Source organism: Streptomyces sp. NPDC086766 (genome assembly GCF_044746005.1).
In the GTDB taxonomy this organism is placed as follows: Bacteria; Actinomycetota; Actinomycetes; order Streptomycetales; family Streptomycetaceae; genus Streptomyces.
Genome location: NZ_JBIVBI010000004.1, coordinates 400114 through 457784, shown reverse-complemented (window position 1 = coordinate 457784; position 57671 = coordinate 400114). Strand labels below are relative to the sequence as shown.

Annotated in this window: 40 protein-coding genes (1 of these 40 running past the window's edge); 16 read left to right on the top strand and 24 right to left on the bottom strand. The window is 73.8% G+C overall.

The annotated features are described in order from the left end of the window. Window positions 1-1924, bottom strand: partial view of a CHAT domain-containing protein gene (locus ACIPM1_RS10350; RefSeq protein WP_402431888.1) — the 5' portion only. 641 nt of this gene lie to the left of the window's left edge; the window shows 1924 of its 2565 coding nt (coding positions 1-1924); the start codon lies at window positions 1922-1924; its stop codon lies off the left edge, out of view. A 149-nt stretch (window positions 1925-2073) separates the two neighbouring features. Here ACIPM1_RS10350 and ACIPM1_RS10345 point away from each other — a divergent pair, with 149 nt between their 5' ends. From ACIPM1_RS10345 to ACIPM1_RS10335, 3 genes are read left to right on the top strand one after another with little or no spacing between them, the layout of a single operon-like run. Further along, complete coding sequence (locus tag ACIPM1_RS10345; RefSeq protein ID WP_402431650.1) at window positions 2074-3510, top strand: S8/S53 family peptidase; 1437 nt, start codon at window positions 2074-2076, stop codon at window positions 3508-3510. Between the two features lie 59 nt (window positions 3511-3569). Further along, on the top strand, window positions 3570-4145 hold the full coding sequence (locus ACIPM1_RS10340) for an RNA polymerase sigma factor (protein WP_402431647.1): 576 nt from the start codon (window positions 3570-3572) through the stop codon (window positions 4143-4145). Next, window positions 4142-4624 (top strand): hypothetical protein, encoded by a 483-nt coding sequence (locus ACIPM1_RS10335; protein WP_402431644.1) that lies wholly within the window; start codon window positions 4142-4144, stop codon window positions 4622-4624. Before ACIPM1_RS10340 ends, ACIPM1_RS10335 begins: the two co-directional genes overlap by 4 nt. Before the next feature lie 54 nt (window positions 4625-4678). On the opposite strand, the gene ACIPM1_RS10330 is transcribed toward ACIPM1_RS10335, so the two are convergent. The 3 genes from ACIPM1_RS10330 to ACIPM1_RS10320 all read right to left on the bottom strand — a co-directional run bounded on the left by ACIPM1_RS10330 (window position 4679) and on the right by ACIPM1_RS10320 (window position 10656). Beyond that, window positions 4679-8521 (bottom strand): amino acid adenylation domain-containing protein, encoded by a 3843-nt coding sequence (locus ACIPM1_RS10330; protein WP_402431641.1) that lies wholly within the window; start codon window positions 8519-8521, stop codon window positions 4679-4681. Then, complete coding sequence (locus ACIPM1_RS10325) at window positions 8518-9486, bottom strand: EamA family transporter (RefSeq protein ID WP_402431638.1); 969 nt, start codon at window positions 9484-9486, stop codon at window positions 8518-8520. The genes ACIPM1_RS10330 and ACIPM1_RS10325 overlap by 4 nt, the downstream gene beginning before the upstream one ends. A 108-nt stretch (window positions 9487-9594) precedes the next feature. Continuing rightward, window positions 9595-10656, bottom strand: coding sequence for a hypothetical protein (locus ACIPM1_RS10320; protein WP_402431635.1), 1062 nt, complete (start codon window positions 10654-10656; stop codon window positions 9595-9597). Between the two features lie 461 nt (window positions 10657-11117). On the opposite strand from ACIPM1_RS10320, the gene ACIPM1_RS10315 reads away from it, so the two are divergent. Next, window positions 11118-11588, top strand: coding sequence for a DoxX family protein (locus tag ACIPM1_RS10315; protein WP_402431632.1), 471 nt, complete (start codon window positions 11118-11120; stop codon window positions 11586-11588). 30 nt (window positions 11589-11618) lie between these two features. Here ACIPM1_RS10315 and ACIPM1_RS10310 read toward each other — a convergent pair whose 3' ends face one another. The 6 genes from ACIPM1_RS10310 to ACIPM1_RS10285 all read right to left on the bottom strand — a co-directional run bounded on the left by ACIPM1_RS10310 (window position 11619) and on the right by ACIPM1_RS10285 (window position 20063). After that, entirely contained in the window at window positions 11619-12845 is a 1227-nt protein-coding gene (locus tag ACIPM1_RS10310; protein ID WP_402431629.1) for a cytochrome P450, read from the bottom strand. Window positions 12846-12908: 63 nt separating this feature from the next. Then, window positions 12909-13700, bottom strand: a complete 792-nt coding sequence (locus ACIPM1_RS10305; protein ID WP_402431627.1) for an N-formylglutamate amidohydrolase — start codon at window positions 13698-13700, stop codon at window positions 12909-12911. A 250-nt stretch (window positions 13701-13950) separates the two neighbouring features. Beyond that, the gene (locus tag ACIPM1_RS10300; protein WP_402431624.1) at window positions 13951-16170 is read right to left on the bottom strand and encodes an NADP-dependent isocitrate dehydrogenase; all 2220 of its coding nucleotides are present in this window, start codon (window positions 16168-16170) and stop codon (window positions 13951-13953) included. Window positions 16171-16557: 387 nt separating this feature from the next. Next, window positions 16558-17655 (bottom strand): mechanosensitive ion channel family protein, encoded by a 1098-nt coding sequence (locus ACIPM1_RS10295; RefSeq protein WP_402431622.1) that lies wholly within the window; start codon window positions 17653-17655, stop codon window positions 16558-16560. A gap of 364 nt (window positions 17656-18019) precedes the next feature. Continuing rightward, window positions 18020-18784, bottom strand: coding sequence for a crotonase/enoyl-CoA hydratase family protein (locus ACIPM1_RS10290; protein WP_402431619.1), 765 nt, complete (start codon window positions 18782-18784; stop codon window positions 18020-18022). Between the two features lie 211 nt (window positions 18785-18995). Next, complete coding sequence (locus ACIPM1_RS10285; protein WP_402431616.1) at window positions 18996-20063, bottom strand: YbhN family protein; 1068 nt, start codon at window positions 20061-20063, stop codon at window positions 18996-18998. A 69-nt stretch (window positions 20064-20132) separates the two neighbouring features. Between ACIPM1_RS10285 and ACIPM1_RS10280 the strand changes: the two genes are divergently transcribed. Continuing rightward, window positions 20133-22064 (top strand): ABC transporter ATP-binding protein, encoded by a 1932-nt coding sequence (locus ACIPM1_RS10280; protein WP_402431885.1) that lies wholly within the window; start codon window positions 20133-20135, stop codon window positions 22062-22064. Between the two features lie 31 nt (window positions 22065-22095). Here ACIPM1_RS10280 and ACIPM1_RS10275 read toward each other — a convergent pair whose 3' ends face one another. The 6 genes from ACIPM1_RS10275 to ACIPM1_RS10250 all read right to left on the bottom strand — a co-directional run bounded on the left by ACIPM1_RS10275 (window position 22096) and on the right by ACIPM1_RS10250 (window position 30031). Further along, window positions 22096-22464 carry a cupin domain-containing protein gene (locus ACIPM1_RS10275; protein WP_402431613.1) on the bottom strand — a complete coding sequence of 123 codons (369 nt, stop codon included), beginning with the start codon at window positions 22462-22464 and terminating at the stop codon, window positions 22096-22098. Between the two features lie 96 nt (window positions 22465-22560). Beyond that, complete coding sequence (locus ACIPM1_RS10270) at window positions 22561-23199, bottom strand: vitamin K epoxide reductase family protein (protein ID WP_402431611.1); 639 nt, start codon at window positions 23197-23199, stop codon at window positions 22561-22563. Continuing rightward, window positions 23196-23978, bottom strand: a complete 783-nt coding sequence (narI, locus tag ACIPM1_RS10265) for a respiratory nitrate reductase subunit gamma (protein WP_402431608.1) — start codon at window positions 23976-23978, stop codon at window positions 23196-23198. The genes ACIPM1_RS10270 and narI (ACIPM1_RS10265) overlap by 4 nt, the downstream gene beginning before the upstream one ends. Continuing rightward, window positions 23975-24769: a nitrate reductase molybdenum cofactor assembly chaperone gene (gene narJ, locus ACIPM1_RS10260; RefSeq protein ID WP_402431882.1), complete on the bottom strand. Its 795-nt coding sequence runs from the start codon at window positions 24767-24769 to the stop codon at window positions 23975-23977. The genes narI (ACIPM1_RS10265) and narJ (ACIPM1_RS10260) overlap by 4 nt, the downstream gene beginning before the upstream one ends. 5 nt (window positions 24770-24774) lie before the next feature. Next, complete coding sequence (narH, locus tag ACIPM1_RS10255) at window positions 24775-26334, bottom strand: nitrate reductase subunit beta (protein ID WP_356183055.1); 1560 nt, start codon at window positions 26332-26334, stop codon at window positions 24775-24777. A 1-nt stretch (window position 26335) separates the two neighbouring features. After that, window positions 26336-30031, bottom strand: coding sequence for a nitrate reductase subunit alpha (locus ACIPM1_RS10250; protein WP_402431605.1), 3696 nt, complete (start codon window positions 30029-30031; stop codon window positions 26336-26338). A 432-nt stretch (window positions 30032-30463) separates the two neighbouring features. Between ACIPM1_RS10250 and ACIPM1_RS10245 the strand changes: the two genes are divergently transcribed. The 11 genes from ACIPM1_RS10245 to narI (ACIPM1_RS10195) all read left to right on the top strand — a co-directional run bounded on the left by ACIPM1_RS10245 (window position 30464) and on the right by narI (ACIPM1_RS10195) (window position 45069). Then, on the top strand, window positions 30464-31312 hold the full coding sequence (locus ACIPM1_RS10245) for a DUF2249 domain-containing protein (protein WP_402431602.1): 849 nt from the start codon (window positions 30464-30466) through the stop codon (window positions 31310-31312). Window positions 31313-31363: 51 nt separating this feature from the next. Then, window positions 31364-31564, top strand: coding sequence for a hypothetical protein (locus ACIPM1_RS10240; protein WP_402431599.1), 201 nt, complete (start codon window positions 31364-31366; stop codon window positions 31562-31564). Further along, a complete protein-coding gene (locus ACIPM1_RS10235) occupies window positions 31564-32790 on the top strand; it encodes a TIGR04053 family radical SAM/SPASM domain-containing protein (protein WP_402431596.1) in 1227 nt (408 codons plus the stop codon). Before ACIPM1_RS10240 ends, ACIPM1_RS10235 begins: the two co-directional genes overlap by 1 nt. A 41-nt stretch (window positions 32791-32831) precedes the next feature. Continuing rightward, complete coding sequence (locus ACIPM1_RS10230; RefSeq protein WP_402431593.1) at window positions 32832-35480, top strand: multicopper oxidase domain-containing protein; 2649 nt, start codon at window positions 32832-32834, stop codon at window positions 35478-35480. Beyond that, window positions 35480-35926: a hypothetical protein gene (locus tag ACIPM1_RS10225; protein ID WP_356183041.1), complete on the top strand. Its 447-nt coding sequence runs from the start codon at window positions 35480-35482 to the stop codon at window positions 35924-35926. Before ACIPM1_RS10230 ends, ACIPM1_RS10225 begins: the two co-directional genes overlap by 1 nt. 290 nt (window positions 35927-36216) lie before the next feature. Beyond that, window positions 36217-37455: a nitrate/nitrite transporter gene (locus ACIPM1_RS10220; protein WP_402431590.1), complete on the top strand. Its 1239-nt coding sequence runs from the start codon at window positions 36217-36219 to the stop codon at window positions 37453-37455. 19 nt (window positions 37456-37474) lie between these two features. Next, window positions 37475-37951 (top strand): hemerythrin domain-containing protein, encoded by a 477-nt coding sequence (locus ACIPM1_RS10215; protein ID WP_402431587.1) that lies wholly within the window; start codon window positions 37475-37477, stop codon window positions 37949-37951. A 215-nt stretch (window positions 37952-38166) separates the two neighbouring features. Next, window positions 38167-41985, top strand: a complete 3819-nt coding sequence (locus ACIPM1_RS10210) for a nitrate reductase subunit alpha (RefSeq protein WP_402431584.1) — start codon at window positions 38167-38169, stop codon at window positions 41983-41985. 2 nt (window positions 41986-41987) lie between these two features. Continuing rightward, entirely contained in the window at window positions 41988-43661 is a 1674-nt protein-coding gene (gene narH / locus ACIPM1_RS10205) for a nitrate reductase subunit beta (RefSeq protein WP_402431581.1), read from the top strand. Continuing rightward, window positions 43658-44302, top strand: coding sequence for a nitrate reductase molybdenum cofactor assembly chaperone (narJ, locus tag ACIPM1_RS10200; RefSeq protein ID WP_402431578.1), 645 nt, complete (start codon window positions 43658-43660; stop codon window positions 44300-44302). Before narH (ACIPM1_RS10205) ends, narJ (ACIPM1_RS10200) begins: the two co-directional genes overlap by 4 nt. Continuing rightward, entirely contained in the window at window positions 44299-45069 is a 771-nt protein-coding gene (gene narI, locus ACIPM1_RS10195) for a respiratory nitrate reductase subunit gamma (RefSeq protein WP_402431575.1), read from the top strand. Before narJ (ACIPM1_RS10200) ends, narI (ACIPM1_RS10195) begins: the two co-directional genes overlap by 4 nt. 85 nt (window positions 45070-45154) lie before the next feature. Here narI (ACIPM1_RS10195) and ACIPM1_RS10190 read toward each other — a convergent pair whose 3' ends face one another. The 8 genes from ACIPM1_RS10190 to ACIPM1_RS10155 all read right to left on the bottom strand — a co-directional run bounded on the left by ACIPM1_RS10190 (window position 45155) and on the right by ACIPM1_RS10155 (window position 57519). Next, window positions 45155-47680, bottom strand: a complete 2526-nt coding sequence (locus ACIPM1_RS10190) for a SpoIIE family protein phosphatase (protein ID WP_402431572.1) — start codon at window positions 47678-47680, stop codon at window positions 45155-45157. Window positions 47681-47704: 24 nt separating this feature from the next. Then, on the bottom strand, window positions 47705-48751 hold the full coding sequence (locus ACIPM1_RS10185) for a histidinol-phosphate transaminase (RefSeq protein ID WP_402431569.1): 1047 nt from the start codon (window positions 48749-48751) through the stop codon (window positions 47705-47707). 3 nt (window positions 48752-48754) lie between these two features. After that, entirely contained in the window at window positions 48755-49774 is a 1020-nt protein-coding gene (locus ACIPM1_RS10180) for a 3-oxoacyl-ACP synthase III family protein (protein ID WP_402431566.1), read from the bottom strand. Then, the gene (locus tag ACIPM1_RS10175) at window positions 49771-50430 is read right to left on the bottom strand and encodes an SRPBCC family protein (protein WP_402431563.1); all 660 of its coding nucleotides are present in this window, start codon (window positions 50428-50430) and stop codon (window positions 49771-49773) included. The genes ACIPM1_RS10180 and ACIPM1_RS10175 overlap by 4 nt, the downstream gene beginning before the upstream one ends. Beyond that, window positions 50396-52153, bottom strand: coding sequence for a thiamine pyrophosphate-binding protein (locus tag ACIPM1_RS10170; protein WP_402431560.1), 1758 nt, complete (start codon window positions 52151-52153; stop codon window positions 50396-50398). The genes ACIPM1_RS10175 and ACIPM1_RS10170 overlap by 35 nt, the downstream gene beginning before the upstream one ends. Further along, a complete protein-coding gene (locus ACIPM1_RS10165; protein ID WP_402431557.1) occupies window positions 52150-53166 on the bottom strand; it encodes a GlxA family transcriptional regulator in 1017 nt (338 codons plus the stop codon). The genes ACIPM1_RS10170 and ACIPM1_RS10165 overlap by 4 nt, the downstream gene beginning before the upstream one ends. A gap of 254 nt (window positions 53167-53420) precedes the next feature. Continuing rightward, complete coding sequence (locus ACIPM1_RS10160) at window positions 53421-54560, bottom strand: ABC transporter substrate-binding protein (RefSeq protein WP_402431554.1); 1140 nt, start codon at window positions 54558-54560, stop codon at window positions 53421-53423. A 235-nt stretch (window positions 54561-54795) separates the two neighbouring features. Then, window positions 54796-57519, bottom strand: a complete 2724-nt coding sequence (locus tag ACIPM1_RS10155) for a SpoIIE family protein phosphatase (RefSeq protein ID WP_402431879.1) — start codon at window positions 57517-57519, stop codon at window positions 54796-54798. Window positions 57520-57671 lie beyond the last annotated feature (152 nt).

The window sequence follows — 57671 nt, the reverse complement described above, 5'->3', positions numbered from 1 at the left end:
GTGCCCACGGCACCCGGTGCAGCGACCCCGGCGGCACGACCACCACCGGGCCGCAGCCCAGGTGCCGGGCGGCCGGGCCCAGCAGCAGCTCCTCGAGGCGGCGGCCCGCCGCCTCGACCAGCGGCAGCCGGGCCGCGCCCCCGGGATGGGCCAGGCGCCGCAGCCCGGCCTGCACGTGCTCGGCCTCCGTCACCGCGTCCGCGAGCCGCCCGGCCTCGAACCGCCGCACCCGGCCCTCGCCGCACAGCAGCACGTGCATTCGCCCGTCCAGCACGGCGAGTTCGACCAGCCGCCCGTCGCCGAGCCGCTCCAGCAGCGCGCCGGGGTCCAGGCGGTCGCAGCCGCCGGGCGCCCCGCCGCGCAGGCGCAGTGTCCGCGACCGGATCTCCCGCTCCAGCCGCCGCCGTTCCCGCTCCAGGGCCGGGACCGGATGCCCGTCGCGGCGGGCCGCGTCCGCTCGGGCGGCGATCTCCCGGAACGCGGTCAGAGCGCTGACCAGCGCCGGATCGGCGGGCGGCCGGGTCGGCGGCGCGGACAGCACGGTCGCCCGCCAGCGCTCGCTCCACACCAGCAGCCGCCGCGGCTCGCCGGAGGCCAGGCTGGCCTGCTGGGCCAGCGCGGCCAGTTCGGCGCCCTGGGCGGTGGCCCGGGCCCGCAACTCCGAGGCGCCCAGGGTCATCCGGTGGTCGTCGAGCACGTCGAGCCCGCGCCGGCAGGCCTCCAGCACACCCCGGCCGGAGCCGGCCGCCCGGGCCCGCAGCGCCTGCGCCGCCCAGCCCGTCATCCGCGCCAGCGGCGGGCCGCCGTGGCGGCTGCGCGCGGCGGACGCCAGATGCCGCTCGGCGTCCGCCGTCCAGTCCAGCGCCAGCGCGATCCGGCCCGCCAGCAGCGACGCCTCGGCGGCCGCCGGGGAGCCGAAGGACGCCAGCCGCCCGGCCACCGCGGCCGCGTCCGCGACCAGCCGGCCCGAGCGCCGCCCGATGGCGACCCGCGCCTCGATCAGCACCAGCCGGGCGTGCGTCTCCCACCAGGCGCGCCGCTGCCCCGCGAACAGCCGCACGGCCACCGCCGCGCGGGCGATCGCCGTGTGCGGGTCGTCGGCCAGACGGGCCGCGCGGGCGGCGGCCAGCAGCAGCTCCGCCTTGCGGGTGGACTGCCCCCCGATCCGGTCCAGGGCCGCGATCGCGGTGTCCGCCTCGGTCAGCGCCTCCGGGGCGAGCCCGGCGGCCATCAGCACCTCGCAGCGCCGGATGCTGAGCATGAAGGTCGGCGTGCCGAGCTCGGCGTACCGCTCCTCGGCCTCGTCCAGCAGCCGCAGCGCCGCCGGGATGTCGCCGCGGCGGAAGGCCGCGAGGCCGCGGCTCTCCACGGCGTCCGCCTTGTCGTGCTCCTGGCCGGTGGTGTCCCACAGCGCCTCGGCCGCCGCGAAGTCCGCGTCGGCCCGTTCCACCGCCCCGAGCGCCAGGTGCACGGTGGCCCGCAGGGTGAGCGCCCGGGCCGTCCAGATCACGTCGTCCGCCTGCCGCAGCACGGGAATCGCCCGGCGCACGTCGTCCAGCGCCTCCCGGTGGCGGCCCAGCACCCACCAGACGTACGCCCGCCGGTACAGCACCCGGGCCCGGGTGTGGCCCGTCCCGCGCGCGACCCCGCGCTCGAACGCCGCCAGGCCGTGCCGGGTGCGCCCCGCGTGCACCAACGCGACCCCGAGGGTGGCCAGCACATCGGCCTCACGGTCGGCCGACTCCGCGCGGGCCGCCAGGTCCCGGGCCCGCCGCAGATGGCGCAGCGCCAGGCGCAGATCGCCGAAGTCCCGCTGCCAGATGCCGATCACCTGGTGCGCCACCGAGGCGTGCAACGGCGGCGGACCGCCGCCGAGCACCTCCTGAGCGCGCGCCAGCGCCTCGCCCGGGGCGGCGAACACCATCGGCAGCAGTTCGAGAACCGAGTCGTTTCCCGCTCTCACCCCACGGATGGTAGTGGCCCGTGGAACCGGCTCCCACGGGTTGCGCTCTGTATCAGGTACGGGCGGGGCGGATCACACTGACGACCGCGGCCACAACGGGAGGACACGCCATGGCACCACAGCGATTCCACGAACAGTTCGACCAGATCCAGCGCTCCATGCCCGACGTCCCGCTGGCGATGGGACCGGACGACTCGGCGGAGTTCTTCTACGAGAAGGGGGTCGTCCTCGCCCGCGACGGCGAGGAGGCGCGGCTGGTCGAGGACACCGTGCGGACGCACTTCACCGAGGCCACCGGTCTGACCGCCGACCACGTGCGCCGGGCGAGCCCGGAGACCAACCGCACCGGCGTCACCCGGATCCAGGTCGGCGACCCCGGCCACGGCGACCGCGGCGGCGACCGGGCCGTCGCGCACGCGCTGCGGGCGCTGCGGACCCACGAAGGGCGCGCCGGACGGCGGCTGGTGAGCCGCAACCACGTGGTGTCCGTCGCGGTCAACGCCTGCCCCGGCGACGAGCCCGTGCCCGCCGCCCTCACCCAGGGCACCAACCCGGCGCCCGCAGGGACCCCCTACGACCCGGACGGCGCCGTCGGCGTGCTCGTCATCGACACCGGCCTCATGCACGACTACCGGTCGCTGCCGCTGCTCGCCCACGTCCGGGGCGACCACCAGGTGCGGGAGTGCGACGACCAGGGGATCCTCCAGCAGTACGTCGGACACGGCACGTTCATCGCCGGGCTGGTCGCCGCCGTGGCCCCGAGCACGGACATCACGGTGCGCGGCACCCTCAACGACGCCGGCGCCGTCCTGGAGTCCGACTTCGGGCACAAGCTCTTCGAGGCCGTCGACGAGCACGGCTGGCCCGACCTCATCAGCCTGTCCGCCGGCACCTCCAACGGCCGCACCGACGGCCTGCTCGGCGTGCAGAGCTTCATGGAGGAACTGCGCGACCGGGGCACCCTGCTCGTGGCGGCGGCCGGCAACAACGCCAGCGCCACCCCCTTCTGGCCCGCCGCCTACGCCGACCTGCCCGACTTCGCCGACTCCGTGCTCTCCGTGGGCGCGCTGCGCGGCGACGGCGAGCACGGCGCCTGCTTCAGCAACCACGGGGCCTGGGTCAAGGTCTACGCCCCCGGTGAGCGGCTCACCAGCGCCCTCACCGGCTTCCGGAAGCCCGTGCCGTACGTCTACCAGCACTCCACCTACGACGCCTGCCGGTTCGGCTTCACCTACGCCTGCACCTGCCAGTACCCGCGCCACACCGGTGTGTTGAGCGAGGGACGCGAGGCCGGCTCCGGCAAGGCGGACCAGGTGATGTTCGAGGGGTTCGCGCACTGGAGCGGGACCTCCTTCGCCACGCCCGTCGCCGCCGGCATGGTCGCGGCGCACATGACGGCGCACAAGGAGCGCGACCCGCGCGCGGCACGGCGCCGACTGCTGGAGGCGAACACCGAGTACGCGGAGGTGCGCGGGGCGCACGTACCGGCGCTGCGCCCGCCCACGTGGCGCCCGGTCCCCGTCGTGCGGCTCGCTCCGCCGGCATGAGGACCGAAGCCGTCCCCACCACGGCGTACGATGTCTTGCCGTACACGAGGGGTGGGGCCGTGGACCGTGCAGATGTCGGCGCGCTCGTCCAGTCCGCCGTCGTCGGTGACGCGGCGGCCTGGAAAGCGCTGGTGGAAGGGCTGAGCCCGCTGGTGTGGTCGGTCGTGCGCGCGCACCGGCTCTCCGACGCGGACGGGCACGAGGTGTACCAGACCGTCTGGTTCCGCTTCGCCCAGCACCTCGGGCGGATCCGGGAGCCGCACAAGGCGGGCTCCTGGCTCGCGAGCACCGCGCGGCACGAGTGCCTGAAGACCATCCGCGGCCTGAGCCGGCTGACGGTGACGGACGACCCGCAACTGCTCGACCGGGTCAGCGAGGACCGTACGCCGGAGCAGTCGCTGCTCGACTCCGAGGAGGCCGCCGCGCAGAGCGAGCGGGTCCGCCGGCTGTGGCAGGAGTTCGAGGCGCTCGGCGAGCGCTGCAGGCAGTTGCTGCGCGTGCTGATGGCCTCGCCGCCGCCCAGTTACCAGGAGGTGTCCGCGGCGCTGGGCATCGCCGTGGGCAGCATCGGACCCCTGCGCCAGCGCTGCCTGCGGCGTCTGCGCGCACGACTCGACGCACGGGGGGCACTGTGAGCGACGACGACGGCGTCCGCGACGGGAACGCCCCGGACGAGGAGGAGTTCGACGTCGGACTCCTGGAGGAGGAACTGCGGGCGGCCACCGCCATCCTGGACCCGGTGCCGAGCGCGCTGCGCCAACTGGCCTTCGAGGCCTACGCGTTGCACGACCTCGACACCCGGATCGCCGAGCTGACCTTCGACTCGCTGGTCGACGCCCTCCCGGTCAGGGGTGCCACGGACGTGCCGCGGATGCTGACCTTCCGCGCCGGTGAGCTGACCGTCGACGTCGAGGTCACCGAGGACGGGCTGCTCGGGCAGCTGATGCCGCCCCGGCCGGCCCGCATCGAGGTGCTGAGCGGCCCCCATGCCGGTGTCCCGCTCACGGCCGACGACCTGGGCCGCTTCGCGGGTGACGCCCCGCCCGCCGGCCCGTTCGCGCTGCGGCTGCGGACCGGCGGGGACGTGGTGGTCACGGAGTGGCTGCGGGCCTGACGGGCCGGGGGACGCCGCCGATCACCGTCGGCGGCGTCCCCGCGCCGGACTCCCTCACCCGCGGCCGCCCGGCCGGCCGTGGATCGCGGCGGCGAGTTCCGCGATGCCGTGTCGCCGCAGCACGCCGTAGTGGTCGCCCGTCAGCTGCACGACGGCCGGCGGGGTGGCGGACCAGCCGGAGTGCGCCTCGATGAACGAGTAGTCGTCACCGGTGGCCTTGAAGACGGTCACCGGTGCGTCCAGGCGCCGTTCGGTGAGTTCGCGGAAGGTGTACTCGAACTCGTAGGTCTCCGCGACGACGCGCATGATGCGGCGGATCAACTGCTCGTCGAGTCCGGGCACCCGCTCCTGGACGAAGCCGACGAAGCCGGCCTCGTCCCGCGCGGCCGCGACACAGGCGTCCACGTCCGGGCCGCTGACGGTGCCGGTGAACACCGAGTACAGGATCGCCACGTACACCGGGTTGCGGTAGGACGCCTCGCGGCCGGAGGGGGCGCCGTCCGCCGTCCCGACCTCGGGGTTGCCGGGGCAGATCAGCAGCACGTCGTCCACCCGGCGTCCGGACTGCTCGAGCTGCCAGGCGGCCTCGAAGGCGACGCGGGCGCCGAAGGAGTAGCCCCACAGGGTGTAGGGGCCCTCGGGCTGGACGCGCAGGATCTCCGCCACGTCCGCGGCGGCCATCTCGCGGATGGTCGGGTACGGCGTCTCACCGCTGTTGACGCCGTGCGCCTGGACGCCGAGGAACGGGCGGCCCGCGCCCGCCTCACGGGCCAGCAGACGCAGGTTCATCGGGTAGCCGCCGAGCCCCGGCCAGCAGACCACCGGGCGGCCGGTGCCCTCGGCGTGCAGCGGGACCAGCCGCGAGGAGGGCGCGGCGCCGTCGTCCTCGATGCGGGCGGCGAGATCGGCGAGCCGCGGGCACTCGAAGACGACCTGGAGCGGCAGGCGCAGGCCGAACTCCCGGTTGACGCGGTTGACGAGCGCCACCGCGATCAGCGAGTTGCCGCCGGAGGCGAAGAAGTCGTCCTCCACGGACACGTCGTCGTACTTCAGCGCCTTCGCCCAGGCGTCGGCGAGCCACCGCTCCGCCGCGGTGGCGGGGGCGACGTAGGGCCTGCCGGTGTCGGTGGAGCGCACCTGCTCCAGGGCGGCCACGGCCTTCACGTCGACCTTCCCGTTGGCGGTGAGCGGCAGCCGGTCCAGCACCAGGACCCGGTTGGGGACCATGTAGTCGGGCAGCCGCCCGGCCAGGTCGTCGCGGATCATCTCGGCCGGGCCCTTCATGTGCACGGCGTCCTCGTTCATGCCCTCGTCGGCGATCTGCTCCTCGCCCACCTTGCCGCCGAGGAAGAAGTACGACGGGCCGGTGGGGATCGCGCAGGAGGCGAGGATGTCGTCCACGCGCCGTGCGGCGGGCAGCGGATGGCCGGTCCGGGAGCTGTAGCCGGAGGACATGAGGCCGACGCGTACGGCGTTGCGCTGGAGGTGGTGCAGTTTCGCGCCCATCGCGATGTACTCCAGCCACTCCTCGGGCGCGCGGCTCACGGCGGTCACACCGAAGCTCGCCCGCTCGTACACCTGCTGGTTGATGGCGATGACGTGCTTGCCCAGGACGAGCGAGCCGGACACGCGCTCCAGGTCGCGGCCGGTCCACCGGTACTGTCCCGCGGGCAGCCCGTCGACGCGGTCCGGGTGCGCCTGCACGTAGATCTCGGTGGGGTCGTGCGGGGCGAGGCCGTCGTTGCGGTCCACGGTGAAGCTGCCCAGGTAGTAGTCCTCGGCGGCGACGTCCAGGGCGTCCTTGACGGCGGGCCGGTGGGCGGCCGGGCGGATCGTCAGGCCGTACTCGGGCAGCATCTCCTCGAAGACGCCGAGCATGTGCCCCGCCTCGAACTCCAGCACCTCCCGGATGTTGTTCCTGTAGACGGGCTCGATGGCCCGCCTCTTCCCGACCAGGTGCACCGACAGCCGTGCTTCGGCGCTCCGCGGGGCGTCGGCGATCCGGACCAGGGTGTGGTCGGCCGGATGGTGGTAATACACGCCGTCCGGCAGACCGTCCAGACCGCTCGTCTCCAGGTACATCTGCGTGGCGTACAGGGCGCCGGGGGAGGCGTAGGCGTACTTCGGCAGCAGCCGCTCCTCGCTGCGGAACTGGCCGAACCAGCGCAGCAGTTCACCGAGCTGGGCGAAGCTCAGGTCGGCGAGGCTCCGGGAGAGCGTGCGGGCGGGGCGCGGGGCGAGCAGGGCGAGGAGGTCGTCGCGCGTCACCCGGCCACCGTCGAAGAAGCGGTACGTCTTGCGGGCGAACGCCTCCCGTCGCTGCCTGGTGGTCTCCCGCCGGCCCGCCAGGGGCACCACGGGCCGGCCGGCGAGTTCGGCCGCCTCCCGCAGCCCGGGGTTCGACAGCTGCGCCTTCACCTGGAGCTTGCTGGCCTTCGACTGGTGGTGCGCGCCGGCGTCGCCCTGGTCCATCAGGGCGGCCTCCTTCGCGTTCAGCTCGACGCACGCCAGCAGGTTGGTGGAGCCGGTGCGCGGGTCGTCGGCGGTGATCGCGGCGGCGCGGCGCACCCAGGTGTGCTCCTCGACGGCCAGGGCGATCTCGTCGAGCTCGACGCGGTAGCCGCGCAGCTTGACCTGGTTGTCGGTGCGGCCGGTGAACTGGATCGTGCCGTCGGGGTTCCAGTACGCCAGGTCGCCGGTCCGGTAGAGGCGCTCGGTCGGCACGAACGGCGAGGGGACGAAACGCTCCTCGGTCTGCCCGGGCCGGTCCAGGTAGCCGCGGGCCAGCTGGACGCCGCCGATGTACAGCTCACCGGTCTCCCCGATGTCCACCGGCGCCCGGTTCTCGTCGAGGATGTAGCACTGGGTGTTGTCGACCGGCACGCCGATGGGGACCGAGCCGGCACCCTCGCCGAGCGCGTCCGGGTCGACCAGGTGGGCGGTGGCGTTGATGGTGCACTCGGTGGGGCCGTACAGGTTCACCAGCGAGGCCCACGGCACCTGGTCGAGGAAGGTGCGCGCCAGCTGCCGGGAGAGCGCCTCGCCGCCGGAGAAGACCCGGCGCAGCGTGGTGCACGAGCCGAGCCGTTCCGTGTCCAGCAGGGCCTGCAGCAGCGTGGGCACGCACTGGAGCGTGGTCACCTCGTGCTCGGCGAGGGCGGCGAGCAGCGCCTCCGGATCGCGGTAGCTGCCGGGCGGGGCCATCACCACCCGGGCACCGACCGCGGGGGCGAGGATCTCCCACTGCGCCGCGTCGAAGCTCATCGGCGTCTTCTGCAGCACGGTGGTGTGCGGGGTGAGGTGCCCGCACGTCTGCATCCACCGCATCTGGGACAGGACGCCGCGGTGTTCGATCAGCACGCCCTTGGGCCGGCCGGTGCTGCCGGAGGTGTAGATGACGTAGGCGAGGTCGGCCGGTGCGGGCGCCGGCGGCTCGGTGGCCGTGCACTGAGCGGCGTCGGCCGGGGTGACGACGACGGTGCCGCGGGGGACTAGGTCGCGGAGCCGGGCGGCGAGGTGGTCCTGGGTGACGACGACGCGGGTTCCGCTGTCCTCGATCATGTAGCGCAGCCGTTCCTCGGGGTACTCCGGGGACAGCGGCAGATAGGCGGCGCCACTGGACAGGATGCCCCACACGCCGGTCATCAGGTCCAGTGACGGTTCGGCGAACAGACCGACGCGAGCGTCGCGGGTCACGCCCAGCGCGTGCAGGCGCGCGGCCAACCGGGACGCGGCGGCGTCCAGTTCGCGGTAGGTGAGGCTTTCGGCGCCGCTGACGACGGCGGTGGCGGTGGGGCGCAGGGCGGCCTGCTCCCGCAGCAGGTCGGGCAGGCATCCGCCCGGGCGGATGTCCCGGACGCGTACCGAGGGACGTGCGGTGGACTGTGCAGTGTTCACGGTTTCCCCTTGACTGCGGGTACGGTGTTCCGACCCGGCGCCGGTGACGGGTCGTCAGACGGTCGCCCGGTGCGAGGTCCGGGCGAGGTCTGGGCGAGTGCCGTGGCGGCGACCACCGCCGCGGCGCCGACGAGTTGGAGGGCCGTCAGGCCCTGGTCCAGGACGAGGTATCCGAGCACGGTGGCGGCGAGCGGGCTGGCGAAGCCCAGGACCGAGACCGCCAGGGCCGGCAGCCGCCCGATGCCCCGGAACCAGACCGCGTAGGCGAGCAGCGCCCCGATCAGGCTCAGATACGCGAAGCCCGAGAGGTTCGCGGCGGTGACGCGGGCGGGCAGCCCCTCGGCGGCCAGCGTGACGGGCGCGAGCAGCAGACCCCCCGCGGTGAGCTGCCAGCCGGTGAACGTCAGCAGGCTCACCCCCTCGGGCCGCCCCCAGCGCTTGGTGAGCACGACGCCCGCCGCCATGCTGACCGCCGCGGCGACCCCCGCGGCGAGGCCGGCGAGGTCCAGCCCGGCCCTGGGCGTGAGGGCGAGCAGCGCCACGCCCGCCACGCCGAGCAGGCAGGCGGCCACCTGCGCCGGACGGATCGGCTCCTTCAGCAGGACGGCGCCGAGCAGCAGCACGATCGCCGGCTGGACCGCGACCACCAGGGCCGCCACCCCGCCCGGCAGGTGGTAGGCGGCCACGAACAGCAGGTAGAAGAAGACGCCGATGTTCAGCGCCCCCAGCACCGCGGCACGCCACCACCAGGCGCCGCGTGGCAGTCCGCGGGCTACGGCGAGCAGCACCAGCCCGGCAGGCAGCGCCCGCACGGTGGAGGCCAGCAACGGCCTGCCCGGAGGCAGCAGTTCCGTCGTCACCAGGTACGTGCTGCCCCACACCGCCGGGGCGAGGGTGGTGAGGGCGATGTCGAAGGGGCGTGTCGGTCCGGGCGCGGGCAGGGGAGCGCGCGGAGCAGAGGGCATGGGTGGGTCGCCTGTCCGTCGGGGGTGGTGCCACCGTCTGATCGACGGCGTAGGGGGGGAGAGGTCGGTGGTTCAGCGGCTGTGCGGGGAAAAGTGCATGACGGGGCGTCAGCGCAGGGCGAGAGGCCGCGGGGCGTCCTGGGGCGTGAGCATCAGGCCGCGCAGGGGCTCCAGGAGGACGGGCCCCGCGTACCGGATGGTCCGGCGCCGTACGCGCGCCCGGGTGAGGGTGTCGTCCCCGGCGGTGCCGGACACCGCGAGGCGCACCACCGTGGTGCCGCCCGGGGTGTCGACGACGAGTTCGTCCGCCCGGCTCCAGCCCCGGGTGGCCAGCCGCTGAGCGACCGTGCCCTCGATGACCGCGGCGGCGGCCACGGTGATGGCGTCGGCCGGCGCGAGGGGAGCGGACTCGTCCGGGCCGGACGGTGGGTCCGTCGCACCGGGGGCCGGCAGGGGCAGTACCGCCAGGCGCCGGTACTGGTACTGGCCCACCGCGGCGATCCCGGGGAACGCGCCGTCCTCCGGGAGCCCCAGCCGGCGGGCGGCACCCCGGCGCAGACCGGCGAGCCGCCGCCGCACGGCCGGCCCGGCGGCGAACAGGCTTTCCTGGTCGTGCAGTCCGAGGTCGGCGGCGTCGACGAGCACATGCGGATTGCCGGCCGACACCATGGACACCGTCAGGCCGTCGAGCTCCTCCCGAGGAGTCCCGGTCGGCAGCAGGTCCCGCAGCCGGCGCGGGGGCCGGTAGGCGAACTCCACGGCGAACGTGGCCGTGCGGCCGGTCCCGTCGACCTCGCACTCCACGCGGTCACCGGTGTTGAGGACCTTGACCCGCAGCGGGCGTTGGGCGGTGTGGCGCGGCAGCCAGGCCAGGCGCTGTGCCACGGCGACCGAGCAGAGGATCGCGTGCCCGCAGCTGCCGCGCAGCGCGAAACGCGGCGAACTGCCGGGCAGGTACCGGGCGAACCGGTGGTCCAGATCGAACTCCGGGTCGGCGGACGGCTCGATCATCGCGATCGTCGTGATGTCGATCCCCTGTGCGGCCGTCAGCCAGTCACGGGCCAGGAGCAGCGCGGCGGCGAGTTCCCGCTCGTCACCGGGCAGGGCCCTGCGGTCCAGCACGAGCGTCGGGTCGCCCTTTTCCGCCGTGTGGCACAGATGGCCGATCATCCGGTCCCTCCCTAGCTGGTGTCTGCCTCGGCCCTCCTCGGACGACGCCGTCGAAGCGGGAACCGGCCAGACGCGGTGGACCCGAGCAGGTCCTTTCGCAGCTTGGTTCGGGCTCGTCGCGGCTCACAACAACCGGCTGGTAAACGCCGGGGGAACCACGCGTTCGACCAGGTCAGAGGTGCGCCGCCTGAGCCCTCGGTGATCATGGTCACAGCGTTTCCGCCGCATCGGGGAGCGGGGGCGGCACCCGCCGGGAAGTGCTCTGAACTGGCCTGCTCCCAGGCTTCGTCGGCTGTTCGCCCGATGGACGTCCGCGCGTGGGGGCGCCGCGGGTAGCGTCCGGCGTCGGCCGGGGCGGGTGCCGCTTCCCGGCGGCCGGATACCGACGTCGTGTTCCGGCCGTCGACCGCCTCCGCCCCGCAAGTCCCCAGTTCTCCGTCCCCGTTGAAGGGCTGAAGCTCATGAACCGCTTCGTCGAACCCGCCGCGCTGAAGGCCGCCGGTCCCGTGCACTCCCTGGTCCGTATGGTCGTCGGCTTCCTGTTCGCCTGTCACGGCGCCGCGTCGCTGTTCGGAGTGCTGGGCGGAGCCTTCGGCACGCACGGCGGGACGGTCCAGTTCGGGGTCTGGCCCGACTGGTGGGCGGCCGCCATCCAGCTGGTCGGGGGGACCCTCGTGGCGCTCGGCCTGTTCACCCGGGCGGCCGCGCTGATCTGCTCCGGATCGATGGCGTACGCCTACTTCGCCGTGCACCAGCAGGCAGGCCTGCTGCCGCTCGAGAACAACGGTGAGCCGGCCGCCCTGTACGCCTGGATGTTCCTGCTGCTCGCCGCGTTCGGCCCCGGCCCGTGGGCGCTGGCGCGGCTGCTGCCGGCCGCCGGGCGCGAGGAGCGGCCGTCGGCCGTGGCCGACCCGGCCGCGGCGAACGCCTGAGTCCGGCGCCGCCGCGCGCGCCCGGCCGCCCTACCAGGTGACCGGCAGCGTCCGCGGGCCGCGGATCATCGTCCTCCGGCGCCAGGCGACCTGGGCCGGGGGCACGGCGAGCCGCAGACCCGGAAGCCGGTCGAGCAGGGTGTCGACCAGCAGTTCGGTCTGGAGCCGGGCGAGTACGGCGCCGGTGCAGTGGTGCGGCCCGTTGCCGAAGGACAGATGCGGGTTGGGGTCGCGGTCCGGGTCGATGCGGTCCGGGTCCGGGAAGACGTCCGGGTCGCGGTTGGCCGCCAGGTAGGAGACGTAGACCGGGTCGCCGGCGGCGATGCGCACCCCGTGCAGCTCCACGTCCTCCAGCGCCACCCGGGCCAGGCCCACGGTGCTGCGGTGCGGGATGTGGCGCAGCAGCTCGTCCAGGACCGGCCCGCGGGCCTCGGGCCGCTCCCGCATCCGCGCCATCAGCTCGGGCCGGGTCAGCAGCAGGTACAGCATCTGGCCGCAGTTGTGGGTGACGGCCTCCCCGCCGATCTGCAGCGGCCCGGCGAGCCCGACGGCCTCCTCCAGGCTGATGTCGCCCCGGCCCACGGCGGCGCCGAGCAGCGACAGGACGTCCTCGGCGCGGCTGTCGCGGCGGGCGCCGATGGTGTCGGCGATCCACGCGTACATGCCCTGCTTGGCGTGGTCGGCGGCCTCGGCCCCGCCGCACATGGAGATGATCTGCCGGGTCCAGGCGTGCACCCGCTCCCGCTCGGCGGGCGGTACGCCCATCAACTCGCTGACCACCGCCAGCGGGAACGGTTCGAGCACGCGCTCGACCAGATCCGCCGGCGGCCCGTCCCGCAGGACCCCGTCGACCAGCCCGTCGAGCATCTCCTGCGCCCGGGGCCGCAGCCGCTTCATCGCGCTGACCGTGAAGGCCGCGGAGACCGGCCTGCGCAGCCGGTTGTGGTCGGGCTGGTCGGCCCAGGCGAGCGAGCCCGGGCGCGGCGCGAAGTGCGGGGCCAGCCGGGTCACCTGACGCCGGGTGACCTCGGCCCGGCTGAACCGCGGGTCGTTCGTGATCAGCCTGACGTCGTCGTAGCGGGTGGCGAGCCATGCCCAGCCCTCGCCGTGCGGCAGGCGGATGCGGGTGATCGGGCCCTCGCGCATCAGGCCGGCGAGGACCGGATCGAACTCCGTGCCCTCCAGGTCCAGCGCGGGCCAGTCCCTCACGGGGGGCGGTTCCGCCCGGTCGGCCGGGGCGGTGATCTCCTGCGTCATACAGTCACCCTGCCCTCGCCCGGTCCGGGTGTCGCGCCGGAGTGCTCCAGCCGGAGGTCGGCCTCAGACGCCGTCGACCAGCTCGGCCAGTGCCGCCGCCAGCCGGGACAGCCCCGGACCCGCCGGACCGCCCGGCTCGGTCATGTACATGTCCCGCCGGATCTCCACCATCAGCGCGCCGACCCGGGCGTCGCCGCCGTGGAAGTCCAGCGGGACGTAGGCGCCGGCGAACGGGCTGTCCAGCCCCGTCTCCCCGCACCGCGCGAAGACCTCACGGGCCGGCTCCGCCAGTCCCGGCGGCGTGTGGAACGCGTCGGTGCCCAGGCAGATCGGCGGCCGGGGCCCCGCACCGTGCAGCTCGTAGGGCAGCGCGGCCGTGGGGTAGGAGTGGACGTCGATGACGACGGCGCGCCCGGTGGCGGCCAGCCGGTCGGCCACCGCCCGCGTCATCGCCCGCGCGTACGGGCGGAAGTAGCGCTCCACCAGCGGCTCGACGTCGGTGTCGTCGGGCCGCAGGACGGCGCCGTGCGTGGTCCGTGTGTACACCGCGCCCATGCCGACCGCGAGCATCTCCTCCCGCTCGTCGGGGAACCGCTCCGGGTCGACGACCAGCCGCGACAGCCGGTTCACGAACCGCCAGGGGGTCACGGCGGACAGGCCCGCGGCCGCTTCGGCGAGTTCGGCGGTGTGCGCGTCGGTGATGTGGTCGAGCTCCCGCGCCAGCGCCCCGTCGTCCAGCGCGATGCCCGCGCGCACCGCGGCGGGGATCTCCCGCGCCGAGTGCGGTACGTGCAGGATCACCGGGGACTCGGCGGCACCGGGCAGCAGGGCGAAGGACGGTACGGCATCGGGCACGGGGCTCCCCCTGTCTCCCCGCGTCTCCACGGGGCTCTCGAAGCGATGAGCCGTCGATCTTGCCGCACACCACTGACAACGCCGGGAGCGCGCCCCCGCACGGCCGCTCCCGGCCCGGCACGCGGGCGCCGGTGCCGAGATGGCGTACGTCCGCGTACGGCCGTCGAGAACGCCTCCGCCCCGGCCGGCGGGTGCCGGTCGGGGCGGAGGGGGTGCCCGTCGGGCCGTCGGGCCCGGTGGGCGGGGTGCGTCAGCTCAGGGACGCCAGCGCCTCGTTCCAGGTGGCCGAGGGGCGCATGACCTCGGCGGCCTTGGCCGGGTCGGGCTGGTAGTAGCCGCCGATGTCGGCCGGCTCGCCCTGGACGGCGATCAGCTCGTCGACGATCCGCTGCTCGTTGGCGGCGAGGGTCTCGGCGAGCGGGGCGAACGCCTTGGCCAGGTCGGCGTCGTCGGTCTGCGCGGCCAGCTCCTGCGCCCAGTACAGGGACAGGTAGAAGTGGCTGCCGCGGTTGTCGATGCCGCCGACGCGACGGGTCGGGGACTTGTCCTCGTTGAGGAAGGACGCCGTGGCCTTGTCGAGGGTGTCGGCGAGGACCTTGGCGCGGCTGTTGCCGGTGGCCTCGGCGTACTGCTCGAAGGACGGCACCAGGGCGAAGAACTCGCCCAGGGAGTCCCAGCGCAGGTAGTTCTCCTTGACCAGCTGCTGGACGTGCTTCGGCGCGGAGCCGCCGGCGCCCGTCTCGAACAGGCCGCCGCCCGCCATCAGCGGGACGACCGACAGCATCTTGGCGCTGGTGCCCAGCTCCAGGATCGGGAACAGGTCGGTCAGGTAGTCGCGCAGCACGTTGCCGGTGACGGAGATGGTGTTCTCGCCGCGGCGGATGCGCTCCACGGACAGCTTGGTGGCCTCCACCGGGGACAGGACGCGGATGTCCAGGCCCTCGGTGTCGTGCTCCGGCAGGTACGCGCGGACCTTGGCGATCAGGTTGGCGTCGTGGGCGCGGGTCTCGTCCAGCCAGAAGACCGCCGGGTCGCCGGTGGCGCGGGCGCGGGTGACGGCGAGCTTGACCCAGTCGCGGATCGGGTCGTCCTTGGTCTGGCAGGCGCGGAAGATGTCGCCGGCCGAGACGGTCTGCTCGATCACGGCGTCGCCGGCCTGGTCGACCAGGCGGACCGTGCCGGTGACCGGGATCTCGAAGGTCTTGTCGTGGCTGCCGTACTCCTCGGCCTTCTGCGCCATGAGGCCGACGTTCGGGACCGAGCCCATGGTGGACGGGTCGTAGGCGCCGTGGGCGCGGCAGTCGTCGATCACGGCCTGGTAGACGCCCGCGTAGCTGGAGTCCGGCAGCACCGCGAGGGTGTCGTGCTCCTGGCCGTCCGGGCCCCACATGTGGCCGGAGGTGCGGATCATGGCCGGCATGGAGGCGTCGACGATCACGTCGGAGGGGACGTGCAGGTTGGTGATGCCCTTGTCGGAGTCGACCATGGCCAGCTCCGGGCCCTCGGCCAGCTCGGCGTCGAAGGAGGCCTTGATCGCGGCGCCCTCGGGCAGGTTCTCCAGGCCCTTGTAGATGCCGCCCAGGCCGTCGTTCGGGGTCAGGCCGGCCTTGGCGAGCGTCTCGCCGTACTGCGCGAAGGTCTTCGGGAAGAAGGCGCGCACCACGTGGCCGAAGACGATCGGGTCGGAGACCTTCATCATCGTGGCCTTCAGGTGCACGGAGAACAGCACGCCCTCCTGCTTGGCGCGGGCGACCTGCGCGGTGAGGAACTCGCGCAGCGCGGCGACGCGCATGACGGAGGCGTCGACGACCTCGCCCGCGCGGACCGGCACGGACTCGCGCAGCACGGTGGTGGAGCCGTCGTCGCCGACCAGCTCGATGCGCAGGGCGCCGTCCTCGGCGATGACGACGGACTTCTCGGTGGAGCGGAAGTCGTTCTGGCCCATGGTCGCCACATTGGTCTTGGACTCGGCGGACCAGGCGCCCATGCGGTGCGGGTGGGTCTTGGCGTAGTTCTTGACCGACGCGGGGGCGCGGCGGTCGGAGTTGCCCTCACGCAGGACCGGGTTCACCGCGGAGCCCTTGACCTTGTCGTAGCGGGCGCGGATCTCGCGCTCCTCGTCGCTCTTCGGGTCGTCCGGGTAGTCCGGCAGCGCGTAGCCCTGGCCCTGCAGCTCGGCGACGGCGGCCTTCAGCTGCGGGATCGAGGCCGAGATGTTCGGCAGCTTGATGATGTTGGCCTCGGGCGTCTTGGCGAGCTCGCCCAGCTCGGACAGCGCGTCGGGGATCCGCTGGTCCTCGTTCAGGTACTCCGGGAACAGCGCGATGATGCGCCCGGCCAGCGAGATGTCACGGGTCTCGACGGCGACACCGGCCTGCGAGGCGTACGCCTGGACCACCGGCAGGAAGGAATACGTCGCCAGGGCCGGGGCCTCGTCAGTGTGTGTGTAGATGATGGTCGAGTCAGTCACCGGGTGCTCCGCTCCACGTCTGCAACATTGCTCGACATCAAGATATCTCGTGACCGACCCCGGCTCGACAGGGGTCCGCGCCGGACCCGGCCCCGGGACGCCCGGTGGATCACCCGCGCCGCCCCGCACACCGGCGGGAACGGCCGCCACCAGGACGTCCCGGCCCTCGACGTGCGGAGACCGTCAGCCGTCAGCCGTCAGCCGTCAGCCGTCAGCCGTCAGCCGTCAGCCGTCAGCCGTAGCCGCAGCGCCAGCCGCGGCCGACGGCTCCGGCGCGGTGTCCGGGGGTCGCCGGACCCGCACCGGGCTGTCGGGCGCACCAGGCGCACCAGCCGTGCCTGGCGCACCGGGCGTGCCTGGCGCACCCGGCGCACCGGGCCCGCGGCGTCAGCCGACGACGGTCGGCCCCGTCGCCGCGTCCTCGCCGCTGCGCTGCTGCGGGATGACGGCCTGGGCCGCGGCCTGCTGCAGCGCCACCGTCCGCGTGGGCGACGGGATGCGGATGCCCTCCTCGCGATAGCGCCGGTGCAGGCGCTTGATGAACTCGTGCTTGATCCGGTACTGGTCGCTGAACTCGCCGACGCCCAGGATGACCGTGAAGCCGATCCGGGAGTCGCCGAAGGTGTGGAACCGTACGGCCGGCTCGTGCTCGGGCACGGCGCCGGTGATCTCGGTCATCACCTCGGCGACCACCTCCGTGGTCACCCGCTCCACCTGCTCCAGGTCGCTCTCGTAGCCGACCCCCACCTGCACCAGGACCGTCAGCTGCTGCTCGGGCCGGGTGAAGTTGGTCATGTTCGTCTTGGCCAGCTGCCCGTTGGGGATGACCACCAGGTTGTTGGAGAGCTGGCGGACCGTCGTCTGGCGCCAGTTGATGTCCTCGACGTAGCCCTCCTCGCCCGTGCTCAGCCGGATGTAGTCACCGGGCTGGACCGTCTTGGAGGCGAGGATGTGGACGCCCGCGAAGAGGTTGGCGAGAGTGTCCTGAAGGGCGAGCGCGACCGCCAGACCACCTACGCCCAGGGCGGTGAGCAGCGGCGCGATGGAGATGCCCAGGGTCTGCAGGACCACCAGGAACCCGATCGCCAGGACCAGGATCCGGGTGATGTTCACGAAGATCGTGGCCGACCCGGCGACGCCGGAGCGGGACATGGTGACCGACCGCACCAGGCCGGCGACCACGCGGGCCGCGGAGAGCGTCACCACGAAGATGAGCAGCACGGTGAGGATCTGGTTGGTGTGGTGCTGGACCGTCCGCGTCAGCGGCAGCACCGCGGCGGCGGACGCCGCGCCGCCCGCGAGCGCCGCCCAGGGCACCACCGTGCGCAGCGCGTCCACGACGACGTCGTCGCCGCTCCACCGGGTGCGCTTGGCGTGCTTGCCGAGCCAGCGCAGCACGGCGCGCGACAGGAACGCCGCCACCAGGCCCGCGGCCAGGGCGATGCCGGCGAGGATCAGGTCGTCCAGTGTCAGCGTGCGGTTCACCGGTCACCTCCGGTGGGACGATCTGCGGCGCACGGGGCCGCCGACGGCCGGATGTGAGATTGCGTCACGTTGTCACCTGCTCGATTGCGGGATGTGCGAACGCGTGGCCGCCGGACCCCCGCGAGGAGGGCCGACGACCGGCGCGATCGTTCATCCTGCCGTATCCGGCACGGTAGTTCGTACCGGGACCGGCGCGAGGTGAGGGCCGGTCAGACGATTCCCCCGGCCGGTTCGGCCTGGTCCCGGTCGCCGCCGTGGGCGGCCGCGGCGGGTGGTCCGCGCACTGGCCCCCCGGGGCGATCCCGGCGGCGGGCCGGTACGGATCACGGCCGCCTGAGGCTCACGCGCGTGTCTCGGGGCCGTCTCACTCGTCGGTGAACGAGCCGTGCCGCCCCGCCCCCGCGGCGAACCGGGCGGCCCCCTCCCGGCTCCGGTCCAGCACCCCCACGCCGTGGCGCAGCTCGCCCAGCAGCGCCTCGGACTCGTCCCGGCCCTCCTGCTCCAGCACCGAGGCGCGGTCGGAGCGCAGGCAGTCCTGCGGGAACCGGGCGATCGAGGCGGCCAGTTCCTCGGCCTCGGCGCGGGCCCGCCCGGTGGGCACGACGCGGTTGGCCAGCCCCATCTCGTAGGCCTCGCGGGCCGGGACCGGACGTCCGGTGAGGATCATGTCCAGGGCGCGGCTCGTGCCGATCAGCCGGGGCAGCCGGACCGTGCCGCCGTCGATCAGGGGCACGCCCCAGCGGCGGCAGAACACGCCGAACACGGCGTCCTCCTCCGCGACCCGCAGATCGCACCAGAGCGCCAGTTCCAGACCCCCGGCCACGGCGTGCCCCGCCACCGCCGCGATCACCGGCTTCGACAGCCGCATCCGCGTCGGCCCCATCGGCCCGTCCCCGTCCTCCGCGACCCGGTTGCCCCGCTCGGTCCCGATCGCCTTCAGGTCCGCCCCCGCGCAGAACGTGCCGCCCTCGCCCCACAGCACCGCCACCCGAGCGTCGGCGTCGGCCTCGAACGACCGGAAGGCGTCGGCGAGTTCGAGGGCCGTCGGCCCGTCCACGGCGTTGCGGGCGGCGGGCCGGGACAGCACGACCGTGGTGACAGGGCCCTGGCGCTCGATGCGCACCGGCATGGGGGAGTCCCTTTCGTCGGGGTCCTCGGCTGGTGGCAGCACGCTACTCCCGCACCGCCGGACTCCTCACGCGGGCCCTCACGCCGGCCCTGTTGCATGCCGAGGACCCCGATCCCTCACGATCTGCCCCGCCCCGCGCTCCATTGCGGGGACACGGGCCGGCGCCGCCGGAGGGCGCGAACCGCCACGCCGGACGATCCGGACGAGTGAGTCAAATGACCTTCAGCCGCACCAGTGCCCCCAGTGTCAGGGCCCCCGGCAGCAGCGGCAGCCAGACGGTGATGATGCGGAAGGCCAGGACGACCGCCGTGGCGAGCGCCGCCGGTCCGCCCGCGGCCACCAGGGCCACGACCAGGGCGGCGTCCACCGAGCCGAGGCCGCCCGGCGTGGGCACCAGGGCGACGGCCACCGTCGCCGCCAGGTAGGCCAGCGCCATGTGCGCGGGCGGTACCGGAAGCCCCAACGCCCGCCCCACCAGGGCCAGTCCGGCCGCCTGCAGCGCCGGAAAGGCGAACGAGCCGCCCCACAGGGCCAGCGCGCGGGCCGGCCGGGCGTGCACCGAGCGGGCCTCGCCCAGCGCGGTGCGCAGGAACCCCGACACCGCCCCGCGCAGCCGCCGCACGCAGACCAGCGCGCCGGACGCGCCCAGCAGGACCGCGCCCGCGGTGAGCAGCAGCGGCCCGGTCGCGCCCGGCGGCACCAGCGCGCCCAGCCGCAGCGCGTCCGGGAAGACCGCGAACAGGACGGCCAGCAGGGTCAGCCGGCCGACGGTCTCCGCCAGCAGGTACAGGGCGAGCGCGGCGGAGGAGCGGGCGAGCGGCACCCCGAACACCGCCAGGAAGCGCAGGTTCACCGCGCTCGCGCCGAGCCCCGTGGGCAGCAGGTGGTTGGCGGCTCCCGCGGCGAACTGGGTGGCGAGCAGCCGCCGTCTGGGCAGCCGTTCGACGACGGCGCCCTGCCGGGTGAACGCGGCGGCGACCCAGGTCAGGCAGGTCGCGCCGGCCGCGGCCAGCAGCCACGGCCACTCGGCGCTCCTCAGCCGGCCGAAACCCTCGGCGAGCACGGAGCGGTGCCGCGCCGCGACCAGCAGCACGAGCAGGAGCGGGACCAGGCACAGGACCTGGCGGACGGGGAGGCGCCGGAGAGCGCGCCTCGACGGGAGTCCGGGGAGCTGGAGCGCTGTCACGTCCGCAGAGGTTCTCCGGGCCGCGCCAACGGCGGGTGGCGGGGGCGCGGACGGCGGTTGACGGGCGGACAGCGGGTGGGGGAGCGGGGGCATCGGGTGGTCCTTCGCGGCACACACATTGACCTCAACGAAGCTTGAGGTCCTAGGTTCTCTCCCATGAGCATGGAAACCACCGCATGGACGCAGCTGCACAGCGTCATGACCGCCCAGCAGGAGCGCCGCCCCCTCGCCCGCGCGACGCTGCGCCGCATCGGCGCGTTCGCCCGCCCGCACCGCCGGCGGATCGCCCACTTCGTCCTCCTCGGGGTGGTGACCGCGCTGCTCGCCGTGGCGACCCCCGTGCTCGCCGGTCGCGTCGTCGACGCGATCGTGTCGAGGGGAGACCGCGGCACGGTCGTACGCCTGGCGCTGCTCATCGCCCTGATCGCGGTGGCGGAGGCCGCGCTCGGCATCCTCGGCAGACGCCTGTCGGCGACGCTCGGGGAGGGGCTCATCCTCGATCTGCGGACGGCTGTCTTCGATCATGTGCAGCGCATGCCGGTCGCGTTCTTCACACGCACTCGTACGGGAGCGCTCGTCTCCCGTCTCAACAACGACGTCGTCGGCGCCCAGCGCGCGTTCAGCAACACCCTGTCCGGCGTGGTGAGCAACGTGGTCACGCTGCTGCTCACCCTCGCCGTCATGCTCACCCTGTCCTGGCAGATCACCCTGCTCGCGCTGGTGCTGCTGCCGGTGTTCGTGGTGCCGGCCCGGCGGATGGGCAGCCGGATGGCGCGGATGCAGCGGGAGGCGGCCACCCTCAACGCGGCGATGGGCACCCGGATGACCGAGCGCTTCTCCGCTCCCGGCGCCACCCTGGTCAAGCTCTTCGGGCGTCCCGAGGAGGAGTCGGCGGAGTTCGCCGCCCGCGCCCGCCGGGTACGGGACATCGGCATCCGCACGGCCACGGCCCAGTCGGCGTTCATCACCGCGCTCACCCTGGTGTCCTCCCTGGCGCTGGCCCTCGTCTACGGCCTCGGCGGCTGGTTCGCGCTGCGCGGCACCCTGGAGCCGGGCGCCGTGGTGTCGCTGGCGCTGCTGCTGACCCGGCTGTACGCGCCGCTGACCGCGCTCGCCGGAGCGCGCGTGGAGGTGATGAGCGCCCTGGTGAGCTTCGAGCGGGTCTTCGAGGTGCTCGACCTGAAGCCGCTGATCGAGGAGCGGCCGGACGCCCGCGCGGTGCCGGACGGCCCGGTGGCGGTCGAGTTCGACGACGTCCGCTTCGGCTACCCTGCCGCCGACAAGGTCTCCCTGGCCTCCCTGGAGGAGGTGGCGAGCCTGGACGGCCGCAGCGGGGCCGAGGTCCTGCACGGCCTGTCCTTCCGCGCCGAACCCGGGCAGACGGTCGCCCTCGTGGGCTCCTCCGGCGCCGGGAAGTCGACGATCGCGCAACTGCTGCCCCGGCTCTACGACGTCGACGAGGGCGCCGTGCGCATCGGCGGCGTCGACGTGCGCGACCTGAGCGCGGCCTCGCTGCGGGCGACCCTCGGCATGGTCACCCAGGACGGCCACCTCTTCCACGACTCCGTGCGCGCCAACCTGCTGCTGGCCCGCCCCTCGGCGACCGACGAGGAACTGTGGGACGCCCTGCGCCGCTCCCGCCTCGACGACCTCGTCCGCTCCCTGCCGGACGGCCTCGACACCGTCGTCGGCGAGCGGGGCTACCGGCTGTCCGGCGGTGAACGGCAGCGGATGACCATCGCCCGGCTGCTGCTCGCCCGGCAGCGGGTGGTGATCCTCGACGAGGCGACCGCGCACCTGGACAACACCTCGGAGGCGGCGGTGCAGGAGGCCCTCGCCGAGGCGCTGGCCGACCGCACCGCGGTGGTGATCGCGCACCGGCTGTCCACCGTGCGCGCAGCGGATCTCATCCTGGTGGTCGAGGCCGGCCGGATCGTCGAACGGGGCACGCACGAGGAACTCCTGGCGTCGGCAGGCCGGTACGCGGAGCTGTACCGCACGCAGTTCGAGCATCACCCGGACGGGGCGGCGGACGTCGCCCGGGCCGGGGTGGGGGACGCGGATGTCGCCGTGGCCGGGGAGGCGGTGGCGTAGGCCGCGTCGGCGTGGGCGGAAGGGCGGTGACCTAGGGCGCGTCGGCCTCGGCGTCGGCGTGGGCGTCGCCGGGCGCGGGGGACTCCGGGACGGGCAGCATGGTCAGGAGCATGACGCTGGGTTCGACGGCGCGCACGGAGTGCGGCAGCCGCGCGGGCAGGTGGATCCAGCTCCCCGGCCCGGCCTCGGTCCTCTCCCCGCCCAGGTCGAATGCGAGACGCCCTCGCACGACCTGGATCACCACGGGGAGGGCGGAGGTGTGCTCGGTCAGCTCCTGGCCCTCCGCGAAGGAGAAACCGACCACGCGCAGCCGTTCGTCGCGGTACAGGACGCGGCTGAGGGTACGGTCTCCGGCCGGGGGCAGCTCGGCGGCCAGGTCGTGGATCACGGTGGCGGACATGCGGGTCCCTCCTCACTTCTCAGGCGACCGTAGTGCGCGGCCCCGCCGGCGCGCTGGGGCCGAAGGTCCCGGCGGAAGGACCGCCGGTGGCGCCGATCACCCCGGGCCACCGCTCCAGTACGGCCAGAAGCGGGTCAGGACCAGCAGCGCCAGCACCCCGTACCAGCCGACGAGCAGCATCCAGTGCGTGTCCCGGACGAAGGTGAGCAATCCCCGCGGCACCGGGACGACACCGTGGTTCAGGCAGTGCAGGCTCACGGCCCAGAACAGGGCGATGGTGACGGTCCAGACGACGAGGCAGTAGGGGCAGAGCTTGTTCAGCTCGTACAGCGACTGCCCGATCAGCCAGTGCACGAACACCACCCCCGCCAGCGCCCCGGCGTCCAGCGCCCACCACAGCCGCCGGTGCAGGCGCGCCCCGCCCAGCACCGCCACGCCCAGGGCGGCCACCGCGGCGAAGGCGCCCAGCCCGAGCAGCATGTTGGGGAAGCCGAACAGGCTGCCCTGCCGGCTCGACATGACGCTGCCGCAGCTCACCACGGAGTCGATGTCGCAGGGCGGACGGTAGGCCGGGTCCTTCAGCAGCCGCCAGTCGTCCACGGCGAGCCGGAACGAGGCGAGCCAGCCGGCGACCCCCGTGGCCAGCAGCACCAGGCCCGTGCCGCGGCCCGCCGCCACGCCGCCGGCGCGCCCGGCCCGCGTGGCGCCGGGGGCGACCCCCTGCCGGTGGGTCATGCCGCGCGCCGGGAGGAACGGGCGGGCCGCGCCGGCGGACGGCGGCCCGGCGCCCGCCCCGGGACCGCCCGCGCGCGGTAGACCAGATACGGCCGTACGAGATAGCCGACCGGGGCGCTCCACACGTGCACCAGCCGCGTGAACGGCCAGGCCGCGAAGAGCAGACAGGCCGTCAGGGCGTGCAGGCGGAACAGCAGGGGGGCACCGGCGATCGCCTCCGGCTGCGGCTGGAGGGCGAACAGGCCGCGGAACCAGACGGAGACGGTGGCGCGGTAGTCGTAGCCGGGGCCGAAGACGTTGTGGGCGGCGGTGGCGGTGATGCCGAGCAGGACGGTGGCCGACAGCAGCGGGAACAGCACCTTGTCGCTGCGGTCGGTGCCCAGCCGGATGCGGCGGGCCAGCAGCCGCCGTGCGCACAGCATGCCCAGACCGGTGAGCATGGCGGCACCGGCCACGGAGCCCGCCCACACGGCCGTGGTGTGGTAGGCGTGCTCGCCGATCCCGGCGGCCCCCGTCCACGCGGCGGGCACGGCCAGCCCCACCACGTGCCCGGCGATCACCATGAAGGCGCCCAGGTGGAACAGCGGGCTGCCCCAGCGCAGCCAGCGGTGTTCCAGCAGCTGGCTGGTGCGGGAGGTCCAGCCGAACTGGTCCTGCCGGTAGCGCCAGAGGTGGCCGACGGCGAACACGGCGAGGCAGAGGTAGGGCACGGCGACCCACAGCGCGAGGTCGGCGGCGCTCGTGGCCGCGGCGGCCGGCGGAAAGGCCGTGGTGCTCATCGGGAATCCTCCGGAGGCGACGCGGGGCGGGTGGGGCCGGGTGGGTCCTGCTCGGGCGGCACGAAGGCGTCCGGCGGTGCGAACTCGCCCCACCCGTAGGGGGCCAGGCCGACCTCCTCGGCCGGCGGGCCCTGCGCGGCCAGCTCGGCCACGGCGCGCAGGTCGGCGTCGGTGGCCGGCGGCATCAGGGAGAGCAGCGCCGCCAGCACGTGCCGGTAGGGGGAGTCCGCGTCGCCCAGCGCCCGGTGGATCAGCTCCAGGCCCCGCCGGTGCTGCCGCAGCGGCGCCTCACCCGCGCGCGGACCGGCGAGCGCGGCGAACTCCAGCACGACCGGGAGGTGGTCGGGCAGTTCACCGCCGCCGATCTCCCAGCCCGCGGCCCGGTAGCGCCGGGCGAGGGTGAGCAGCGCCATGCCGCGGCGCCGGGTGTCACCGTGCAGGTAGTAGGTGACGTACAGGCTGCTCTTGCGGCGCAGGTCGAACATCTCGACGTAGTGCCGCTCCAGCGCATCCGGCTCCTGGGTGGTGAACCACGCGCTGAACGCGGCCAGTTCGGCGGCGGCCGGGGACGGGGGCAGCGCCTGGACGGCGGCGGCCACGGTGGGCCGCGCGGCGGTCAGCTCCGCGTCCGGGTACTGCAGCAGCAGCGACAGCAGCCGCAGCAGCAGGGCCCGGTCCTGGACCTCCTCGGGCGTGAGCGAGGACGGGCGGCGTACGGCCGCCCGCAGCCGGGTGCGCACGAGGGCGGGGACGGACGGGGACCCCAGGCGTCCGGCACCGGGGAAGGTCAGCGGGCTCACGGGCGGCCTCCGGCGGGGGCTTCGGGGGTACGGCGGCGCAGGGTGGGGATGCCGAGCATGACCTTCCGCCCGTCCGGCTCACCGGAGCTCTCCACCGGGCAGCGGTTCTCCATGGCGGTGAGGGCGGCCGCGTCCTCCTTGTGGGCGGCCGGGACGACGTACCGGTCCTTGTACTTGGCCACCGCCAGCAGCCGGTGCAGGTCCTCCGCCTCCCGGGCGGTCAGCCCGACGGCCTCGACCGCGGCCCCGTCGTCGGCCTCGCCGAGGGTCTTCCGGCGCATGTACGAGCGCAGCGCGGTCAGTTTCATCAGCACTCCGGCGACCACGTCGGTGTCCCCGGCGGTGAACAGGCTCGCCAGGTACTCCAGCGGTATGCGCAGCCGGGTGACGGCGGCGAAGACGTGGTCGGGGTCGTCCTGGTCGCCGCCCGCCACGGTCACCGCGTCCAGGACGGGCGAGAGCGGCGGCACGTACCAGACCATCGGCAGCGTGCGGTACTCCGGATGCAGCGGGAGCGCGACCTTGTACTTCGACACCAGCGCGTACACGGGGGAGCGGCGCGCGGCGTCCAGCCAGTCCTCGGGGATGCCGGACTCCCGGGCCGCCGCGATCACCTCGGGGTCGTGCGGGTCGAGGAAGACATCGCGCTGGGCGTCGAGCAGGTCCTGCTCGTCGGGGGTCGCCGCGGCCTCGCCCACCTTGTCGGCGTCGTACAGCAGGAGTCCCAGGTAGCGCAGCCGGCCCACGCACGTCTCCGAGCAGACCGTGGGCTGCCCGGCCTCGATGCGCGGGAAGCAGAACGTGCACTTCTCCGCCTTGCCGGTGGCGTGGTTGACGTACACCTTCTTGTACGGGCACGCCGTCACGCACATCCGCCAGCCCCGGCAGCGGTCCTGGTCGACCAGGACGATGCCGTCCTCGACCCTCTTGTACATCGCGCCGGACGGACAGGCGGACACACAGGCCGGGTTCAGGCAGTGCTCGCACAGCCGGGGCAGATGGAAGAGAAAGGTCTGCTCGAACTCGAACCGGACCTTCTCGGCCCACGCGCCGCTCAGGTTCGGGTCGCCGCCGGCGTGCTCGGGCGCGCCGCCCAGGCCGTCCTCCCAGTTGGCGCCCCAGGTGATGGAGGTCGGTTTCCCGGTGAGGACCGAGCGGGGGCGGGCGACCGGCATGTCCGGGCCCGCGGGGGCGCTCACCAGATTGTCGTAGTCGTACGTCACCGGCTCGTAGTAGTCCTCGATGGCCGGCAGGTCCGGGTTGGAGAACAGCGACAGCAGCCGCCTGACCCGGCCTCCGGAGCGCAGCACCAGCCGGCCCCTGCGGTCCAGCGCCCAGCCGCCCTTCCACTGGTCCTGGTCCTCGTAGCGGCGCGGATAGCCGACGCCCGGCTTGGTCTCGACGTTGTTGAACCAGGCGTACTCCACGCCGGTCCGGTTGGTCCAGGTCTGCTTGCAGGTGACCGAACAGGTGTGACACCCGATGCACTTGTCGAGGTTCATCACCATCGCGATCTGTGCCATCACGCGTCCGACGGTGGCTTCGCCACGGGGCATCTCAGTACTCCACTCGCTGGCTGCGGCGGCGAATCACGGTGACCTCGTCACGCTGGTTGCCGGTCGGGCCGTAGTAGTTGAAGGCGTAGGTGAACTGGGCGTAGCCGCCCGCCAGATGGGTCGGTTTGAGCAGCAGCCGGGTCAGCGAGTTGTGGATGCCGCCGCGCCTGCCGCTGACCTCGGTCTTCGGCACGTTCACCGTGCGGTCCTTGGCGTGGTACATGTACACCGTGCCCTCGGGCATCCGGTGGGTGACCACGGCACGGGCGGCCACGACGCCGTTGCGGTTGTACGCCTCGATCCACTCGTTGTCCTTCACGCCGATCTTCTCGGCGTCCGCGGTGGACATCCAGATCACCGGGCCGCCGCGGGACAGGGCGAGCATGTAGGCGTTGTCCTGGTACTCGGAGTGGATGGACCACTTGGAGTGCGGGGTCAGGTAGCGCACGGTCACCTCGGCCCGGCCCTCCTCGTGCAGGTGCTCGTCGCCGTAGTGCCGGATCGCGTTCAACGGCGGCCGGTAGACGGGAAGTTGCTCGCCGAGCTCGGCCATCCAGTCGTGCTGGACGAAGAAGTGCTGGCGCCCGGTGAGGGTGTGCCAGGGCTTCTTGTGCTCGACGTTGATCACGAAGGGGGAGTAGCGGCGCCCGCCGGCCTCCGAGCCCGACCACTCGTACGAGGTCATCACGGCGCGGGGCTGGGTGCGGGTGTCGGCGAACGTGATCCGCTCGGCCTCGCGTTCGGAGGCCAGCTCCACCAGGCCCGCGCTGCCGGTCTGCCGCTCCAGCTCCCGGAAGCCCTCGGTCGCCAGACGGCCGTTGGTGGTGCCGGACAGCGCGAGGATCGCCTCGCACATGTCGGTGGCGGTGGCCAGGGTGGGACGTCCGGCGGCGAGCCCGTCCCGCACGGTGCCGCAGCGCCGGCGCAGCTCGTCGATCTCCCGGTCCGGGTGGACGGTGACGCCCTTGGTGGTCGTCCCCAGGGTGTCCAGCAGAGGTCCGACCGCCCGGATCTTCTGCGCCACGGCCGCGTAGTCCCGTTCCACCACGACCAGCTTCGGCATCGTGCGGCCCGGTATCGGCTCGCACTCCCCGGTCCTCCAGTCCCGCACCACCCCGCCCGGCTGGGCGAGTTCGTCCGGGGTGTCGTGCGCCAGCGGCACGGCCAGGACATCGGTGCGGGTGCCGAGGTGCCCGGCCGCCAGTTCGCTGAACCGGTCGGCGATGGTCAGGAAGGTGTCGTAGTCGGTGCGGGCCTGCCAGGGCGGGGCGATGGCCGGGGTGAAGGCGTGCACGAAGGGGTGCATGTCCGTGCTGGACAGGTCGTCCTTCTCGTACCAGGTCGCGGCCGGCAGGACCACGTCGGAGAGCAGGCCGGTGGAGGTCATCCGGAAGTCCATGGAGACCAGCAGGTCGAGCTTGCCCTCGGGGGCCTCCTCGTGCCACACCACCTCCTCGGGCCGTTCCCCGGGCGGGGTCTCGGCGGAGCGGACCGCCGCGTCCGTGCCCAGCAGATGGCGCAGGAAGTACTCGTTGCCCTTGCCGGAGGAGCCCAGCAGGTTCGCCCGCCACACGGTCAGGACCCGGGGGAAGTTGGCCGGGTCGTCCGGGTCCTCGGCGGCGAACCTGAGCCGTCCGGACTTCAGTTCGTCCACGATGTGCTCGGCGACCCCGCGCCCCCGGGCCGCCGCCTCGTCGGCCAGGTCCAGCGGGTTGCGGTTGAAGCCGGGGTGGCCCGGGGTCCAGCCCAGCCGCACCGCCTGCGCCAGGCAGTCCGCGAACGCCTTGCCCTTGAACCGGCCCGCGCCGAGCGGGGAGGCCAGCTCCTCGGGGCCGAAGGCCTCGTAGCGCCACTGGTCGGTGTTCAGGTACCAGTAGGAGGTGCCCGCCATGTGCCGGGTGGGCCGCTGCCAGTCGAAGGCGAACGCCAGGTGCTGGAAGCCGGTCAGCGGACGGACCTTCTCCTGACCGACGTAGTGCGCCCAGCCGCCGCCGTTGACGCCCTGGCAGCCGGTCATCGTGGTCAGCGCGAGGAAGGACCGGTAGATCGTGTCGGAGTGGAACCAGTGGTTGGTGCCCGCGCCCATCGCGATCATGGACCGGCCGTTCGTGCGCTCCGCGTTGCGGGCGAACTCCCGGGCGATCCGGGCCGCCTGCCCGGCCGGCACGGAGGTGACGGTCTCCTGCCAGGCCGGCGTGTACGGCTCGCTCGCGTCCTCGTACGAGGCGGGCCAGCTGCCCGGCAGACCGGGCCGGGCCACGCCGTACTGGGCGAGCATGAGATCGAAGACGGTGGTGACGAGGCGCCCGCCGAGCCGCCGGGCGGGCACCCCGCGCACCATCACCGAGCCGCCCTCGGTGGCCCCCTCGTCGAACCGGGGCAGTGCGACCTCGACCGTCTCCTCGGCCCGCTCCAGCAGGCTCAACTCGGGTTCCACACCGCCCAGGTCGAGGTTCCAGCGGCCCCGCTCGGCCTCCCCCCACCGGAAGCCGAGCGAGCCGCCCGGGACCACCGGCTCGCCGGTGGCCCGGTCCAGCAGCACCGTCTTGAACTCGGCGTGCTCCTCCTGCCGGCCGAGGTCGGCGGCGGTCAGGAATCCGTCCGGGACGAGCCCGTGGTCGCTCTCGCGCAGGGTCACCAGGAACGGTGCGTCCGTGTAGGTCCGCAGGTAGTCGCGGAAGTAGGGCACTTCGCGGTCGACCAGGAACTCCCGCAGGATCACATGCCCCATGGCCATCGCCAGCGCGCCGTCGGTGCCCGGATGCGGGGCCAGCCATTCGTCGGCGAACTTGACGTTGTCCGCGTAGTCGGGGCTGACGGCGACCACCTTGGTGCCGTTGTAGCGGGTCTCGGTGAGGAAGTGCGCGTCCGGGGTGCGGGTGACGGGGATGTTGGAGCCCCACATGACCAGATAGCCCGCGTTCCACCAGTCCGCCGCCTCGGGCACGTCGGTCTGGTCGCCGAACACCTGCGGCGAGGCGACCGGCAGATCGGCGTACCAGTCGTAGAACGACAGCAGCGTGCCGCCGATCAGCGACATGAACCGGGAGCCGGCGGCGAAGGACGCCATGGACATCGCCGGGATCGGCGAGAAGCCCGCCACCCGGTCGGGGCCGTAGGCCTTGATGGTGTGGACGTGGGCGGCGGCCACCAGCTCGGCCACCTCGTCCCAGTCCGCGCGCACCAGGCCGCCCTTGCCGCGCGCCCGCTTGTACGCCCGCGCCTTCGCCGGATCTGAGGTGATCTCCGCCCAGGCCGCCACCGGGTCGCCCAGCCGCCGTCGCGCCTCCCGCCACAACTTCAGCAGCGCCCCCCGCACATACGGGTAGCGGACCCGGCTCGGGGAGTACGTGTACCAGGAGAACGACGCTCCGCGCGGGCAGCCGCGCGGCTCGTACTCGGGGCAGTCGGCGCCGATCGAGGGGTAGTCGGTGGCCTGGTGCTCCCAGGTGATGATGCCGTCCTTGACGTACACCATCCACGAGCAGGAACCGGTGCAGTTGACGCCGTGGGTGGAGCGGACGACCTTGTCGTGCGCCCAGCGGTCCCGGTAGAAGCCCTCCCACGCGCCGTCGTTCGTGCCGAACACGGCGCGCCCGTCGGCCGACACCTCACCGCGCGTCAGCAGCCGCCGCCCCGCGAGCGGCCAGTCGTGAGCGCCGCGCGGCGTGTGCCGCCCGTTCTGATCGTTCTCCATGGCCAGGAACCTAGGCCCGGATGATCGCCGCGTATCTGGGCCCGGCGGTCCCCGCGTACGGCCCTCCCGGCCCTGTCCCAGGGCCCCGGCAGGGACCAATGGTCCCGGGGACCGGGACCGGTCGGACCGGGAGACGGCCGGGTCCGGCGGTGCATGCTGACAGCGATCGAACCGCAGATGCCCATCTGTCCGGTACGACCGCATGTCATGACCGCCGGGGCGGGACCTCCCCGGTACCGGCTCCCGGCGGCCCTGGCGCGTACGGCGCGTGTCGCCCGGTTCGGTCGTGCGTCCGGCCGCCCACCGCGGCCGGACGCGGCATCCGCCCGTCCGGTGCGGGCGTCCGCGGCACCGCACCCGCCTCGCTCCGGACGAGCCCACGCACGCCGCACCGGCCGGCCACGCCGGCCGCGACCCGCTGGAGGCACCGCCATGAGCGCGCTCACCCTCGCGTCCACCCCCGAGGACGCCACGGCCCTGCAGACCGCCGAGGCGCATCACGCCCGCCTGGCCGGGGAGCTGACCGGACGGGTGACGATGCTGCTCACCGCCGTGGACCGGGACCCGGGCGCCGCCGAACGGATCCGTGCCGCCCTGGTCGCCTTCTGCGACCGCTCACTCTTGCCGCACGCGGCCGCCGAGGAGGCCGCGCTCTACCCCGCCGCGCACGCCCTGCCCGAGGCGCGCCTGCTCGTCGAGTCCCTGATCGCCGAACACCGCTGCCTCACCGAGCTCGTCGACGCGCTGCGCACCGCGACCCGGCCCTCGGGTGCGGTCGCCGACGCACGGGCCCTGCAGGTCCTCTTCGCCGAACACCTCGCCAAGGAGAACGGGCTCGTGCTGCCGCTGCTCGCCGTGGCACCGGACGTCTCCCTGGCGACGCTGCTCTCGGACATGCACCAGCGGCTCGCGACGGGACCGCACACCGCGCCGGGACCGGTCCTCGCGCCGGGCCCGGACGCAGACCACGGACGGGGCCCGCGGGACCGCGACGAGGAGGAGGCCGGCGCGTGCGGCGGAGACTGCGGCTGCGGTGACGCCGAGGAGAAGGCCGAGCCCGAACCCGAGCTCGACGTGCGCGGCGTGCCGCACGCCCTGCGGCACGCCACCGTGTTCGGCGCGCTCGACGCCGTCCCGGTGGGACACGCCATGGTGCTGGTCGCCCCGCACGACCCGCTGCCGCTGCTCGCCCAGATCGAACAGCGCAGCCCCGGAGCGTTCTCCGTGGAGTACCTGGAACGGGGGCCCGAAGCCTGGCGGCTGCGCCTCGACCACCACTGACGCGGCGTCACCTCCCCTGCACAACCGCACGATGAAAGAAGGAACGACCTGATGGACGGTACGCACCACCGGGCCCGGGCGCTGCCCCAGGCGGCCGGGAGGGCTCCGGCCGGCCTGGACGCGCCCCCGGCGGCCACCGCGGACGCCCCGGCGTCCGTCGCCGCGCACGACACCCCTCCGCGTCACCTGCCCGCGCACCGTGACGTCGCGCACCGCGGCTTCGCCCACCGCCTCCGCGGAACGGCGTCGTGATGAGCACCGCCCAGGTGATCCGCCGTCAGCGGCACGACGCGCAGGACCGGCCGTTCATCGTCATCTGGGAGTCCACTCGGGCCTGCCCGCTGGCCTGCCGGCACTGCCGTGCGGAGGCCGTACCCGACCGCGACCCGCGGGAGTTGGACACCGCCGCCGCCCAGGACCTGCTGCGGCAGGTGGCCGCGTTCGGGCGTCCCGCGCCGCTGTTCGTGATCACCGGCGGTGACCCGTTCCAGCGCCCCGACCTGAACGACCTCGTCGCGTACGGCCGGGAGGCGGGTGTCCGGGTCGCCGTGTCCCCCTCCGGCACCCCGACGCTCACCGAGGAGCGGCTGCGGGCCGTGCACGCCGCGGGCGCGGCCGGGCTCTCGCTCAGTCTGGACGGCTCCACCGCGGAAATCCACGACGCCTTCCGCGGTGTGCCCGGCGTCTACCGCTGGACCCTGGACGCCTGGGACACGGCCCGCGCCCTCGGTATGAAGGTACAGATCAACACCACGGTCGCCCGGCACAACCTGCACGACCTGCCCGACATCGTGCGCCTGGTCGCCGAGCACGGGGCGATGCTGTGGAGCGCCTTCTTCCTGGTGCCCACCGGCCGGGGCCGCGACCTCGGCGCGCTGACCCCCGGCGAGACGGAGGACGTCCTCAACTTCGTCCACGACGTGGGCCTGACCGTGCCCGCCAAGACCACCGAGGCCCACCACTTCCGCCGCGTCTGCCTCCAGCGCCGCATCCTCGCCGAGACCGGCGAGGACCATGCGGCGGTGCTGGGGCTCGGCCCGCTGTACCGGGAACTGCGCGCACGGGCCGCCGCGTTGGGCCTGGACTCCGGCGAGCGGCGGGTCCGGCGTCCGCCGCTGGACGTCAACGCGGGCCGCGGTTTCGTCTTCGTCTCGCACACCGGGAGCGTCCACCCGAGCGGATTCCTGCCGCTGGGCGCCGGAAACGTCCGCGAGACACCACTGACCGAGATCTACCGCACCTCCGGCCTCTTCACCGGACTGCGGGACGCCGACCGGCTGGGGGGCCGCTGCGGGGCGTGCGAGTTCCGCCGCGTGTGCGGCGGTTCGCGGTCCCGCGCCTACGGCGTCACCGGCGACCCGTACGCCGAGGAGCCCTGGTGCGGCTACCGCCCCGGGTCCTTCCCCCACCAGCGGGAACTGGCCGCCCTGCTGGCCGCCGGCCCGTCGAGCGCCCCGATCGGACCGGAAACGCCATGAGGCCCGGGAAGGCCATGAGCGGCGATCACCCCGGGAACACCGTGAACAGCACGCACGAAGCCCCCGCCGCCGCCCACCGCCCACCCGGCAGGTTCAAGGCGTCCGGGCCGCGCCGCCGGCACCTGGCCGCCCATGTCCTGGTCGCCGTATGGCTGGCCCTGGCCCTGGCGGCGGCCGCCGCCCAGCAGACGCTGCCGGTGGCCCGCTGGCTGGCCGTCCACCTGTTCCTGCTGGGCGCCGCCACCACCGCCGTACTGGTGTGGAGCGAGCACTTCGCCGTCGCCCTGCTCCACGTCCCGATGCCGGACCGGCGCTGGAGCACCGCCCGCCTGACCGGCGTCAACGTCGCGGTCGCCGCGGTGCTCGCCGGTGTGGCGGCGGACGTGCCGGCGCTGACCGGGGCGGGGTGCGCCGCGCTGGTCACCGCGGCGGGTGCGCACCTGGTGGTGCTGGCCCGTCTGGGCCGGAGCGCGCTCGGCGGGCGGCTCGCCCCCCTGGTCTCCTTCTACCGGGCCGCCGCCGCGGCCCTGATCGTGGGCGCGGTACTGGGCTGGCTGCTGGCCACCGGCAGGGCCGGTCCCGGCCGGTACGGCGGGCTGCGGCTCGCACATGTGCACGTCACCCTCCTCGGCTGGATCGGACTGCCCGTGCTGGGCACGCTGTTCATGCTGTGGCCCACCGTGCTGGGCGTGCGGATGGCCGAGCGCACCACCCGGGTGGCGCGCCGGGTGCTGGCGCTGACCGGCGGCGGCCTCATCGCGGCGGCCGCCGGACTGGGGGCCGGCCTGCGCCCGGTCGCCGTGACCGGGGTCGCCGCCTACGCGGCCGGGACGGCGGTCGCGGTCCACCTGTTCGCGCGGACGGTGCGCCACCGGCGCCCGGTCTCCGCGGCGGCCGCCTCGATGCTGGCCGCCGCCACGGCCTGGCTGTCCGCGGGCGTGGCGGTGGACCTGGTGCTGGTGGCCGCCCGCCCCCCGGCCGCGCTGGGCGAGGACGTGGAGTCCCTGGTCCCGGTGCTGCTCCTGGGGTTCGTCGGGCAGGTCCTCGTAGGAGCCCTGACCTATCTGCTGCCCATCGTCCTCGGCTCCGGACCGAAGGGGCGGGCCGCGCTGCGGGCCGTGCTCGAACGGGGCTGGCCGGTACGGCTCGCCGCGCTCAACCTCGGCGTGGCGCTGACCGCGCTGCCGCTGCCCGGCCCGGTGGGCACCGCGGGCGTGCTGCTGGCCGCGTCGGCCGGGGCCGCGTTCCTGGCCCTGGCCGTGCGGGTCCTCGTCCTCGGCGGCCGCGCCCGGCCGGGAGCGGAACGCCGTGCGGGCGGTGCCGCGCGGAACCCCGCCCTGTGGGGCGCCGCCGCGGGAGCCGTGCTGACCGTGCTGGCCGTGCTCGTGGCCGACAGCGGCGGTCACCCCGGCGCCCCGGCCGCAGCCGCCGGCACCGCGGGCGCGGCGCCGGGCACCGTCCGGACCGTCTCCGTCACCCTGGCCGACATGCGCGTCCGCCCGGCCCGGATCGAGGTCGCCGCGGGCACCGGGCTGCGGCTGCGGGTCACGAACGCCGACGCCCAGCACCACGACCTCAGGGTCGCGGACGGCCCCGCCACGCCCATGCTCGCCCCGGGCCACAGCCACACCCTCGACCTCGGACAGGTCACCCGGGACCGCGAGGCGTGGTGCACGATGCCCGGCCACCGGGCGGCCGGGATGACCCTGGACATCGTCGTCCGCGGGACGGCCCGGCGGCGGAGCGGCGGCGGTGCCGCCGCGGAGGCGTCCGGGCAGTCCGCGTCGGACGGGTCCGGCACGGGCGCGCGGGCCGGCCTCCTCGATCTCTCCGCCGGCTTCTCCGCGGACTGGCGGCCCCGTTCCGCCCGCCTGGCGCCCGCGCCCGGCGGGACGGTGCACCGGGTCGAACTGCACGCGGGCCGCACCGAGACCGAGGTCGCCCCGGGCGTGCGGCAGACCATGTGGACCTTCGGCGGCACCGCACCCGGCCCGGTGCTGCGCGGACGGGTGGGCGACGTCTTCGAGGTCACCCTCGTCAACGACGACCCCGCCATGGGCCACGGCATCGACTTCCACGCCGGCGCGCTCTCCCCGGACCGGGCCATGCGCACCGTCCGGCCCGGCGAGCGCCTGGTCTACCGCTTCCGCGCGCGGAGGGCCGGAGCGTGGCTGTACCACTGCAGCACCGCGCCGATGCTCCAGCACCTCGGCAACGGCATGTACGGCGCCGTCGTCATCGACCCGCCCGGCCTGCGGAAGGCGGACCACGAGTACCTGCTCGTCTCCTCCGAGCTCTACCTGGGCACCCCGGGCAGTGCCGCCCAGGTGGCGAAGATGCGTCAGGACACCCCGGACGCCTGGGTGTTCAACGGTGCCGCCGCCCAGTACGCCCAGCGGCCGCTGACGGCCCGCGCCGGTGAGCGGGCCCGCTTCTGGGTGGTCGCGGCCGGGCCGAGCGACGGCGTCGCCTTCCATGTCGTGGGCACCGTCTTCGACACCGTCTACAAGGAGGGCGCCTATCTGCTCCGGCCCGGCGACCCGGGCGGCGCGCAGGCGCTGGACCTGGCCCCGGCCCAGGGCGGCTTCGTCGAGACGGTCTTCCCCGCGGCCGGCCACTACGCGTTCGTCGACCACGACCTGCGCCACGCCGAGGCCGGGGCGCGCGGCGTCGTGGAGGTGAGCCGGTGATGGGCCCGGTCGGCCTGTGGTCCCTGGTGCGGTTCGTGCACGTGGCCGGTGCCGCCCTGTGGGTCGGCGGTCAGCTGGCGCTGTCCCTGGTGGTCCTGCCCGCGACCCGGCACCTGCCGGTGGCGGAGGCCAGGGACCGCTTCACCGCCGCCGCGGGCCGCCGCTTCGGGCTGCTGACCGCGACGGTGTTCCTGCCCGCGCAACTGGCCACCGGTTTCGCCCTCGCCCGGCACCGGGGCGTCACCTGGGCCGCGCTCGCCGAGCCCGGCTACGGCCGCACCCTGGCGGTCAAGCTGTGCCTCTTCACCCTGGTGATGCTCGCCGCCGCAGGACACGGCGTCGCCCACTCCAGAGGCCGTCCGGCGCTGGCCCGCGCCCTGGCGGTGGGCTCCCTCGCCGGCTCCTTCGGAGTCGTCCTGCTGGCCACCGCCCTGCCCGCCACCTGACCGCACGCAGGCGCACCAGACGCACGGAAACCACACGGAGGAGCCGCCTTCAGGGGGGCCTCCGCTGTGGCGCTGAAGGCGCTGTGCCGCCGGGCGGACGGTCCCCGGCCGCGGCGCCCCGCCCAGGGACCGTCCGCCCGGCGGGAAGGACTGATGGCCCCTGCCCTCGCCGGGCCTCGCGCAAGGACAGTGGCTGTGGGGTACCGGGACGCGGGCATGGGGCCCGCGGTGCCGGTGTGACTGCGGTGGCGCGTACCACCGTACGAGGAGGGACACACAGCATGGTCCACATGCCGAGAACGCAGAGCGACGGACTGTCGTCGAGGACACCGGTGTCCGGCCGGGCCTGGCTGATGCTGGCCCTGGCCACGGTCGGCTTCGCCGTGAACTTCTGGGCGTGGGCGCTGCTCAGCCCGCTCGGCCCCCGGTTCCGGGACACCCTGGACCTGACGTCGTTCGAACAGTCGCTGCTGGTCGCGGTGCCGGTCGTGGTCGGCTCCCTGGGCCGAATACCGGTGGGCGCGCTGACCGACCGCTTCGGCGGCCGGGTCATGTTCCCGATCGTGTCGGCGGCCACCATCGTGCCGGTGCTCTTCCTCGGCCTGGCCGGCCACTCCTCGCTCGCCGCGCTGCTGGCCGGCGGGTTCTTCCTCGGCATAGGCGGCACCGCCTTCGCCGTGGGCGTGCCCTTCGTCAGCGCCTGGTTCCCGCCCGAGCGGCGGGGCCTGGCCATAGGCGTCTTCGGCATGGGCATGGGCGGCACCGCGATCAGCGCCCTGACGACGGTGAAGCTGGTGGACGCCCACGGCATGGCCAACCCCTTCCTGATCACCGCGGCGGTCCTCGGGGCGTACGCGCTGCTGGCCGCGCTGGTGCTGCGGGACGCCCCCGGGCGCACGGTCCCGACCGAACCCCTCACCCGCCGCCTCGCCGCCACCCTGCGCCTGGGCGTCACCTGGCAGGCGTCCGCCCTGTACGCCGTGGCCTTCGGCGGCTACGTGGCCTTCTCCGTCTACCTGCCCACGTACCTCAAGACCGGCTACGGCCTCACCCAGGCCGACGCGGCGAACCGGATGGCGGGCTTCGTCCTGCTCGCGGTCGCCATGCGCCCGGTCGGCGGCTGGCTGTCGGACCGCCTCGGACCCGTGCGCGTCCTGGCCGGCACGCTGTCCGTGGTGCTGGCCGCGGCACTGGTGCAGTCGCTCACCCCGGCCCTGGCACCGGTGGGCACCATCGCCTTCCTGTCCATGGCCGCCGCGCTGGGCGCGGCCAGCGGGGCGACCTTCGCGCTGGTGGCGCTGCTGGCCCCGGCCGAACAGGTCGGCTCCGTCACCGGAGTCGTCGGGGCCGCGGGCGGCCTGGGCGGCTTCGTCCCGCCGCTGGTGATGGGCTCCCTGTACGGCGCCTACGGCTCCTACGCGGTCGGCCTGCTGCTGCTCGGCGTGGTCGCGGCAGCGGCACTGACCTTCACCGGCACCGGCGTGCGCCACGCGGTGACCCGCCGTACGGCGCCCGCCCGGACCCACTGAACGCCTCCGGAGCCCCGCGATGTGCGAGTACTGCGGCTGCCAGTCACTGGCGGCCATCGACGAACTGACCCGCGAGCACGACGAGGTCGTCCGCCTGATCAGCCACCTCCGGACCGCCCACCGGGAGGGTGACGCGGCCCGGGCCGCGCACCTCGCCCGCCGGGTGGCGACCGTGCTCGGCCCGCACACCCGGGTCGAGGAGCACGGGCTGTTCCCCGCCCTGGCCGGGGACTTCCCCGACCAGATCGCCGCCCTGGAGGCCGAGCACCGCGCTGTCGAGGCGGTGCTGGCCGAGGCCGCCGGCGGTGTCACGCCCGCGGACCCCTCGTGGCCGGACCGGCTGATGGCGGCCATGGCCGTGCTGCGCGACCACATCCTCAAGGAGCAGGACGGCGTCTTCCCGGCGGCGCTGGCCACCCTCGGCCCCGAGGAGTGGGAAGCGGTCGAGGCCGTGCGCGCGGCGGCGGGCGGCGCGCTTCCGAAGCCGGCCGCCTGACCGACGCGGCCTTCTCCGGCGCACCCGGCGGCGGCCCGCCCGCCGCCGCGGTCCGGTCCACGGTTCCGGGGTCCGGTGTGCGCGTGGCCGTCCGGACGCGGCAGCAGTGTTCCGGGCGTGGCTGTTGACCACCGGGGGGACGATGGTCGTACAGTCGGACCCGGCCGGACCGATCACGACGGAACGGGTCGCGTGCCCGGGAGCGGAGTGCCGCGGTGAGCACGGAAACGAGCCCGGAGCGGGCGGGCCTGGACGGTGAACTGACGGAGGCGCTGGTGCGCAGCCGACGGTTCTTCACCCGGGCGGAGATCTCCGAGGACCTGCGCACCCTGCACAAGGTGGGGGGTCGGCAGGCCGACGAGTTCTACCGGGACCGGTGGTCGCACGACAAGGTGGTGCGCTCCACGCACGGCGTGAACTGCACCGGCTCCTGCTCGTGGAAGGTGTTCGTCAAGGACGGCATCATCACCTGGGAGGCGCAGCAGACCGACTACCCGTCGGTGGGCCCGGACCGGCCGGAGTACGAACCGCGCGGCTGCCCCCGCGGCGCCGCCTTCTCCTGGTACACCTACTCGCCCACCCGGGTCCGCTACCCCTACGTGCGCGGTGTGCTGCTGACGATGTACCGGGAGGCCAGGGCCCGGCTCGGCGATCCGGTCGCGGCCTGGGCCGAGATCGTCTCCGACCCCGAGCGCGCCCGCCGCTACAAGGCGGCCCGCGGCAAGGGCGGACTGGTGCGGGCGAGTTGGGACGAGGCGGTGGAGATGGTCGCCGCCGCGCACGTCCACACCATCAAGAAGTACGGCCCTGACCGGCTGGCCGGGTTCTCGCCGATCCCGGCGATGTCGATGGTCTCGCACGCCGCCGGGTCCCGCTTCTACTCGTTGCTCGGCGGCGTGATGCTGTCCTTCTACGACTGGTACGCGGACCTCCCGGTCGCCTCCCCGCAGGTGTTCGGCGACCAGACGGACGTACCGGAGTCGGGGGACTGGTGGGACGCCGGCTACCTGATCATGTGGGGGTCGAACCTGCCGGTGACCCGCACCCCGGACGCCCACTGGATGGCCGAGGCGCGCTACCGCGGCCAGAAGGTCGTGGCGGTCTCCCCGGACTACGCGGACAACGTGAAGTTCGCCGACGAGTGGCTCGCTCCGCAGCCCGGCACCGACGGGGCCCTGGCGATGGCCATGGGCCACGTGGTCCTCAAGGAGTTCTTCGTCGACCGGCCCACGCCCCGCTTCACCCACTACGTCAAGCGGTACACGGACCTGCCGTTCCTGGTCGTCCTCGACGAGCTCACGGACGGGCAGGACGGACCGGCGGGGACGAGCGGGCAGGACGGACCGGCGGGGACGAGCGGGCAGGACGGACCGGGTGCGGCGGCCGCGGGCGGCGGTCCCGGCGGGCGGCCGCCCACGTACCGGCCCGGCAAGTTCCTCACCGCGGCCGACCTCGGCGGCGCGCACGCCGCGGCCGAGCACGCCGCGTTCCGCACGGTGCTGCTGGACGCGGCCACCGGGCGGCCGGTGGTGCCGGGCGGCACCCTCGGCGACCGGTACGGCGAGTCCGGCGCCGGGAAGTGGAACCTGGACCTCGGAGACCTCGACCCCCTGCTGTCCGCCGAGGGCGCAGGACAGGCCCCGGTCGCCGTCGAACTGCCCCGGTTCGACGCCCCGGACGGGAGCGCGGGGCGCCTGCTGCGCGGAGTCCCGGTACGCCGGATCGCCGGCCGTACCGTGACCACGGTGTACGACCTGCTCCTCGCCCAGTACGGCGTGGCCCGCGCGGGCCTGCCGGGCCGGTGGCCGGCCGGATACGACGACGCGGGCGAACCGTACACCCCGGCCTGGCAGGCCGCGATCACGGGCGTGGACGCCGGACGCGCGGCCCGGATCGCCCGCGAGTTCGCGGCCAACGCCGAGGATTCCGGCGGCCGTTCGATGATCGTGATGGGCGCGGGCACCAATCACTGGTTCCACTCGGACACCATCTACCGCGCCTTTCTGACCCTGACCACGCTGACCGGCTGCCAGGGCGTCAACGGCGGCGGCTGGGCCCACTACGTGGGGCAGGAGAAGGTCCGCCCCCTCACCGGCTACCAGTCGATCGCCACCGCCGCCGACTGGCACCGCCCGGCCCGGCAGATGATCCAGACCGCCTACTGGTACCTGCACAGTGACCAGTTCCGCTACGACCCGTTCTCCGCCGGGACCCTCGCGGCGGCCGGCGCGGGCGGCCCGTTCGCGGACCGGACCACGGCCGACGTGATCGCCGCCTCGGCGCGGATGGGCTGGATGCCGTCGTACCCGACCTTCGACCGCAACCCGCTGGACCTGGCCGACGAGGCCGACCGGGCGGGGCGGGACGTAGCGGAGCACGTGGTCGGTGAACTGCGTTCGGGGCGCCTGCGGTTCGCGGGCGAGGACCCGGACGCGCCGGAGAACTTCCCCCGCGTCCTGACCGTGTGGCGGGCCAACCTGCTGGGCTCCTCTGCCAAGGGCAACGAGTACTTCCTCAAGCACCTGCTGGGCGCCGACTCCTCGGTGCGCGCCACCGAGGCCCCGCCCGGTGCGCGCCCGCGGGACGTGGTGTGGCGGGAGCGGGCCCCGGAGGGCAAGCTCGACCTGCTGCTGACCCTCGACTTCCGCATGACCAGCACCACGCTGTTCTCGGACGTGGTCCTGCCCGCCGCGACCTGGTACGAGAAGCACGACCTGTCGAGCACGGACATGCACCCGTTCGTGCACGCCTTCAATCCGGCCATCGCCCCGCCCTGGCAGACCCGCACCGACTGGGACGCCTTCCACACCCTGGCCCGCGAGTTCAGCCGCCAGGCCGCCACGCACCTCGGGGCGCGCCGGGACGTGGTGGCCGCGCCGCTGCTGCACGACACCCCCGACGAACTGGCCAACCCGCACGGCACGGTCCGCGACTGGAAGGCGGGCGAGTGCGACCCCGTGCCGGGCCGGACCATGCCGAAACTGCTCACCGTGGAGCGCGACTACGGCGCCGTGGCGCAGAAGATGGCCGCGCTCGGCCCGCTGCTCGACAGCCTCGGCGCGACCACCAAGGGCGTCACCTTCCACGTCGAGCGCGAGCTGGACCACCTGCGGCACAAGAACGGCACCGTGCGCGGGGGAGTCGCCGACGGGCGCCCGTCGATCGCCCGGGACGCCCAGGCCTGCGAGGCGATCCTCGCCCTGTCCGGCACCACCAACGGCCACCTCGCCACCCAGGGCTTCCGCACCCTGGAGGCCCGCACCGGCCGGCCGCTGGCCGACCTGGCCGCCGAGCACGAAGGCAAGCGGATCACCTTCGCCGACACCCAGGCCGCGCCCGTCCCGGTCATCACCAGCCCCGAGTGGTCCGGTTCGGAGACCGGCGGACGCCGCTACTCGCCGTTCACCGTCAACGTTGAGCGGCTCAAGCCCTGGCACACCCTCACCGGACGCCAGCACTTCTATCTCGACCACGACTGGATCACCGCGCTGGGCGAACAACTCCCCGTCTACCGGCCCCCGTTGAACATGCACGCCCTGTTCGGCGAGCCACGCCTCGGCGAGCGGGGCGAACTCGGCGTGACCCTGCGCTACCTGACCCCGCACAACAAGTGGTCCATCCACTCCGAGTACCAGGACAACCTGTTCATGCTCTCGCTGTCGCGGGGCGGCCCGACCCTGTGGATGTCCACCGCCGACGCGGCGAGGATCGGCGTACGGGACAACGACTGGATCGAGGCGGTCAACCGCAACGGCGTGGTCGCCGCGCGCGCGGTCGTCTCGCACCGGATGCCCGAGGGCACCGTCTACATGCACCACGCCCAGGACCGGCTGATCGACGTCCCCCGCACCGAGACCACCGGCAGGCGCGGCGGCATCCACAACTCCCTGACCCGCCTGCTGATCAAACCGAGCCATCTGATCGGCGGCTACGCCCAACTGTCGTACGCCTTCAACTATCTGGGACCGACCGGCAACCAGCGCGACGAGGTCACGGTCGTCCGCCAGCGGTCCTCGCAGGACGTGGAGTACTGATCATGCGTGTGATGGCCCAGATGGCGATGGTGATGAACCTCGACAAGTGCATCGGCTGCCACACCTGCTCGGTCACCTGCAAACAGGCGTGGACCAACCGCACGGGAGTCGAGTACGTCTGGTTCAACAACGTCGAGACCCGCCCCGGCCAGGGCTACCCGCGCCGCTACGAGGACCAGGACAGGTGGCGCGGCGGCTGGGAGCTCAACAAGCGCGGGCGGCTCACCCTGAAGGCGGGCGGCCGGTTCAAGAAGCTGGTCACGATCTTCTCCAACCCCGTGCTGCCGAGCCTCGACGACTACTACCAGCCGTGGACCTACGACTACGAGAACCTGACCAACGCCCCCCTGCAGGAGCACACCCCGGTCGCCCGGCCCAAGTCCCTGATCACCGGCAAGGACATGAAGATCACCTGGTCGGCCAACTGGGACGACGACCTCGGCGGTTCGGCCGACCACGGCGAGAAGGACGTCCTGCTGAACGAGGTCTCCCAGAAGATCAGGTTCGAGTTCGAGCAGACCTTCATGTTCTACCTGCCGCGGATCTGCGAGCACTGCCTCAACCCGTCCTGCGCGGCCTCCTGTCCCTCCGGCGCGATCTACAAGCGCACCGAGGACGGCATCGTCCTCGTCGACCAGGACCGCTGCCGCGGCTGGCGGATGTGCGTGACCGGGTGCCCGTACAAGAAGGTCTACTTCAACCACCGCACCGGCAAGGCGGAGAAGTGCACCTTCTGCTTCCCGCGCGTCGAGGTGGGCCTGCCCACCGTCTGCTCCGAGACGTGCGTCGGCCGGCTGCGCTACATCGGCCTCGTCCTCTACGACGCCGACCGCGTCCTGGCGGCCGCCTCCACCCCGGACGACACCGGCCTGTACGAGGCGCAGCGCGAGGTCTTCCTCGACCCGGACGACCCGCGGGTCGCCGCGGAGGCGGAGCGCGCCGGCATCCCCCGCGACTGGGTCGAGGCGGCCCGGCGCTCCCCGGTGCACGCCCTGATCAACACCTACCGGGTCGCCCTGCCGCTGCATCCCGAGTACCGCACCCTGCCCATGGTCTGGTACATCCCGCCGCTCTCGCCGGTCGTCGACGTTGTCCGCGACACCGGCCACGACGCCGAGGACCACCGCACCCTCTTCGCCGCCGTCGACGCCCTGCGCATCCCCGTCGACTACCTCGCCCGGCTGTTCACCGCCGGCGACCCCGCCCCGGTCGACGCGGTACTGCGCCGCCTGGCCGCCATGCGCTCCTACATGCGCGACATCAACCTCGGCCGCGAACCGGACGCCGCCATCCCCGCGCGCGTCGGCATGAGCGAGGAGGAGATGTACGACATGTACCGGCTGCTGGCGCTCGCCAAGTACGACGAGCGGTACGTCATCCCGCCCGCCCACGCCGAACAGGCCCACCGCCTGGAGGAACTGGCCACCGAGTGCAGCCTCGACTACGAGGGCGGCCCCGGCATGGGAGGCTCCGGCCCGTTCGGCGAGACCTCAGGCGGCGCCGCCCCGATCGCGGTGGAGACCTACCGGGCCCTGCGCGACCGGCAGACCAGCGACACCCCCGCCGCCCCGCAGGACAAGGGCGACCGCGTCAACCTCCTGAACTGGGACGGCAAGGGACACCCGCCCGGCCTCTTCCCACCCGCCGCCGACGACCGTGAGGACGGCACGACATGAGGCCGCCCGCCGCCGACGCCCGCGTAGCCCTGGCCTGGCAGGCCCAGTCGCTGTTGCTGGCCTACCCCGACGAGCGGCTGCCCGAGCGCCTCACCCTCGCCCGCCGCGTCGCCGCCACCCAGCCCGAGGCGGTCGCCGGCCCCCTCCGCGTCTTCGCCGAACAGGCCGAGCGCACCCCGCCGCACGACCTCGCCGCCGACTACGTCGCCACCTTCGACCACCGCCGGCGCTGCTGCCCCTACCTCACCTACTACGCCCACGGCGACACCCGGAAACGGGGGATCGCCCTGCTGCGGCTGAAGCAGACCTACGCCGCCGCCGGCTGGCGCCTGGGCGAGGACGAACTGCCCGACCACCTCGCCGTCGTCCTGGAGTTCGCCGCCGCCGAACCCGCCGTCGGCGCGCGCCTGCTCACCGACCACCGCGCGGGACTGGAACTGCTCCGCCTGGCCCTGCGCGACGCCGGCTCGCCCTGGGCGCACGTGCTCACCTCCGTCTCCGCGACCCTGCCCGCGCTCGGCGGCGACGAACACGCGGCCATCGGCCGGCTCGCCGCCCAGGGGCCGCCCGAGGAACAGGTCGGCCTCGCCCCCTACACACCCGCCTCGTTCATGCCCGACCCCGCGGGAGGCCCCCGATGAACCCACCCGCGCACTCCCCGGTCCTGGCGGCCGAGCCCGGCACCGGGAGCATCCTGCTGTGGGTCGTCCTGCCGTACGTCAGTCTCGCGGTGTTCGTCCTCGGCCACATCTGGCGCTACCGCTACGACAAGTTCGGCTGGACCACGCGCTCCTCCCAGCTGTACGAGAGGCGGCTGCTGCGCATCGGCAGCCCGCTGTTCCACTTCGGCATCCTGCTCGTGCTCCTCGGCCACATCGGGGGCCTGCTCGTCCCGAAGAGCTGGACCGAGGCCCTCGGCATCGGCGAGCACGCCTACCACGTCTCCGCGGTCCTCCTCGGCACCGTCGCCGGGGTCGCCACCGTGGGCGGCCTCGCGATCCTCGTCTACCGGCGCCGCACCGTCGGCCCGGTCTTCTCCGCCACCACCCGCAACGACAAGGCCATGTACGTCTCGCTGAGCCTCACCATCGTGCTCGGACTGGCCGCCACAGTGGCCGCGAACCTCGTCGGCGGGGGCTACGACTACCGCGAGACCATCTCGCCCTGGTTCCGCTCCCTCTTCTCCTTCACACCCGACCCGGCCCTGATGGCCGGCGCCCCGCTCCTCTTCCGTCTGCACGCCCTCAGCGCCCTGCTCCTCTTCGCCTTCTGGCCCTTCACCCGGCTCGTGCACATGCTCACGGCGCCCCTCGGCTACCTGACCCGCCCGTACATCGTCTACCGCAGCCGGGACCCCCGCCTCGGCACCCGCCCCCCGCGCCGCGGCTGGGAACGCGTGGGCTCCTGACCACCACCGGCGCCGGTCGGCACCGGGTGAAGGGGGCCGGGCGGCGGCCGGGACGCGGGCCGGACATGCCCCGGCGGGCACGCCGCTACGGTAGGGACGCCACGAACGCGTCCAGGTCGGGCCCGCCGGCCGACCGCCCTCGGCCCGTCTCCGGGCCGGGGAGGGGCAGCTCCGCCCAGATGGTCTTGCCGTCTCCCGCGTAGCGGGTCCCCCAGCGCAGGGCGAACTGGGCCACGAGGAACAGGCCCCGGCCGCCTTCCTCGACGACCTGGGCCCGTCGCAGATGGGGGGAGGTGCTGCTGTGGTCGGAGACCGCGCAGATCAGCCGGTTCGAGGAGCGGATCAGACGGAGCCCGACGGGGCCGCGGGCGTGCCGGATCGCGTTGGTGACCAGTTCGCTGACGATCAGCTCGACGGAGAACGACAGATCCTCCAGCTCCCACTGCGCGAGGCGCGCGTCGGTCAGCCTGCGGGCCTGTCCCACCGCGGCCGGCTCGAAGGCCAGATCCCAGGAGACGACGTCCTCGCCCGGCAGCGGGCGGGGGCGGGCGACGAGGAAGGCGACGTCGTCCGGGGGGCGGTCCGGCAGCAGGGACCGCTCCATGGTGTCGCAGATCTCCTCCAGGGGCCGGTCGGGGTGGGCGAGCGCGAAGGTCAGCCGTTCCAGGCCGGTGTCCGGGTCGCCGTCGGAGGCCGTGACCAGGCCGTCGGTGTAGAGGGCCAGCACGGAGCCGTCCGGGATGTCGAACTCGGCCGACTCGAACGGCAGCCCGCCGATGCCCAGCGGCGGCCCCGCCGGGATCTCGGGGAACTCCACCACCTTGTCCAGGTGGGCGAGCGCGGGCGGCGGATGGCCCGCGCGGGCGAAGGTGGCGCGGCGGGTGACGGGGTCGTAGATCCCGTACAGGCAGCTCGCGCCGACCACGCCCTCGACCTGGCCGGGGTACGCCGCCTCCGCCTCCTGCGCCAGCCGGCCGACCAGGTCGTCGAGGTGGGAGAGCAGCTCGTCGGGCGGCAGATCCAGGTCGGCCAGCGTGTGCACCGCGGTGCGCAGCCGTCCCATGGTCGCCGTGGCGTGGATGCCGTGGCCGACGACGTCTCCGACGACCAGCCCCACCCGGGCGCAGGCCAGGGGCAGCACGTCGAACCAGTCGCCGCCCACTCCCGCCTCGGTGTCCGCGGGCAGATAGCGGTAGGCGGCCTCCACGGCCGCGTGGGCGGGCAGCTCGTGCGGCAGCAGGCTGCGCTGCAGGGTGAGCGCCGACTGGTGCTCGCGGGTGTACCGGCGTGCGTTGTCGATGCACACGGCGGCGCGGGCGGCGAGTTCCTCGACGAGCAGCAGGTCCTCGGCGGCGAAGGGCTCCGGGGTGCGCCAGCGCATGAGGGTGGCCACCCCCATGGTGATCCCGCGGGCCCGGAGCGGAACCACCAGGTGGGAATGTATGCCCAACGTGCGCGCGAGTGCGCTGCGCACGGGGTCCTGAAGCAGCCAGGGGCTGGACGGGTCCACGACGGCGTGCAGGATGGGATGCCCGTCCGCCAGGCACTGCCCCTGCGGGGACCCCTCCGGATAGACGACCGTCTGGCCGGGAGTGACGACGGCCTCGGGCAGGTCCTCGCGGACGGAGCGGTGGACGACCCGGCGCATGGCGTCCGTCCGGCCGGCGGCACGAGCGTCGGGCTCCCGGCCGGACAGCACGTCGCCGAGCAGGTCGACGGCGGTGAAGTCGGCGACCCGGGGCACCAGGATCTCGGCCAGTTCCTGGACCGTGCGGCCGAGGTCGAGGGTGCTCCCGATCAGCACACTGGCCTCGTTGAGCAGAGCCAGCCGCTGCTGCGCGTGGTGGAGGTCGGTGACGTCCACCGACTCCTCGCACACTCCCAGGGGCCGGCCCTCCGGGTCCTGGAGCCGGTAGTAGGACAGTGACCACACGTGGTCACGGCTGGGATCGGACGGCGGGCGGCCGCGGTACTGGAGGCCGACGACGGTCTGCCCGGAGTCGAGGACCCGGCTCATGAGCTGGGTGACCGTGGACGGGTACTGGGCGGACAGCACCTGGCTGCCCGGGTACAGCTCGTCCTCGGTGCGCCCCAGGTAGTGGGTGAACGGCCCGGGCAGTTCCAGCCGGGCCGCCGCGTTCGCCCACGCCACCCGCAGGTCGGGGCCGTAGATCGTCAGGGCCACGGGGGACTGGGTGGTGATGCCGTGCAGCATGGCCTGCCGCATCTGCCAGTCCCGGAAATCCGCGGCGTCCGCGAGGAGCAGCAGGACGGCCGGGCCCGCGACCGTGTCGGGCAGCCGGCGGCAGACGGCCGCCACCGGCAGCAGGCGACCGGACCGGTGACGGAACGTGCCGCTGTGGTGGCACTCGGGGAGCCGCGGCTGCTGCCACCACCTCGCGGCGGCGGCGTCCTCCCCGTCCGGCTGTGCCGACAGGGTGTCGATCGAGTGCCCGAGGACCTCCTGCGCCTCGTAGCCGAGCAGTTCTTCGGCCTCCGGACTCCATCCGGTGACCCGTCCCAGGCCGTCCAGCAGGACGGCGGCGGCCCGTGTGACCCGGAGGGGGTCGCCGTTCCCGGCCGCCTCGAGTCCATTCGATGGTGTGGTCATCGCATGTCCGTCCTCGCTCCTTTCTCAAGGATCGGCCCGCCGCAGGGGCAGCACAAACGCCCGGTCCGAGCCCGGTGCGGGCACTCCCCCCAGCGCGGTCAGCACGGTGTCGTTGGCCTTCCGGTCGCCGACGGTGAGCCGCAGTCCCTCGCCGGGGTAGTGGCGCGCCTGGACACCGGCGCCGGTGAGTGCCGCGGCGCCCTCGTCGACCGGATCGGGCGCGGCGAGCCAGACGCAGTTGGCATGGCCGGGGCGTACGCGCCAGCCGAGCGACACGAGCTCGCGCCGGAGCCGTTCGCGTTCGGCGACGACGGTGTCCACGCGCCGGCGCAGCTCGCCTTCGGCCCGCAGCGACGCCTCCACCGCCGCTGAGGCCACCGCGTTGATCCCGAACGGCAGCTGTTGCCGGCGGATCCGCGCCACGAGGTCGCGGGAACCGAGTCCGTAGCCCACCCGCAGGGCGGCGAGGCCGTAGGCCTTGGAGAAGGTGCGCAGGACCAGCAGGTTGGGGTGTGCGTCCAGGAGCGCGAGTGAATCCGGCAGAGCGGTGTCGCGGGCGAACTCCACGTACGCCTCGTCGAGGAGCACGGTGACGTGCCGGGGGACCTGACGCAGGAACGCCGACAGCGCGCCGGCGGTGACGAGGCTTCCGGTGGGGTTGTGGGGGTTGCACAGCACCACGACGCGGGCGCGGTGGTCGAGCGCGGCGAGCAGGGCGCTCAGATCCTGGTGCCCGTCCGGCGACAGGGGGACGGGGACAGGACGGGCGCCGACCATGGCGGCCAGGAGGGGGTAGGCGTCGAACGTGCGCCAGGCGTAGACCACCGTGTCGCCGGGCCGGACCACTGCCTGGAGCGACTGCAGGGCCACGCCGACCGATCCGCTGCCGACCGCGACGCGGTCGGGGGCCACCCGGCACCACGCGGCGATCCGCTCGGTGAGGTCGTCGGGATGGAACTGCGGGTAGCGGTGGGCCTGCGCCACGGCCCGCCCCATCGCCTCGCGGACCGAGGGCAGCGGGGGGTACGGGCTCTCGTTCAGGGCGAGTCGGTGCAGCACGGGGATGTCCATGGATCAGTCCCGTCCGCCGTGCCACCGCACCGCGACGGCACCGGCGAAGTCGCCCGCGTGGGCGAAACCCCCGAGCACCACCAGGTCCCCGTCCGCCACCTTCCCGGAGCCGATCGCGCGATCCAGGGTCACCGGGATCGCCGCTCCGAACAGGTTCCCGTACTCGTCGAAGGTGTTCAGGTGCCGTTCGGCGGGCAGCCGCAGCGCCTCGCGCCAGTTCCGCAGGAAGGTGCGGTTGGGCTGGTTGGTGATGAGGGCGTCGATGTCGGAACTCGCCACGCCGAGCCGCCGGCACAGTTCCGTGACCACCTCGGGGACGAGGCGGTTACCGCGTGCCAGGACCTTGGCGACACTGGCGTCGGTGAAACCGATCCGCAGCTGGGACTCGCCCGGCTCCCAGTACTTGCGGCCGTCGTCGACCGCCACGGTCATGTCGCCGGCGTACTCGCCGATGTGCCGGGTCTCCACGTCGAGGACCGGCGACTGCGCCGAGGCCGTCACGTACCCCACCCCGCACCCGTCGCCCGGGATCGCCGCCTGGGCGAGTCTGCGCACCTCGGACTGGGTGAACCACTGCCCCGCGGCGCTCTGCGCGTTGCAGATCAGCGCGGTCTTCGCCTCGGTGGTGGTGAGGATCTGCCGGGCCAGCTTCATCATGTACACGAACGACGCACAGCCCGCGTTGCCCACGTCGACGAGCCACTCCGGCCTCAGGCCCAGCCGGCGCGCCACCTCGGTCCCGGCGCCCACGAACGGCAGGTCCGGCAACTGGCTGTGCACCAGGAGCACGTCCACGCCCCGGATCTCCGCCGCGCCGTGCCGTTCGATCAGGGGCTGTACGGCGCGCTCCACCATGTCCGCGTTGGTCTCGTCCCTGGCCACGTGGTGCCGTAACGGCGGGACCTTGAACATGGGGTGGTCGCGGAGCTTGTCCTCGGCTCCGGGGAAGTCCGTGTAGAACTCCGCGGGGACCGGCTCGCCGGGCAGGTAGCTCGCGACGTCGGTGAGGCTGACCGGGGTCACCGCGCCACCGTCCTCGCCGGAGCCGAACCGACCGGCAGACCGCTCCGGTGGCGGTGCTCCAGGATGGCCTTGAGGTTGTGCATCTCCACGGTGTGCCCCGCGTAGAAGAGGTCCCAGTAGTCGCCCACCCAGGGCCGGTCCGGGCGGGGAGCCAGCTCGGGGTGCGGGTTGTCGTCGTAGTAGGGGTGCCGGCAGTTGGTCCAGGTGATCACCGAGCCCGGCTTGTCGAGCACCAGTCGTGCCGGGACGACACGCATCAGGTAGATCATCCACAGCTTCTCGCCCTGGTCCCAGGAGCAGTGGTAGTCCACGGTCATGGCGTCGGGGTTCGCGAGCACCTCGCAGTAGATCCTGGTGTCGTCCTCCAGCCGGTCGCGGCCGGCCCACAGCCCGGGTGTGCCGGTGGGCTCGAAGTCCCGCAGGCTGCAGGTCCACTCCTCCAGATGGTGACCCTGGCGCAGGTAGTCGTAGGCCTGCTCCGGGGGGCAGTCGACGTACTCGTGGATGGTGCAGTACTGCCCGTAGACCTGATGGTGGGGGTAGACCGCGTGGGTGAGCTCCACGCAGTGGGCGGTCAGTTCCTCCTTGGGGGTGTTCTCGATCCGGACCAGGCCGGGGATGTCAGCCAACGCGGACGGCTTCTGGTTCTGGCTCATCTGAGCCCTCCTTGCTCTCGGCGGCTTCGGTGAAGGACTGGAAGGGAAGGAACGGGGGGATCTCCCGCGGGTCACAGGCCACGGCGACCAGCGCCGGGCCGGCGCCCGCGTTGCCGCGCAGCAGTGCCGTGCGCAGTCGCGCGGCGTCCGTGACCTCCGTGGCCCGCAGGGACGGGAAGGCGGCCGCCACGCCGGCGGCGAGGTCGGTCCGGGCGAACAGGTCGTCGTCGCGGACCCCGCCCTGGAGGAACTCCTCCCGCAGCGCGCACATGGCGTGGGCGTTGTTGTTGAAGATCACGAACGTCACGGGCGCGCCGTACTCCACGGCGGTGTGCACTTCCATCCCGTGCATGAAGAAGGACCCGTCGCCGGCCAGGACGTAGGTGCGTCGCCCGGTGGCGAGCGCGGCACCGATGCCGGCGCCGAAGGTGTAGCCCATGCCGCCCATGCCGGCCGCCACCACGAAGCGGCCGTGGCGCGGTGCCGGAAGGAGGTGGATCGCGCTGGCCCCCGCGTTGCCGGCGTCCACGAAGACGTGCGCGTCCTGGGGGAGTGCCGCCTGCACCGCGGCGACCGCCTGGGCATGGGGGACGGTTCGCTCCCGGGCCTGGACGGGCGGGCCCGGCGCGGGTGCGGGAAGGGGGCCGTCGTGCGGTGGGCAGGGACGCGGGCGGGACGGCAGCCGGGCGGTCACCGCACGCAGCGCGTCCCGCAGGTTCCCCCGGAGGGCGGTGCCGGTCACGAACGGTGGTTCCGGGCCGAGGCAGACGACGTCGGTGGTGGCCAGGGCCCGCTCGAGGCCGCCGCGCGCCAGGAGCGGCAGCCGGGTGCCGGCCAGCAGGCACAGGTCGGCCCGCCGCAGACACTCCTCGACGTTGGCGTGGCCCATCACCCCGGCCACGCCCGCGAAGCGGGGATCACGGTTGTCGAAGACGTCCTTGGCGTCCGGGGTGACCGCCACCCACGCCCCGAGACACCGGACCAGTTCGGCCAGGTCCTCGCGCGCGTCGGCGGCGGCGACACCCTCACCGGCGATGACGAGGACGCGATCGGCCCGGCGAAGGGCGTCCGACGCGGCGCCGACGGCGGCGGTGTCGAGCCGCGCCACGGATGCCGTCGCGGGGCCGCCCGGTGGCGGGAGCGCGTCGCGGGTGGGCACCCGGATCCGCGCCTGCTGCACGTCCTTGGGCAGCAGCAGCACTGCCGGCCCGCGTGGGTCGGCCTGTGCCGCCGCGACTGCCCGGGGCAGCAACTCCGTGAGGGAGTCCGCGTCGTCGACCCGGGCGCAGAACCGGGAGACGGGTGCGAAGACCTCCCGTGCGTCGAAGGAGCCCGCCTTGCCGCTGGAGTCCTGGAACGCCCCGTGCCCTTCCTGACCGGTCGGCGGCTGGCCCACCAGGGCCAGCACGGGCACCCGGGAGGCGTACGCCTCCGCCAGACCCGGTACGAGGTTCATCGCCCCACCGCCCGAGGTGGCGGCGACGACGCCGAGGCGCCGGGTGGTGCGGGCGTATCCGTCGGCCATGGTGACGGCGGAGAACTCGTGCTTGGCCACGACGCCGCGGACGGCTCCGCCGCGGTGCACGGCGTCGTACAGGTCCTCGATGTTCGCGCCACCGACGCCGAACATGTGGGTGACGCCGGCCCGGGCGAGCTCCCCGGCCAGATGGTCGACCAGGCGTAGCGTTTCCGCCGCGCGTGGTTCCGAGGTCCCGGTGGTCATGCGGGGCTCCCCTCCCTCTCGTGGTGCCTGTCGATGAGGCCGGACGGCGAGACGACCTGAAAGCGGTGCCGGTACTCCCTGGGGGTGAGTCCGAGGGTCCGTCCGAAGGAGCGGAAGAACGTCTCGGTGGCGGGGAATCCGCAGCGGCCGGCTATCTGGCCGATCGTCAGGTCCGTGGTTTCCAGCAGGTCGCGTGCGCGGGCGATACGCGTCCGCTCGACGTACTGGCCGGGCGTCATGCCCACCTCGCGCCGGAAGACCCGGGCGAAGTTGCGCTGACTCATGTTGGCCTGCCGCGCGATCTCGGCGACGGGCAGCGGGCTGTCGAGGTTGTCCTGGATCCACTCCTGTGCCGCCCGGATCGGTGGATGGTCGGCCAGCTGGGCGTCGAGGACCGCGCTGTACTGCGACTGTCCTCCGTGCCGCTTGAGGAACAGCACCAGAAACCGTGCCGTCTCCAGCGCGAGCGCCGCCCCGTGGTCGGCCTCCACCAGGGCCAGCGCCATGTCGATGCCCGTCGACACCCCCGCGGAGGTCACGAAGGGCCCGTCCCAGACGAAGATCGGCTCGGCGTCCACCGTCACTTCCGGATAGCGGCACGCCATCGCCTCGCTGTAGGCCCAGTGCGTGGTGGCGCGTCTGCCGTCGAGGAGTCCCGCCTCGGCCAGCAGGAAGGATCCGCCGCATACGGAGGCGACCCTGCGCGACCGGGCCGCCGCCCCGCCGATCCAGGACACGAGCGCCCGGTCCCGGAGCGCGTCGTCGAGACTCCACCCGCCCGGCACGAGGAGCGTGTCGATCGGGCCCTGCCCCGACTCCAGGGGCGAGGCCTCCACCACCACCCCCGAACTCGTGCGCACCAGAGGTGCGTCGGCGGAGACGAAGTCGGTCCGGTAGGGGGTGCCCGAGGGGCCCAGAAGCCGGTTCGCGGTATCGAACACTTCAATCGGTCCGGTGATGTCCAGGGCCATCGCGCCCGCGTACACCACCACAACAACACGTCGCTCCAACACGGTCACAGCCTGTATCGGGTACCGCACTGGCTGCAATGACAGATTACTGACGCATCCGGCCACCGAACGGCGCCGGACGGGCGGGAAGGGCGCTGGCAAGGCACTTCGCGTGCCGGGCCGGCAGCGCTGGGTGAGGCAGCTCACAGGACGTCAGGAGCATGGGCGGCAGGCCGTGGCCGCCCGTCGCCCGCCGCCGTTCCGCGTGGAGGACGGTGGCCGGGGCGCCCGCGGACGCGCGAGGGCGAGCGGCCCGGCTAGCCGGAGACGGCCTTCGCCCAGCCCCCGGAGACCGTCTCCCGCGCCTTCTCCAGTTGCGCGTCCGTCGGGAACTGCGGTGTTCCCTCCACCGTCGGCAGTTGTGCGGCGGCGGCCTTGTCGAGGGTGCCGTCCCGCCTCATGGCGTCCATGAGCACCGGGCGGGCGTAGGCACGCAGCCGGAGGTTCTGGCCCTCTGGGCTGAAGAGGTATTCCTGCCACAGGCGGGCGGCCGCCGGGTGCGGGGCGTTCCTGTTGATCGCCAGCGCGAAATACTGGGCGAAGCTGCCGTCGAAGGGGATCGCGACCTGCCAGTCCACGCCCTTGTCGCGGAGCTGGTCGGCGTACTGGAGGTTGATGTAGTCCCAGTTGATGCTGATGGGGGTCCGGCCGTCCCGGACGGTCGCCGAGTTGGAGTTGAGGGGGTTGAAGTTGCCGTTCCTTGCGAGCTCGGCGAAGAAGTCGAGACCGGGCTGGATGTCGTCGAACGACCCGTTGTTCGCCAGCGCGGCCGCGTAGACGCTGGCGAAGGCGGTGGCCGACCGCGGCGGGTCGCCTTCGAGTGCGACCTTGCCCTTGTAGCCGGGCTTCAGCAGGTCGGTGAAGGTCTGCGGACAGGGCTTGACCCGGTTGGCGTCGCAGCCGATGGAGATGTAGCCCCCGTAGTTGTTGTACCAGCGGGCCTTCGCGTCCTTCTGGCTGGCGGGGATGGAATCGTAGGCGGCCACCTTGTACGGCGCGAGCAGATTCCGCGCCGCGGCCTTCCGCGCGAACGTGTCGCCGACGTCGATCACGTCGGGTGCCGTCGGCCGGTGCCCCCTCTTCGTCAGGGCGTCGATCTCGTCCTCGCTGTGGCCGAGCGGATTCTCGTCCGTGACCTTGATCCCGTACTTCTTCTCGAAGCCGTCGATCAGCGCGCCGTAGTTGGCCCAGTCACCGGGCAGCGCGATCGTTCTGAGCGCGCCCTCCCGTTTCGCCGCGGCGACCAGAGCGGACATGCCGCCCATGTTCTCGGCGGATGTGGCCACCGCCGGCTTCGCGGGTCCGGGAGGCGGTGTGGTCCCGCAGGCGCCCAGGCCCAGTGCCACGAGAGCGAAGCAGCCGAAGACCGCCGCTGTTCGGGCACGCGCTGTAGTCAAGACTGCTCCCGGGCGTGGGGGGAACGAGCACCTCGGCCGGCTGCCGGCCGCATTCCCGGGGCCGTAGAGGCGCCTTTCGCTGCGCCTCCCGGCTTCCCCGGGGCCACCGCGCCGACGAAGTGGTCATCGAGGCCAGCGTACCCGGCCGCCACGACGGCGGGATGTCGTCCGGGAGGCCCGCGATCAGCGTCTTTCCCGGCCGAACGCGGCTCCCGCACGTCCGCTCACGCTCGTCTCACATCGCCGTGTCGTCCCATTGGCCCAACAGGATGTCGCCGAGGTCCTCCGCCTCCGGCCCGGCGGGTTGGTGCAGGGACAGCTGGGCCCAGATGACCTTGCCGGTGGGCGTGTACCGGGTCCCCCAGCGTTCGGCGAAGCGGGCGACCATGAAGAGCCCGCGGCCGCCTTCGTCGGTGACCTTCGCCCGGCGCAGCCGCGGCGAGGTGCTGCTGCCGTCGGAGACCTCGAAGATCAGTGTGCTCGCGGCGGGGTCGCGCGGCGCCGTGCGCAGCAGCCGGACGGCGATGGGCTCGGCACCGTAGCGGACGGCATTGGTGATCAGCTCGCTGAGGATGACCTCGGCGGTGAAGGCGACCTCCTCCAGTCCCCACTCCGTCAGCCGGCGGGCGCAGGCGGCGCGCGCCGGGGCCACCGCCGCCGGGTCACGGGGCACGTCCCACTCGGCGACCTCCTCGGGTCCGAGCCGGCACGTGCGGGCCACCAGCAGCGCGATGTCATCCTTGGGACGGTCCGACAGCATGGCCTCCATCACCGTCGCGCAGATGGCCTCCGGCGTGCGACCGGGCGGCCCTGTCAGTGCCTCGCGCAGTGCCTCCAGGCCGGCGTCCAGGTCCCTGGTGCGGTCCTCGATCAGTCCGTCGGTGTAGAGCACCAGCCGGGAATCCTCGGGCACGGTGAACTCGGCGGTCTCGACGGGGAGGCCGGCGCCGAGCCCCAGGGGCGGGGAGACCGGCAGCCGGGGGAAGTCCACGGTCCCGTCGGGCCGGACCACCGCCGGTCCCGGATGGCCGGCGGTCGCGATGGCCAGCCTCCCGGTGATGGGGTCGTAGACGGCGTACTGGCAGGTCGCCCCGCTGATCATCGCCTCCCCGTCCTTCGCGGCGGCGACCTCCTCGGCGTCGATCTGTGCCACCAGCTCGTCCAGCCGGCCCAGCAGCTCCTCCACCGGCAGGTCGAGGCCCGCGAAGTTGCGCACGGCGGTGCGCAGCCGGCCCATGGTCGCCGCGGCGTGCAGCCCGTGGCCCACGACGTCGCCCACGACCAGCGCCACCCGGGTGCCGGACAGCGGGATGACGTCGAACCAGTCCCCGCCCACCCCGGCCTGGGCCGGCAGGTAGCGGTAGGCCACGTCGAGGGCGGACTGCTCGGGCAGCGCGCGGGGCAGCAGGCTGTGCTGCAGGGTGACGGCCATGGCGTGTTCGCGGGTGTAGCGGCGGGCGTTGTCGACACACACCGCCGCCCGGGCGGCCAGCTCCTCGGCGAAGGACACGTCCTCGTCCTCGAACGGCGGGGAGCCCTTCGCGCGCCAGAAGTCGACCACTCCCAGCACCACGCCACGGGCCCGCAGGGGAACCACGAGCAGGGAGTGGATGCCGTGGTCGAGAACCCGCCGGGCTCGTTCGGGGTGCTGGGCCTGCCAGTCGTGGGAGGCGCTCAGGTCCCCGACCATGACCGGTCGGCCCTCGGCCATCGCCGTGGAGACGGGGTGGGCCGGGACGAACCGGATCAGGTCGCGGACGTGGTAGAGGGGATGGTCCGCGGCGAGACCGGAGACGGCGGTGCGGCGCAGTTCCGTGATCCCGGCGGCCGTGCCGGGGGCCTCCTCGCCGCGCAGGACCGGGTCCAGGAGATCGACGGTGACGATGTCGGCGAACCGGGTCACCCCCACCTCGGCCAGTTCCTCGGCCGTCCGCTTCACATCGAGTGTGGTGCCGATCCGCAGCCCGGCGTCGTAGAGCGACTGCAGCCGTTCGCGCGCCACCTCCGCCCGGCCGGAGAGGGCCCGCAGCTCGGTGGTGTCCCGGAGCGTCACCACGCTGCCGACCGGTCCGTGCGGTGCGGTGAGCCGCTTGCTGACCGCGAGCAGCCGGTCGGCCGCCAGGTGCACCTCGTCCGTCGCGGGGCGGTCGGAGGCCAGCAGCCCGCCGAGGCCCTCCTCCAGTCCGAGAGCCGTGATGTGCCGCCCCTCCGCGTCCGGCGGCAGGTCCAGGAGCCGCCGTGCCTCGTCGTTGGCCAGCAGCAGCCGGCCGTCACCGCCGACGATCAGCACTCCCTCCCGCACCGCGTGCAGCACCGCGTCGTGGTGCTCGTACATCCGGGTCATCTCCGTCGGGCCCAGGCCGTGGGTCTGCCGCCGCAACCGCCGGCTCACCAGGCCCGACCCGCCCGCGGCGACGACCAGGGCCGCGGCGGCGCTGCCGAGGAGGACCGGCAGCTGCTGGTTCACCCTGTGCTGCACCGTCTCGACCGTGACGGGCACGGAGACGATGGCGATGACCGAGCCGTCGGGCCCCCTGACGGGAACCGCCGAGACCACGGAGAGCCCCAGGGAGCCCTTGAAGGTGCTCGTGAACGGCTTGCCGGTCGCCGCCGCGGCGTAAGGCCCGATGACGCGCTTCCCGATCATCCGCGGGTCGCTGTGGGTGAGGGTGATCCCGTCCAGCCGGTACACGATGACGGCGTCGACGCCCGCCTTCTTCCGGGCCGCCTCGGCGTGCGGCTGGAGCTCCGCGCTCGGATGCGCGCTGTTCAGTGCCGCCACGATTCCCGGGGAGTTCGCGAACGTCTGCGCCGCGGTGAGCGTCCGGTGGCGGGCGTCCGCCATGATGTCGCGCCGAGCCTGCACCACGAGCGCTACCAGGGCGGCGGCGACGAGCAGCATCACGACCACCAGCTGGAGCAGGAAGACCTGGCCGGCGAGGCTGTGCACGCTCAGCAGCGAGCCCGGCCGCCTCGCGTCCTCCCCCTGCCGAGGCCGACGGGGCCGGTGAGTCCTCGTGGAGGCACCGGGCACCTCATGCCCGGATTGATCTGAAACTCCGCCCACCTTTCTATCCTTCTGGGTGGCCGACCACGACGCGACCGGACGGA

Coding starts and splice junctions, on each gene's coding strand:
- ACIPM1_RS10345 (WP_402431650.1), top strand. CDS start 2,074: ATGGCACCACAGCGATTCCACGAACAGTTCGACCAGATCCAGCGCTCC.
- narJ (WP_402431578.1), top strand. CDS start 43,658: ATGAGGCCGCCCGCCGCCGACGCCCGCGTAGCCCTGGCCTGGCAGGCC.
- ACIPM1_RS10235 (WP_402431596.1), top strand. CDS start 31,564: ATGAGCACCGCCCAGGTGATCCGCCGTCAGCGGCACGACGCGCAGGAC.
- ACIPM1_RS10220 (WP_402431590.1), top strand. CDS start 36,217: ATGCCGAGAACGCAGAGCGACGGACTGTCGTCGAGGACACCGGTGTCC.
- ACIPM1_RS10250 (WP_402431605.1), bottom strand. CDS start 30,031: ATGGAGAACGATCAGAACGGGCGGCACACGCCGCGCGGCGCTCACGAC.
- ACIPM1_RS10315 (WP_402431632.1), top strand. CDS start 11,118: ATGAACCGCTTCGTCGAACCCGCCGCGCTGAAGGCCGCCGGTCCCGTG.
- ACIPM1_RS10290 (WP_402431619.1), bottom strand. CDS start 18,784: ATGCCGGTGCGCATCGAGCGCCAGGGCCCTGTCACCACGGTCGTGCTG.
- narH (WP_356183055.1), bottom strand. CDS start 26,334: ATGCCCCGTGGCGAAGCCACCGTCGGACGCGTGATGGCACAGATCGCG.
- ACIPM1_RS10240 (WP_402431599.1), top strand. CDS start 31,364: ATGGACGGTACGCACCACCGGGCCCGGGCGCTGCCCCAGGCGGCCGGG.
- ACIPM1_RS10175 (WP_402431563.1), bottom strand. CDS start 50,430: ATGAGCCAGAACCAGAAGCCGTCCGCGTTGGCTGACATCCCCGGCCTG.
- ACIPM1_RS10275 (WP_402431613.1), bottom strand. CDS start 22,464: ATGTCCGCCACCGTGATCCACGACCTGGCCGCCGAGCTGCCCCCGGCC.
- ACIPM1_RS10280 (WP_402431885.1), top strand. CDS start 20,133: ATGGAAACCACCGCATGGACGCAGCTGCACAGCGTCATGACCGCCCAG.
- ACIPM1_RS10270 (WP_402431611.1), bottom strand. CDS start 23,199: ATGACCCACCGGCAGGGGGTCGCCCCCGGCGCCACGCGGGCCGGGCGC.
- ACIPM1_RS10320 (WP_402431635.1), bottom strand. CDS start 10,656: ATGATCGGCCATCTGTGCCACACGGCGGAAAAGGGCGACCCGACGCTC.
- ACIPM1_RS10225 (WP_356183041.1), top strand. CDS start 35,480: ATGGGCCCGGTCGGCCTGTGGTCCCTGGTGCGGTTCGTGCACGTGGCC.
- narI (WP_402431575.1), top strand. CDS start 44,299: ATGAACCCACCCGCGCACTCCCCGGTCCTGGCGGCCGAGCCCGGCACC.
- ACIPM1_RS10285 (WP_402431616.1), bottom strand. CDS start 20,063: ATGCCCCCGCTCCCCCACCCGCTGTCCGCCCGTCAACCGCCGTCCGCG.
- narH (WP_402431581.1), top strand. CDS start 41,988: ATGCGTGTGATGGCCCAGATGGCGATGGTGATGAACCTCGACAAGTGC.
- ACIPM1_RS10185 (WP_402431569.1), bottom strand. CDS start 48,751: ATGGACATCCCCGTGCTGCACCGACTCGCCCTGAACGAGAGCCCGTAC.
- ACIPM1_RS10190 (WP_402431572.1), bottom strand. CDS start 47,680: ATGACCACACCATCGAATGGACTCGAGGCGGCCGGGAACGGCGACCCC.
- ACIPM1_RS10310 (WP_402431629.1), bottom strand. CDS start 12,845: ATGACGCAGGAGATCACCGCCCCGGCCGACCGGGCGGAACCGCCCCCC.
- ACIPM1_RS10215 (WP_402431587.1), top strand. CDS start 37,475: ATGTGCGAGTACTGCGGCTGCCAGTCACTGGCGGCCATCGACGAACTG.
- ACIPM1_RS10245 (WP_402431602.1), top strand. CDS start 30,464: ATGAGCGCGCTCACCCTCGCGTCCACCCCCGAGGACGCCACGGCCCTG.
- narI (WP_402431608.1), bottom strand. CDS start 23,978: ATGAGCACCACGGCCTTTCCGCCGGCCGCCGCGGCCACGAGCGCCGCC.
- ACIPM1_RS10325 (WP_402431638.1), bottom strand. CDS start 9,486: ATGCCCTCTGCTCCGCGCGCTCCCCTGCCCGCGCCCGGACCGACACGC.
- ACIPM1_RS10170 (WP_402431560.1), bottom strand. CDS start 52,153: ATGACCACCGGGACCTCGGAACCACGCGCGGCGGAAACGCTACGCCTG.